The 57,671-nt window shown below is 38.0% G+C and carries 45 protein-coding genes (2 of these 45 running past the window's edge); 11 read left to right on the top strand and 34 right to left on the bottom strand.

What is annotated here, in order from left to right:
* A protein-coding gene (pckA, locus tag ACY2RU_RS14750; RefSeq protein ID WP_490139247.1) for a phosphoenolpyruvate carboxykinase (ATP) crosses the window boundary here: on the bottom strand, window positions 1–1,234 show its 5' portion. The gene continues 371 nt to the left of window position 1, outside the view; 1,234 of the gene's 1,605 nt are visible here — the first part of the coding sequence; it begins with the start codon at window positions 1,232–1,234; its stop codon lies off the left edge, out of view.
* Between the two features lie 137 nt (window positions 1,235–1,371).
* Between pckA and ACY2RU_RS14745 the strand changes: the two genes are divergently transcribed.
* Window positions 1,372–2,052 carry a Crp/Fnr family transcriptional regulator gene (locus ACY2RU_RS14745; protein ID WP_490139246.1) on the top strand — a complete coding sequence of 227 codons (681 nt, stop codon included), beginning with the start codon at window positions 1,372–1,374 and terminating at the stop codon, window positions 2,050–2,052.
* A gap of 70 nt (window positions 2,053–2,122) precedes the next feature.
* The gene (locus ACY2RU_RS14740) at window positions 2,123–2,779 is read left to right on the top strand and encodes a hypothetical protein (protein ID WP_490139245.1); all 657 of its coding nucleotides are present in this window, start codon (window positions 2,123–2,125) and stop codon (window positions 2,777–2,779) included.
* Between the two features lies 1 nt (window position 2,780).
* On the opposite strand, the gene ACY2RU_RS14735 is transcribed toward ACY2RU_RS14740, so the two are convergent.
* The 25 genes from ACY2RU_RS14735 to cysQ all read right to left on the bottom strand — a co-directional run bounded on the left by ACY2RU_RS14735 (window position 2,781) and on the right by cysQ (window position 30,651).
* The gene (locus tag ACY2RU_RS14735) at window positions 2,781–3,236 is read right to left on the bottom strand and encodes a COG2426 family protein (RefSeq protein WP_490139244.1); all 456 of its coding nucleotides are present in this window, start codon (window positions 3,234–3,236) and stop codon (window positions 2,781–2,783) included.
* A 145-nt stretch (window positions 3,237–3,381) separates the two neighbouring features.
* Window positions 3,382–4,515, bottom strand: a complete 1,134-nt coding sequence (locus ACY2RU_RS14730; RefSeq protein WP_490139243.1) for a Vgb family protein — start codon at window positions 4,513–4,515, stop codon at window positions 3,382–3,384.
* A 180-nt stretch (window positions 4,516–4,695) separates the two neighbouring features.
* Entirely contained in the window at window positions 4,696–6,468 is a 1,773-nt protein-coding gene (locus ACY2RU_RS14725; protein WP_490139242.1) for a helix-turn-helix domain-containing protein, read from the bottom strand.
* Between the two features lie 98 nt (window positions 6,469–6,566).
* Window positions 6,567–8,126, bottom strand: coding sequence for an NAD(P)/FAD-dependent oxidoreductase (locus tag ACY2RU_RS14720; RefSeq protein ID WP_490139241.1), 1,560 nt, complete (start codon window positions 8,124–8,126; stop codon window positions 6,567–6,569).
* Window positions 8,127–8,143: 17 nt separating this feature from the next.
* Window positions 8,144–9,487, bottom strand: coding sequence for a capsule assembly Wzi family protein (locus ACY2RU_RS14715; protein WP_490139240.1), 1,344 nt, complete (start codon window positions 9,485–9,487; stop codon window positions 8,144–8,146).
* A gap of 25 nt (window positions 9,488–9,512) precedes the next feature.
* The gene (locus tag ACY2RU_RS14710) at window positions 9,513–11,894 is read right to left on the bottom strand and encodes a GumC family protein (RefSeq protein ID WP_490139239.1); all 2,382 of its coding nucleotides are present in this window, start codon (window positions 11,892–11,894) and stop codon (window positions 9,513–9,515) included.
* Window positions 11,895–11,903: 9 nt separating this feature from the next.
* The gene (locus ACY2RU_RS14705) at window positions 11,904–12,659 is read right to left on the bottom strand and encodes a polysaccharide biosynthesis/export family protein (protein ID WP_490139238.1); all 756 of its coding nucleotides are present in this window, start codon (window positions 12,657–12,659) and stop codon (window positions 11,904–11,906) included.
* Window positions 12,660–12,727: 68 nt separating this feature from the next.
* A complete protein-coding gene (locus ACY2RU_RS14700; RefSeq protein ID WP_490139237.1) occupies window positions 12,728–14,692 on the bottom strand; it encodes a polysaccharide biosynthesis protein in 1,965 nt (654 codons plus the stop codon).
* Window positions 14,693–14,732: 40 nt separating this feature from the next.
* A complete protein-coding gene (locus ACY2RU_RS14695; RefSeq protein ID WP_490139236.1) occupies window positions 14,733–15,863 on the bottom strand; it encodes a DegT/DnrJ/EryC1/StrS family aminotransferase in 1,131 nt (376 codons plus the stop codon).
* 1 nt (window position 15,864) lies between these two features.
* A complete protein-coding gene (locus ACY2RU_RS14690; RefSeq protein WP_490139235.1) occupies window positions 15,865–16,479 on the bottom strand; it encodes an acetyltransferase in 615 nt (204 codons plus the stop codon).
* Window positions 16,476–17,084: a sugar transferase gene (locus ACY2RU_RS14685; RefSeq protein ID WP_490139234.1), complete on the bottom strand. Its 609-nt coding sequence runs from the start codon at window positions 17,082–17,084 to the stop codon at window positions 16,476–16,478. Before ACY2RU_RS14685 ends, ACY2RU_RS14690 begins: the two co-directional genes overlap by 4 nt.
* 5 nt (window positions 17,085–17,089) lie before the next feature.
* The gene (locus ACY2RU_RS14680; RefSeq protein WP_490139233.1) at window positions 17,090–18,244 is read right to left on the bottom strand and encodes a glycosyltransferase family 4 protein; all 1,155 of its coding nucleotides are present in this window, start codon (window positions 18,242–18,244) and stop codon (window positions 17,090–17,092) included.
* The gene (locus ACY2RU_RS14675) at window positions 18,241–19,620 is read right to left on the bottom strand and encodes a phenylacetate--CoA ligase family protein (RefSeq protein ID WP_490139232.1); all 1,380 of its coding nucleotides are present in this window, start codon (window positions 19,618–19,620) and stop codon (window positions 18,241–18,243) included. Before ACY2RU_RS14675 ends, ACY2RU_RS14680 begins: the two co-directional genes overlap by 4 nt.
* Window positions 19,617–20,720 (bottom strand): glycosyltransferase, encoded by a 1,104-nt coding sequence (locus tag ACY2RU_RS14670; RefSeq protein ID WP_490139231.1) that lies wholly within the window; start codon window positions 20,718–20,720, stop codon window positions 19,617–19,619. Before ACY2RU_RS14670 ends, ACY2RU_RS14675 begins: the two co-directional genes overlap by 4 nt.
* Window positions 20,717–21,898, bottom strand: coding sequence for a hypothetical protein (locus ACY2RU_RS14665; protein WP_490139230.1), 1,182 nt, complete (start codon window positions 21,896–21,898; stop codon window positions 20,717–20,719). The genes ACY2RU_RS14670 and ACY2RU_RS14665 overlap by 4 nt, the downstream gene beginning before the upstream one ends.
* On the bottom strand, window positions 21,895–22,773 hold the full coding sequence (locus tag ACY2RU_RS14660; protein ID WP_490139229.1) for a sulfotransferase family protein: 879 nt from the start codon (window positions 22,771–22,773) through the stop codon (window positions 21,895–21,897). Before ACY2RU_RS14660 ends, ACY2RU_RS14665 begins: the two co-directional genes overlap by 4 nt.
* A complete protein-coding gene (locus ACY2RU_RS14655) occupies window positions 22,773–23,690 on the bottom strand; it encodes a glycosyltransferase family 2 protein (protein WP_490139228.1) in 918 nt (305 codons plus the stop codon). Before ACY2RU_RS14655 ends, ACY2RU_RS14660 begins: the two co-directional genes overlap by 1 nt.
* Window positions 23,687–24,565, bottom strand: a complete 879-nt coding sequence (locus ACY2RU_RS14650) for a sulfotransferase (RefSeq protein ID WP_490139227.1) — start codon at window positions 24,563–24,565, stop codon at window positions 23,687–23,689. The genes ACY2RU_RS14655 and ACY2RU_RS14650 overlap by 4 nt, the downstream gene beginning before the upstream one ends.
* A complete protein-coding gene (locus ACY2RU_RS14645; RefSeq protein ID WP_490139226.1) occupies window positions 24,565–25,863 on the bottom strand; it encodes an oligosaccharide flippase family protein in 1,299 nt (432 codons plus the stop codon). The genes ACY2RU_RS14650 and ACY2RU_RS14645 overlap by 1 nt, the downstream gene beginning before the upstream one ends.
* Window positions 25,864–25,901: 38 nt before the next feature.
* On the bottom strand, window positions 25,902–26,591 hold the full coding sequence (locus ACY2RU_RS14640) for a sulfotransferase family protein (protein ID WP_490139225.1): 690 nt from the start codon (window positions 26,589–26,591) through the stop codon (window positions 25,902–25,904).
* A gap of 9 nt (window positions 26,592–26,600) precedes the next feature.
* The gene (locus ACY2RU_RS14635; protein WP_490139224.1) at window positions 26,601–27,857 is read right to left on the bottom strand and encodes a sulfate adenylyltransferase subunit 1; all 1,257 of its coding nucleotides are present in this window, start codon (window positions 27,855–27,857) and stop codon (window positions 26,601–26,603) included.
* 56 nt (window positions 27,858–27,913) lie between these two features.
* Window positions 27,914–28,819 (bottom strand): sulfate adenylyltransferase subunit CysD, encoded by a 906-nt coding sequence (cysD, locus tag ACY2RU_RS14630; RefSeq protein WP_490139223.1) that lies wholly within the window; start codon window positions 28,817–28,819, stop codon window positions 27,914–27,916.
* A complete protein-coding gene (gene cysC, locus ACY2RU_RS14625) occupies window positions 28,812–29,408 on the bottom strand; it encodes an adenylyl-sulfate kinase (RefSeq protein WP_490139222.1) in 597 nt (198 codons plus the stop codon). The genes cysD and cysC overlap by 8 nt, the downstream gene beginning before the upstream one ends.
* A complete protein-coding gene (locus tag ACY2RU_RS14620) occupies window positions 29,408–29,860 on the bottom strand; it encodes a DUF2061 domain-containing protein (protein ID WP_490139221.1) in 453 nt (150 codons plus the stop codon). Before ACY2RU_RS14620 ends, cysC begins: the two co-directional genes overlap by 1 nt.
* Complete coding sequence (gene cysQ, locus ACY2RU_RS14615) at window positions 29,860–30,651, bottom strand: 3'(2'),5'-bisphosphate nucleotidase CysQ (RefSeq protein WP_490139220.1); 792 nt, start codon at window positions 30,649–30,651, stop codon at window positions 29,860–29,862. Before cysQ ends, ACY2RU_RS14620 begins: the two co-directional genes overlap by 1 nt.
* Window positions 30,652–30,855: 204 nt before the next feature.
* Here cysQ and ACY2RU_RS14610 point away from each other — a divergent pair, with 204 nt between their 5' ends.
* Window positions 30,856–31,347: a Dps family protein gene (locus ACY2RU_RS14610; RefSeq protein ID WP_490139219.1), complete on the top strand. Its 492-nt coding sequence runs from the start codon at window positions 30,856–30,858 to the stop codon at window positions 31,345–31,347.
* The gene (locus ACY2RU_RS14605) at window positions 31,347–32,213 is read left to right on the top strand and encodes a hypothetical protein (protein ID WP_490139218.1); all 867 of its coding nucleotides are present in this window, start codon (window positions 31,347–31,349) and stop codon (window positions 32,211–32,213) included. Before ACY2RU_RS14610 ends, ACY2RU_RS14605 begins: the two co-directional genes overlap by 1 nt.
* Here ACY2RU_RS14605 and ACY2RU_RS14600 read toward each other — a convergent pair.
* Genes ACY2RU_RS14600 through ACY2RU_RS14590 form a run of 3 tightly spaced genes read right to left on the bottom strand, consistent with a single transcriptional unit; the run spans window position 32,203 to window position 43,260 of the window.
* On the bottom strand, window positions 32,203–35,859 hold the full coding sequence (locus tag ACY2RU_RS14600; RefSeq protein WP_490139217.1) for a phosphoesterase: 3,657 nt from the start codon (window positions 35,857–35,859) through the stop codon (window positions 32,203–32,205). The two genes, ACY2RU_RS14605 and ACY2RU_RS14600, sit on opposite strands and share 11 nt — an antisense overlap.
* A 17-nt stretch (window positions 35,860–35,876) precedes the next feature.
* The gene (locus ACY2RU_RS14595; protein ID WP_490139216.1) at window positions 35,877–39,608 is read right to left on the bottom strand and encodes a metallophosphoesterase; all 3,732 of its coding nucleotides are present in this window, start codon (window positions 39,606–39,608) and stop codon (window positions 35,877–35,879) included.
* Between the two features lie 4 nt (window positions 39,609–39,612).
* A complete protein-coding gene (locus ACY2RU_RS14590) occupies window positions 39,613–43,260 on the bottom strand; it encodes a bifunctional metallophosphoesterase/BamA family protein (protein WP_490139215.1) in 3,648 nt (1,215 codons plus the stop codon).
* Window positions 43,261–43,312: 52 nt separating this feature from the next.
* On the opposite strand from ACY2RU_RS14590, the gene ACY2RU_RS14585 reads away from it, so the two are divergent.
* A complete protein-coding gene (locus ACY2RU_RS14585; RefSeq protein ID WP_490139214.1) occupies window positions 43,313–44,530 on the top strand; it encodes a Pycsar system effector family protein in 1,218 nt (405 codons plus the stop codon).
* Between the two features lie 9 nt (window positions 44,531–44,539).
* On the opposite strand, the gene ACY2RU_RS14580 is transcribed toward ACY2RU_RS14585, so the two are convergent.
* Window positions 44,540–46,912 carry a GAF domain-containing protein gene (locus tag ACY2RU_RS14580; RefSeq protein ID WP_490139213.1) on the bottom strand — a complete coding sequence of 791 codons (2,373 nt, stop codon included), beginning with the start codon at window positions 46,910–46,912 and terminating at the stop codon, window positions 44,540–44,542.
* A gap of 143 nt (window positions 46,913–47,055) precedes the next feature.
* Here ACY2RU_RS14580 and ACY2RU_RS14575 point away from each other — a divergent pair, with 143 nt between their 5' ends.
* Window positions 47,056–48,171, top strand: coding sequence for a redoxin domain-containing protein (locus ACY2RU_RS14575; RefSeq protein WP_490139212.1), 1,116 nt, complete (start codon window positions 47,056–47,058; stop codon window positions 48,169–48,171).
* Here ACY2RU_RS14575 and ACY2RU_RS14570 read toward each other — a convergent pair whose 3' ends face one another.
* Both ACY2RU_RS14570 and ACY2RU_RS14565 read right to left on the bottom strand, forming a co-directional pair.
* The gene (locus ACY2RU_RS14570; RefSeq protein ID WP_490139211.1) at window positions 48,172–48,852 is read right to left on the bottom strand and encodes an SIMPL domain-containing protein; all 681 of its coding nucleotides are present in this window, start codon (window positions 48,850–48,852) and stop codon (window positions 48,172–48,174) included. It abuts the gene before it with no gap.
* A 13-nt stretch (window positions 48,853–48,865) separates the two neighbouring features.
* Window positions 48,866–49,516 (bottom strand): rhomboid family intramembrane serine protease, encoded by a 651-nt coding sequence (locus tag ACY2RU_RS14565; RefSeq protein ID WP_490139210.1) that lies wholly within the window; start codon window positions 49,514–49,516, stop codon window positions 48,866–48,868.
* Between the two features lie 89 nt (window positions 49,517–49,605).
* Here ACY2RU_RS14565 and ACY2RU_RS14560 point away from each other — a divergent pair, with 89 nt between their 5' ends.
* Window positions 49,606–50,499 carry a lysophospholipid acyltransferase family protein gene (locus ACY2RU_RS14560; protein WP_490139209.1) on the top strand — a complete coding sequence of 298 codons (894 nt, stop codon included), beginning with the start codon at window positions 49,606–49,608 and terminating at the stop codon, window positions 50,497–50,499.
* Here the strand turns inward: ACY2RU_RS14560 and ACY2RU_RS14555 are convergent.
* Together ACY2RU_RS14555 and glmM are read right to left on the bottom strand one after the other, a co-directional pair.
* On the bottom strand, window positions 50,496–51,986 hold the full coding sequence (locus ACY2RU_RS14555; protein WP_490139208.1) for an aminotransferase class V-fold PLP-dependent enzyme: 1,491 nt from the start codon (window positions 51,984–51,986) through the stop codon (window positions 50,496–50,498). The two genes, ACY2RU_RS14560 and ACY2RU_RS14555, sit on opposite strands and share 4 nt — an antisense overlap.
* A gap of 38 nt (window positions 51,987–52,024) precedes the next feature.
* Window positions 52,025–53,413, bottom strand: coding sequence for a phosphoglucosamine mutase (gene glmM, locus ACY2RU_RS14550; RefSeq protein ID WP_490139207.1), 1,389 nt, complete (start codon window positions 53,411–53,413; stop codon window positions 52,025–52,027).
* A 72-nt stretch (window positions 53,414–53,485) separates the two neighbouring features.
* On the opposite strand from glmM, the gene ACY2RU_RS14545 reads away from it, so the two are divergent.
* The 4 genes from ACY2RU_RS14545 to uvrA form a co-directional block, all read left to right on the top strand.
* Window positions 53,486–54,070, top strand: coding sequence for an acyl carrier protein phosphodiesterase (locus tag ACY2RU_RS14545; protein WP_490139206.1), 585 nt, complete (start codon window positions 53,486–53,488; stop codon window positions 54,068–54,070).
* Window positions 54,067–55,776: a gamma-glutamyltransferase gene (ggt, locus tag ACY2RU_RS14540; protein ID WP_490139205.1), complete on the top strand. Its 1,710-nt coding sequence runs from the start codon at window positions 54,067–54,069 to the stop codon at window positions 55,774–55,776. The genes ACY2RU_RS14545 and ggt overlap by 4 nt, the downstream gene beginning before the upstream one ends.
* Before the next feature lie 221 nt (window positions 55,777–55,997).
* On the top strand, window positions 55,998–57,053 hold the full coding sequence (locus ACY2RU_RS14535) for a hypothetical protein (protein ID WP_490139204.1): 1,056 nt from the start codon (window positions 55,998–56,000) through the stop codon (window positions 57,051–57,053).
* 92 nt (window positions 57,054–57,145) lie between these two features.
* Window positions 57,146–57,671, top strand: partial view of an excinuclease ABC subunit UvrA gene (gene uvrA / locus ACY2RU_RS14530; protein WP_490139203.1) — the 5' portion only. The gene runs 2,306 nt beyond the window's last position; the window shows 526 of its 2,832 coding nt (coding positions 1–526); its start codon is at window positions 57,146–57,148; the stop codon falls past the right edge of the window.

Raw genomic sequence — 57,671 nt, 5'->3', positions numbered from 1 at the left:
TTCGTCCTAATAATTCGGCATATTTGGTGGGGTGAAGCGGTAAAAATGGTTCCCCAAAACAAGCAGAGAACGTAGTTTGAGGCTCAGTAATTCCAGCTTCAGTACCTGCTACTTTGGCTGTATAACCAGAAATAAAATGGTACATAGCTTGGCCAACTGTTAATTTTGAAATTGGAGGTAACACCCCAAAAGCATCACAGGTTAGGAAGAAAATGTTTTTTGGAGTACCTCCAATAGATGGTTTCTTTGCGTTGGCAATAAAATTGATAGGGTAAGCTGCTCGGGTATTTTCGGTAACCTCCACATTATCATAATCTACTATGGTGGTACCTTCATAAAAACGAACATTTTCGAGTAGTGTACCAAAACGTACTGCTGAAAATATTTGTGGTTCTTTTTCTTCACTCAAATTAACGCATTTAGCGTAACAGCCACCTTCAAAATTGAATACGCTTTCTGAATCCCAGCCATGTTCGTCATCCCCTATTAAAGCTCTTGACGGATCTGCAGACAAGGTGGTTTTACCCGTTCCTGACAGACCAAAAAATACTGCTGTATCGCCTTCTTTACCAATATTGGCCGAGCAATGCATTGATAGAACATTTTTTTCGTGGGGAAGAATATAATTTAAGATTGTAAAAATTCCTTTTTTAATTTCACCAGTATAAGCGCTCCCTCCAATAAGGATCACTTTTTTTGTGAAATTTATTATTGTGAAATTAGATTGTCTTGTTTTGTCTATTTCTGGTTCGGCTTTAAACTCGGGAGCCGCTAGTATGAGCCAATCGTGCTCAAAAGTCTCCAGATCTTTTTTAGAGGGTCTTAAAAAAAGATTGTGCGCAAATAAGCTTTGCCAAGGTGTTTCAGTAATGACCCGAACGTTTAATTGATATTCTTTTTTACTTCCCGCCTGTACATCCTTAATATAGATATCTCTCTGAGATAGAAATTCAGTTACACGCTTGTATAAGCTATCGAAATCTTTAGTAGAAAATGGATGATTTACATCACCCCACCAAATAGAATCTTCAGTAATAGCATCTTTAACGATGTATTTATCTTTTGGAGATCTTCCTGTAAACTTACCAGTGTCACAGGCAAGCGCACCAGTATCGGTCAATACTCCTTGCCCATTTTGAAGCGTTTTTTCAACTAATTTTGAAACGGGTAAATTCCAGAAATATTCATTTGTGGGATGTATTCCAAGCAGATTCAATTGCTCTATTTTTTTCATAGAAATAACAGTTTATTTGTTGTGAACAAAGGTACTTGGATAAACGCTACTATGAGTTGACCGGAGTCTTGGCAAAACTTGATTTAAATCAAATTTTAGATTAAAAAATAAATAAGACGTAATTTCGTAATTCACCTATGATCACGAAATTCACATTCAATAGTCAATTTATTTTAAGCGAATTACCTTCGAAGGATAGGGAATTTCTCGAGAATGTGATGCTTGATAAAAAGTATCGCAAAAGCCAGCCCATATTCACTGAAGGTACCTTGCCATCTGGTATCTTTTATTTACAAAGTGGAAAAGTGAAGAAATACAAAATGGACAATGATGGGAGAGAACAAATCATATATATTTATAATGCAGGAGAGTTTTTTGGTTATTCGTCTGTGTTAAGTGAAAGTACATATGGCGATACAACGGTCGCCATTGAAAATTCTATTATTTCATATATAACTATAGAGAATTTTAATGAGATCCTTAATGAATCTTCATCATTTTCCCGCCTACTCCTTAAAAGCTTAAGTCATGAATTTAGCGTATTGGCCAATCATATGGCCGTATTATCGCAACGTACTGTACGCGAACGAGTGGCACTAAATTTATTAATTTTACACGATAAATATAAAGTTGATGATACGGCACATACATATATTACGCTTTCGCGATCTGATCTAGCGAATATGACCGGAACAGTTGTTGAAACCTTAGCACGTGTGCTTCATGATTTTAAACATGACAAGCTTATAGCGACTGACGGACGTAAAATTCAATTATTAAAAATAGAACGTCTTATTCAAATTGCAAATTTTTATTGAAACTAGACGTTATTAAATATAACAACAGTTAAATTTTGTTAGAATAAGATCTACTCATAAAATACTGAATATGAAAAACATAACTAGTACAATTAAATGGCTTTCCTTAGGTTTTATGCTTTTACTTTTTAGTGTTGCTTGTAAGGAAAAGAATGCCGAACAGATCAATTTTCCTAAGAAAGATATCAGTGATGCAATTAAAAGCAGTCAATTAGAAACAAATCAGGATACTCTTCTGGTTGCTTATTCCTATTGGTGGCCTCAGGCAGGCCCTTTTATAGGAAACTGTGCGCAACCGTATAGTCTGGCCTTTATTGGTACGATAAGGAACATTGAACAACCTTTGCCTAAAGGCGAAGGGCAATCTTATATTTCGCAATGGGGAACTATTTCGATCGACGAGGTTTTAGCAAAACGAACACTAGAAAATGAACACTTTCACGAGGAAGCCTATACTGCTTTTGATTGTTTCAACGGTACGGCCTTTAAACAAGATGATCGTGTCTTAGTTTTTATATATGAATACGAAGGTGGTTATGTGATTCCGGGAAGTGAGGCTATTATTAAAATTTCCGGAGAAAATGATCCAAAAGTAAAATCTATTCGAACCTATATCACATCGAATTACGATCCGCTAACCATAGAAACAGACTTAAATTTATGGAAAGAAATTGATCAAGCGGATGCGTTAAAGCAGCTTATTGATTGCAAGAGAACGATGCAGTAAATTAAGCGAGGCCTTTTATAGTGAGTACCGTCGTGGTCCAAACAATTACAGATGAAAAGAAAATCCCTATGGTATTGGCCCAAAAAGCTTTCTGCTTTTCGATCTTAAATATGTAGGTAGCAATGCTACCCGCATAAACACCTGTTCCTGGTAAAGGAATCATTACAAAAAAGATCAAGCCCCAAAATCCATACTTCTGAATTTTATTCCCAGAACCCGTTTTAGCACGCCTAGCGACCCAAATTGCGGCCTTTTTATACAATTTCCACCGTAATAGAGAAACATTGATTCTTTCAAGGAAGAACATCATCAATGGAAAAACCAATACATTGGATGCAAAACCAATAACGAAAACCAAATAAATATTTAGATCATGCACCAAGCCATACGGAATCCCAACCTTGGCTTCTCCTAAAGGAGATAAACTCCATAATATGGTTCCGATTATTTCTTGCATACTTGTTATTGACAGAAATGCAAAATTAATGCCTTCTTGTAGATTAAAACGTTTTTAAATCATAAAAAATATGTAATTTTAATAAAGAAAAGTGCTTCCCAAAATTTAGAGAAGCACTTTAAATATTTTCTATTCAGAAAAATAATCAGTTTTTAATCAAGTGTTTAGCCATATTCAAGCGGTCTTCACTCATTAAATGCATCATGTACATTCCTGCATCCAAGTGCGAAATATCAACAGCCAATTCCCATTGCGTCTCCAATACATTTTCTGTCACGCTTAGCACTACTTTACCTACTATGTCATAAACCAATATATTAATCTGACCTAATGGCACCTTGTTATTACCTTTCAGAATAAAACGATTGCTTGTCGGATTTGGATATAGTTCCAGGTTAAGATCACTGTAATATTCTCCCACAGATAAGGTAGTTGCGTCCGAAATTTTTCTAATATTTCCTTCTCCGCTATATTCCGAGATATAAAGTGCATTTTCAGAAGCATTGAACAATATTCCATTCGGAAAACTAAAGGTAGCATCTTCTATGGGGCCATCGTTATTGCCTTCATCATCTCCAGCGTATAGAATAACATCGTCTATGGCTAACGGATTAACCTCATAAATTTGGTGTCCCCCAAAATTAGTTGCATATAGCTTGCCGCCTGCGTAGGCGATAAATCCTATGGCTGCATTTCCGCTAGATGCCCCTCCATCTGGAACTGTTGCAATATAAACTGCCGTTCCTCCCAATCGATAAATTTCATTTCCAGTAAAATTAGAAACATACAGGCTTCCTCCGGTATCGAATGTAAGTCCAACAGGAGCATTTAACGGAGCGCCTTGATACAGTGTGGTTATGCTTCCATCTGTATTGAGTCTATTTACACTATTGTTGGCGATGTTGGTAAAGATCATGGCGTCTGTATCAAAATCTTTAATGAGTCCGGAAGGTACTCCTGCGGCATAGGAAGTAATTAGGCTTCCTGTTGAATCATATTTATTGATGGTTCCTGCGCTGTATTCGGCCAAATAGAAATTGCCATTACTGTCAAATGCACCACCATTAGGGTTCGCTAGCCCCGTAATAAAAGGTGTGGCTACTCCTGCGGGTGTGATCTTGTACACGGTAGTACCTCCAAAGTTTGAACCGTAGAGATTTCCGTTACTATCAAAAGTCATCGAATCATCTATATCAATCCCAGGATCTGAAAAGAAGGTTGAAACAGTTTGCGCGAATAGCACATTTCCGAAGAAAAAAAAGAAAAGATATTTAATCATAATATAAGGTATTAAGTGAATAGTTCAGGTCAACTAGAAACGCCCGAGAAATTAAAACACTACAGGCAAGAAGCTAGAAATCTTACGATCTCTTCAAAACTATTCAAGTTGATTGGGAAGAAAAAAAAGAGTTTCTTCCAATTTATAAATTGCGAGAAATCTTTAGAAAGTGAGCGCCGTTTAAGCGGTATGTAGCAATTTCTGCTTGATATAATAAGACGGAGTTAAGCCGGTAAACTTTTTAAAAGCACTGTAGAACGCCGAGCTGGAGGCAAATCCGGCTTTGTCAGCTATGTGTTCAATGGTTAGGTCTTTATATTCTGCTTTTGACTCTAAGTTTTGAAGTGTATGAGAAATACGAAGATCATTGATAAAATTGGCAAAACTCTTTTGATAGTTTTCATTAACGAACTTAGACAAGTAGGATGTATTTGTTTCCATCATCTTAGCCATCTTAGATAAGGTCATATCTTTATCTAAATAAAATGTATTGTCAATTAATTGTTCAATACTCAAGATCAGTTCTTTCTTTCTCGCCTTGTCGATCCCTAAACTTTCCTTTTTGCTTACCGCCGATATTTTTTCTTCTAAAGGAGTTCGCTCTTTTGCGCGTAACTCCCTAGCCAGTTGTTCAGTTTTTCGATACAAAAATTGCTTTTGCTTTTTCTGTTTAATAAAAAACCAACTAATGAGTCCTAGTAGTATTAATACTAGCGCTAAGGTGAGACCAATTAGTATTAATTGATTGCGTTGTTTTGCGATGATGATTGTGTGGAAATTATTTTCGGCACTTAAAATTTCGATCTCCAGTTCTTTTTTGTCTGATTCAAACTTCTCAGTGATCTCCAGAACCTCCTGACGCATGTTCAATGCGTCGATCGAATCTTTTAATCTTAAATATTGTTCATTATGATATAAAGCCTTTTCAAAACGCTTCTGTTTTATATAGGTATCTCGCAGGTTCTTATGAACTTCGGTTTGAGGTATTTCAATCTGATCTACCGCTAAGGCTGCATTAAAAAAGCTTACTGCTTTTGGGAGATCTCCTTGAAGAACAAATCCCAAACCTGCATTATTTCGGAGGCCATCCAAATGGCAATCGGTATTATCGGTAAGACCAGAAGTTGCATAATAGATAGCACTATCTCCCTTTTTCAATGTGAGATAGTACTCGCTGAGGGCGAGATAATAGGTAGGCAAATAAACCTTGGCCTTGGCTCTTTTTGCTCCCTCAAGTGCCTTAAGGGTGTATTGTATAGCTTGTTCGAGATTATCTTCTTTACTATAAATAGATCCTTTGTTATAAAGAATATAGCTCTCGTATCCTGCATCTTCATTATAATCGAGCGCATCATCATACAAAGAGAGCGCTTTAGTACTATTTCCTAAAAGTTGGTTTATTTCAGCCATATTGAGATAAACATCCATCATATTCAGGCTATCATTCCTATTTTCCAAACCTTTCTTTTCAAGTAGACCTTGGGCAGCAATTGTATTTTCTAAAGCCGATTTATAGTCTTGCTCATACGCGTTTATTGCGGTAAAAAGCATTCTAGCCTGAAATCGTAAACTATCTTGGAGTTTTTCCCGCTTAAGTATGTTAGTAAGATATTCTTTGGCTTTCGTTGACTTGGTTTGCCAGTATAAAAGTTTTGCGTGATTTAATTCTGCGCTAATAATTGCTTCGGAAGTATTTAATTTTGAAGCCAAATGAAGAGCTCTTTCAGTATACTTATTGGCGCTGTCAAATTGCTTTTGCCTACCGTAGTTAACAGACCATTGTATATAATTTCGAAGTTCGTCAAGTTTGGTTGTCTCAACTTCAGTTGGCTCGGTAAGTTTTTGTTGCCCGAAAGAAGGAATAGCTATAAGAAAAGTAAATAGCAACAATAACCTAGATCTTCTAACGAAGAGAAAATCGATATAAAACGATAAGAAACGCTCTTTTTTCATGACAAAAACTACATTTTGAAGCTATTAGCAAGATGACAAAATTTTCATCAAATTACTATCCCGATTTATAAATCAGAAGAAAAATAAAGCATTTTTTATTATATATTTTCGGCGTATTTCTTGGAAATAGCATCTACGCAGTTAATTCCGTCGATAGCTGCCGAGATTATTCCTCCTGCATAACCAGCTCCTTCCCCGCAAGGATAAAGTCCGTTAACTTCAATATGTTCTAGTGTTTCAGGATTGCGCGGAATGGATATTGGAGATGATGTACGGCTTTCGGGAGCATGCAAGACCGCCTCATTGGTATAGTATCCTTTCATTTTTTTTCCGAAGAGAACAAAAGCTTTTTTCAATCGCTTGCTCAATAAGGGCGGTAATACCTTATTCAGATCAACAGAGGTGATTCCGGGTTGGTATGATGTCTTCGGAAAGTTGACGCTCGTAGTACCATTTACAAAATCGATCATGCGCTGAGCCGGCACGTGTTGGGTCTTCCCTGCAGCTTCCCAGCAAGTTCTTTCTACTTCTTTCTGAAAATTCAGGCAGACGAATGGATCGTCCTCTTTATAATTAGGCAAGTCTTTAGGTTCAACACTTACCACAATCCCCGAATTCGCATATGGGTTGTTTCTCTTACTCGGACTCCAGCCATTAGTCACTACTTCCTCCTGTTCTGTAGCACAGGGCGCTATAATTCCTCCAGGACACATGCAAAATGAATATACACCCAAACCGTCAACCTGTTCTACTAAGGCGTAAGACGATGGCGGCAAATACGGATTATCACTATCTCCGTGATATTGAATATGATCAATTAATTGCTGCTGATGCTCGACGCGAACACCAATGGCAAATGGTTTTGCTTCTATTTTTACTTTCTTCTCATAAAGCAAATAAAATATATCCCGCGCCGAATGACCTGTAGCCAATACAACATCAGAAAATGGCAACCAATTTTCATTAACTTTTATGGCTGTAATGCTGTGATTCTCGATCTTAAGATCGGTAAGTTTAGAATTAAAATGTACCTCTCCTCCTGCTTCAATGATTGCTTCGCGCATAGCAGTAATGATCTTTGGAAGCTTATTGGTTCCTATATGAGGATGTGCGTCTACCAAAATATCGGGATCTGCACCAAAGTGAACAAACCATTCCATGGCTTTTAAGACGTTACCTCGCTTTTTAGAACGTGTGTATAGTTTTCCGTCCGAATAAGTTCCAGCTCCGCCTTCACCGAAGCAATAATTGGATTCTGGATTTACTATTTGATCTTTATTAATAGCAGCTAGATCTCTTCTTCGCTCCCGTACATCTTTTCCGCGTTCAAAAACAATTGGTTTAAATCCGGCTTCAATAGCCCTTAAAGCAGCATACAAACCTGCCGGACCCGCACCTATTATGGCAATTTCTTGAGCTTCGGAAACTTGCTTCGGAAGAAATTCTGGAATAAGTTCACGAGTCTCCCCTTTGGTCCAAAGTTCTATTTGCAGATTTAACTTTACCGGCGCCCGTCGAGCATCGATAGAACGCTTTCGAATGCGCCAGTCTGAAATATCAGCACGTCTCAATTTTGCTTTTTCCAAGGCAAGTTCGAGCACATAGGCTTCATCGTCCTGTTTTTGAGGTGCAATTAAAATTTGGACAAGTGTGCTCATATTATGGTGCTGATCAACTAAAAAGAATAGCTGTATTGAAGTGCAAGGGCTGCTTTATTATCGCTTACATCTACAACATCAAACGCTCCAAGCAGCGTAAAAGTTCCGTAGTTGGTGGTTTTATAAGCCACTGAAGCATAATTTAACCAACTGTTCACTGTTGGATCAAACGGTTTTCTATAGGTTCCGAAGTTAGTGAAGTAGCTTGTCTTTACTTTCCAATCGAATTGTTTTACACTTCCCATAAGGCCTAGGTGATGAACTCTAGACCGATTGCTGATAAATTGAGAATTCATATCATTTAAAACGATGCTTGGGTCATTCAGAATAAAAGGCAGCCCTATAACTTGTCCTTCATATGTCCATCCACTGCGGTACGTACTATTTCCGAAGTAACCGTCAAAACCACTATTTCCGTCTGTGCCACTTTGATCACTGCTGTCAATATATTCATAAATGACCTGTGTAATCAATTTTTGGTTTGTAGGTTCAAACGAAATCCCCCAAATCCCATCAGGAAAATTCGCAAAGCGGGTTCCAGAGCCATCTTCAAAGGGATGATCATGATATGCCGTAAAGCGACCGTGTTTTGTTGGCATTTCGTATTGAATAAAATAGGTCCCAAGATGATTTCCAACGGCATTCAATGCTTCACCAAATGAGCCATCTTTATCGCCTTTACTAGCAATAAAAACATTGGTAAAGGCCTCAAAGTCGTTTTGCAACTCAGTTCCATCTGGCGCAGTACCCGCCCATTGCGCATAATGCTGTAATTGCAGGCTTAGCTTACTCCTATCATTAAAGGTAGTGATAAGGCCCAAACGTTTGTAATGTACTCTTACATCGTCTATATAGCGGTTGTCATTAAGCATATAATGACCAATACCCCAATCAATAGCGAAGGTCTTTGAAATTGCAAGTGGCTTATTAGCTTCTAAGAGTACTCCTGGTAACGGACGAGCATTTGTTGAAAATATAAAGTTTTTATTTGAAGCTGAGAGTCCGTTAAAGACAACAGCAGCAGCTTTTGAACCTAGCGTAGCCTTTAACCATGTATTTTTAAATTGAAGATACAAATCACGGCGTTGAATATCGTCCTCAAAACCATTTCTCGCCATGGCAGTAATACCTGCGTTTAAGTATACACTATCTTTTAGTTGATAGCTTGCTTGAATAGATGCTAAGCCTGCATAATCGGTTTCTTGTCCTATTTCTGTATTGGTGTTAGTATATAACCAAAAAGGAAGTGTGTCTTCAGAAGAAAATATACCTGTAGCTCTTAAATGCCCGTTCCATGTTACATCTTGTGCCAGGGTGATGGCACTGCATAGCGCGCAAGCTAAAAGAATAAAATTCTTCATATGATTAAGTTAATAATTGAAACTATTAGCGCTGAAAAATACGTTTATACCACGGAACTTGTTCTTCTGAATAGGCGTATCCATATTTATTTCCATAGCCAAAGTTATTAAGACTCACATTGTTAAGCACGAGTGCCACATTATCTAGACGGCCATCTGCAATTGCATCTTTTGGAAAGTCTAAGAGGCGCTTATCAGTATATCCTGCACGGGTAACATACAAGGTGATATCTGCAAGGTGATTGATCAAAATGGTATCGGTAACAAGCATAGATGGCGCTGTATCTACGATCACATAATCGTATTCTTGCTGAAGTTCCTCAAAGAATGTCTTTGTTCTATCTTGCATAAGTAACTCGGCTGGATTGGGAGGAATTACCCCAGATAGTACAATCCGTAAGTTTTTACTTTGCTCAATTTCATAAGCAAGTTCATTTGCTTTTAAACTATCATCTACAAGATATTCGGTAAGCCCGGGGGCATTCTTAAACTGTTCCGGTAAATAGCGGTGTAATTGTGGATTTCGAATATCAGCACCTACTAAAACAACTTTTTTGTTTGTAAGCGCTAGAGTAAGTGCTAAGTTAAAGGCAACAAATGTCTTTCCTTCTCCCTTGATGGTAGACGTAACAAAGATGACTTTGGATGCGTCTCCTTTTTTCAGATTATTGATAAATAAGTACTGAAGGTTAGTTCGGAGAATACGAAATGATTCTGCGAGTACGCTTCGGTCATTTATAAGTACTAATTGTTCGTCACTTTTCTTCAGTTTTGGCACTTCGCCAATAATGGCTGTATCTGTAAGTACGCGTTCAACATCACGACGGTTAGCCACTTTGGTATTGACAAGTGATCTTAGATAAACAAAAACAAACGGTATTACAAGTCCTGCCATTAAAGCCCCTAAATAAATTAGTGGCACATTTGGTGCAACCGGGCCTTTACTGCTATATGCACTATCTACAACCTTCGCTTTAGATGAAGTAACCGCCAAAGAGATTGACGCCTCTTCACGTTGCTGTAAGAGATATAAATAAAGTTGTTCTTTAATTGTTTGCTGACGTTCAATGCCTCTGTATAACTTTTCCTTGGTAGGCACTTTACTCAATTTAGAGTTTAGTATCGACTCCTGATAGTTTAAGTCGCGCATTGACACTTTTAATCCATTGGTTGAGTTTTTTAGACTTCCCAAAATACTTGTACGTATCTGCTCTAATTGATTGTTTACGTTAACCACAACTGGATTTTTGGCCGTTGATGATTTTAATAACTTATTTCGTTGCAGGATAAGGTCGTTATAATTCTTTATATCTACAGAAATACCCTCAGCTTCGAGTCCTATATTTGATGGAAGCAAGTCGTTACTCGATGCATTTTCCATATACTCGATCATCGTATTTGCGAGTTCGAGCTGCGTACCTATATTGAATTGACGTTTATTAAATTCACTAGCGTTCTCCAATATTAATTGCGCTTCAGATTCAATATTCGTTAATCGATTGGTACTTTTAAACTGTTCTTTATTACGTTCAACAGAGTCTAATTCGCGTGTAATAATTTCAAGTCTAGAGTCAATAAAATTGGATGTCTTCTGTGTAATTTGATTGTTATCGTTAATAGCGTCTTTATTGTATTGAAAGATCAACTCATTGATAAAATCTTCTGCTTTTTCGCGCACAGGCGATAGCATCTTTAAAACAACTACATTACTATTTTTAATCTCATTGGCAACTCTAATCTTCTTCTGATATGTGAGTGCCACATCTTCTGGATTCTTATATTTTACAGAGATCCGTCGTCCTTTGTACTTTTCAAATTGTGATCTATTGTCGAGATCAGGTAAAACCGTGATGTCACCAAAAGCCAAACTCACTTTTTGACCGAAAGTATATGTGTGACTTATAGATTTTGATTCATTTTCAATTTTGTATTCTGTATCGGAAAGAATCTCAAAGAATAATTTTGGAACTTGCTTATTCCCTAGACTGTCACTAATGTTCAAATACTGAACCGTCAAGGGCTTATAGCTGTATAGTTCGGTTGTTTTAAAGGTTCCTAAAGACTCATAGGTTATGTTTAAGTCAAGCTCCTTAACAGCTTCTCTTATAATACGTTGTGAATTAAAAATTGCTAATTCATTTTCGATCTTACTATTACCCATTTTAGAGAAGAATCCGCCATAATCAGAAAATGCAGATAATTCTGAATCATTGTTGCCTTTGTCATCTTTTATAATAATGGTGGCCTTAGATTCATAAAAGGAGGTTGTATAACGCAAATAAATATAGGCGCAAACCAAGGCTATGATAACCCCTAAGGCAAACCAAAACCAATAGCGGGTATATCCTTCCAATAGTTCACGGAAAGATTTTTCTTTGATATCTGTAGAATTCTTAATTTGGCTCATGCTAAATTTTTATCGTGAGAGAATAATCACCGAACTCAATACGATGGTGAAGAGTGATAATAATGCAGGTACATCTGGAATAAATCCAGATTTTTTAACACCTTTTAAGGAAGGTTCTACATAAACCACATCATTTTGTTTTAGAAAATAGAACGGACTATCAAAAAAATCACTCTTTGTAAAATCTATTCTAGCCACGCGGCGCTTCCCATCAATCTCACGAATTATGGTAACATCCTTACGGCGACCGTCTAATGTAAAATCTCCTGCTAAACCTATGGCTTGAGGTAATGTAACCCGTTCATCTTGTATTGTAAAAACCCCTGGATTGTTTACCTCCCCTATAACGGTCACCTTAAAATTCAAGATACGAACGTCTACAACGGCATCCTTGATAAACTCTAGAAGCATTCCTCTTAACATGGTTTGAACTTCAGCACGAGTCTTTCCCGAAACTGGTAACTCACCAATAGTAGGAAATTGAATAGCTCCTTCTGCATTGACCAAATACCCCTGTAATCCTATGTTTCCTGAATTCCCGGAATTTTGTAGGCCGGTATTTCTTTGGAAAGGCTTGATTACTGTCTCATCCATAGATGATACGGTAATATATAAAATATCATTCGGCTCAATTATGGGCTCAAATGCCTGTTCTATAGCTCTTTCATCTAAAATTTCAGAGTCTTGGAAATACAGGATCTCTTTCTTCGTGGCACACGAAAATAAGGATATAACGGCTAAACTAAGTAGTAAAATCTTTTTCATTGATCTCTAATATGGGTACAAATATAGGCTTATAATAGAAGCTTTAAAGTTTCGTCAAAAAAATAGCATTAGTGGTCCTTTTCATTTGATGATGATTCGGGAGAGTCTAAGGCCGAAAATTTTGAATTTTTACTGATAAATTCAGGAACAAGATCCTTTAACATTGACACAACTTTATCATCTTCGTGTTTTGTTGATGCCTTAATAATTGCTTTAATCTTCTTTTTAATATCAGCAAAAGCAATGGTTGACACCTTTGTTATCATGATCTTTTTATTATGTGTAGGAACGGTTGTTGATGTATCGTTAAGCAATTCCTCATAAAGTTTTTCTCCAGGACGAAGGCCTGTTATTTTGATGTCTACATCAACATAGGGCTCTAAACCAGACAAACGTATCATGCGCTCGGCTAAATTTAAGATCCGCACTGGTTGTCCCATATCAAAAACATAGATCTCGCCTCCTTGCCCCATAGTTCCTGCCTGCAGTACTAACTGACAAGCTTCAGGGATCGTCATAAAATATCGAATGATATCTCTATGCGTAACAGTAACTGGACCTCCTTGTGATATTTGTTTTCTGAAATGTGGAATAACTGATCCATTTGAGCCAAGCACATTTCCGAAGCGCGTGGTAATAAAACGCGTGTGAACGCCTGGTTCATTTTGGAGCGATTGCACATACATTTCTGCAGCGCGTTTTGATGCGCCCATTACATTTGTGGGATTTACAGCCTTATCGGTAGAAACCATCACAAATTTATCGATCATATTCGAAACCGCGATCACGGCAAGATTTACAGTTCCTAAGATATTGGTGTAAATAGCTTCATGCGGATTTCTCTCAATAATAGGAACATGCTTATATGCTGCGGCGTGATAAATGATATCAATATCATATTTTGAACATAGAAGTTGCATTCGATACATATTACTGATATCGGCAAGTTCGGTAATGTAATTCAGGTCTTTGTTGTTGAGTTGTAAATATAATTCTAACTCGTGCAGTGCAGATTCTGCCTGATCTAAAACGATGACCAGCTTGGGAGAAAATTCGGCTATTTGCTTTACTATTTCTGAACCAATAGATCCAGCCCCTCCTGTTACCAAAATGGTCTTGTTTTCTAGATCTTTCGCAATTACTTCATTGTCGATCTCAATAGGATTACGCTCCAGCAGATCTTCAATTTGAATAGGTTTAATTTGATTCTGAATATCCTCTTTTTTATTCCATTGCTCTAAAGTAGGCACGTTAAGCACTTGAATATTAAGCGCCATACATTGTTCTACGATCTCATTACGCTCTTTTCCACTTAACGACTGGGTCACAATAAGTACCCCTTCTACGTCCAATTTCTTAAGAGCTTCTGTGATACTATTAGTTACAGGAATTACTGGTTTTCCTAAGATCTTAAAGCGTTTTCCGCTCAATTCATTCGTTAGAAAGGCAACTAACTGATATGGTAAATTTGATTCAGTTGTAAGCGCCTTTCCTATGGAAATAGTGTGATCGTCAGCCCCTATGATAGCCACGCGCTTTTTTTCATTTCCTGTAGCCGTTAATTTCAAGAATTGATAGACCTCTTTTACTGCAATTCGAAAGAGCAGCATAACGGTAAAGGATAAAAGTACATAAAGAACAACCGATGTTGTTAAGAATATTTTACTTCCGTAGAAAGCAAAAGCAAAATAACTTATGACTATGATCAATCCCGCTGTTGCAAAGGATGAAAAAGCTAATTTAAGGATATCGGTAAAAGTTGAATGCCGAATGATCCCAGAATAGGTTTTAAAAATAAAGAAGAAAAAGATATTCACTCCTAAAATAATAAGCCCTTGCTGTACTACGGGAATAACGTCATGAAAAAATAAATTGGTATCCCGAAGAATAAAGTACACCAATAGCAAAGAGGCCGAGCAAAGTAGCGAATCAATAACGATCACTATCCATCGAGGTAAATACCTTTGATCGAGCAGTTTAATTTTATTGTCGCCCGTGTAAAGTTTGTCAAATATCTTATGTCGAGGTTTCAAGGTTTGTTGCGGGTTTTATAGAGCGCAAAGATACTATTATCTAAGCGAATTGTTTTAATAGTTGGCTAATCCTTTGACGTTCAATGTCTGTAAGATTAGAACCTGAAGGCAAACATATGCCCGTATTAAATAATGTTTCTGAAATATTACTTCCGTAATATGGGGATGAAGCAAAAACAGGTTGTAAATGCATTGGTTTCCATAAAGGACGGGACTCAATGTTATCTGTTGCCAAATGCTCACGAATATCATCTGCCGAAAAACCAGCTTTCGTCTCGTCTACAGTGATACAAGATAACCAATGATTTGAGAAAAAGTCGTCAGAATTTTCAGTAAAAACACGTACACCCTCCTGATTTTTAAATATTTCCGTGTAAAACGAATGCATCTCGCGACGTAAACCGATGTGTTTATCTAGAACTTCCATCTGACCACGACCTATTCCTGCACAAACATTGCTTAATCGATAGTTATAACCTATCTCACTGTGCTGATAATGTGGTGCATCGTCACGAGCCTGAGTGGCTAAAAAAACGGTTTTTTCTTTTACCGAGGCATCTTTAGTGACCAACGCCCCTCCTCCCGAAGTGGTAATGATCTTATTTCCATTAAACGACAGTATTGCAATATCTCCGAAAGTACCACAAGCCTGTCCCTTATAAGTGCTTCCCAATGCTTCGGCGCTATCTTCAACCACAGGAATGTTGTATTTTCTAGCTACTGCCATCACATCATCAGCAAGAAATGGCATTCCGTATAAATGTACTGCCACAATCGCTTTGGGTTTCTTTCCCTTTGCGATCCTTTCTTTTATTGCAATTTCTAAATGCACTGGACAAATATTCCATGTCACAGGTTCGCTATCAACAAAAACTGGCGTTGCACCCTGGTAAACAATTGGATTGGCCGAAGCTGAAAAAGTCATGCTTTGGCAGATAACTTCATCTCCCTGCGTTACGCCAAGTTGAATTAAAGCTAGATGCAAAGCGGCCGTTCCTGAACTCAATGCCGCAACGTGATGTTTTCCTCCCAAATAAGCTTCTAGTGAAGCTTCAAAGCCCACTACGTTTGGCCCCAAAGGAGAAATCCAATTGGTGTCAAAAGCTTCTTTTACGTAAGTTTGTTCGGTGCCACCCATATGTGGCGATGATAAGTATATTTTTGAATTCATTTTATGCTTTGTTATAACGAATTATTTGTGCCGGATTTCCATAAACTATGGCATAGTCTGGGATATCTTTAGTTACTACCGCGCCTGCACCAATAGTTACCCATTTGCCTATTTTTAATAAGGGATTAATAACGCTTCCTGCACCAACTAGCGTTCCTTCTCCAATTGAAACTCCTCCCGTGACTGCTGCATTGATTGCAATATGAACAAAATCACCTGTTTCAACATTATGAGAAACGGTAGCATTATTATTTACAATACAAAAAGCTCCTAAAGTTACATCCGCATCTATCACAGCATGCGGTAATATTTGAGTTCCTATTCCTAGTCTAGACGAAGGATAAATTGTTGCCGAAGGATGCGTAAAGACCGGAAAATGATTGTTGCTGAATTTTGAAGCTACTTTTTTACGGATCTGGTTGTCTCCAATAGTGATACACATGGCTTCCTCATTGCCAATTTCGAGATCGTCTTTTACTACGGGTACTCTTAAAATAGTTTCAACCTTCGGAAGCTGATCATAAACACGAAACGGGACATAACTACCTATACTTCGTATAAGCTCTATCACTGCATAACAATGACCTCCTGCTCCAAATAAGTGAACGTTTTTCATATTTCTTTTGAACCTTTAAAGCGAGTAGCTGTTGCAGTCTCAGAACTATTGATGTCACTGCGTAGGAAAACTTTTTGAATAGTTTTAAAAAGTATTGAAAGGTCTAGTGCAAAATTAATTTTTTCTACATAGTATACATCTAATTCAAACTTTTTTTCCCAAGTAATAGCATTTCTACCATTCACTTGAGCATAACCCGTAATTCCTGGGCGTACCTCGTGCCTCCGTTTTTGAAAATCTGAGTACAAATTTAAATATTCGGGTAATAGCGGCCTTGGTCCTATTAAACTCATATCTCCTTTTATTACATTCAATAGCTGTGGTATTTCATCTAACGACAATGAGCGCACGGTTTTACCTAAATTGGTTAGTCGATCCGCATCGGGTAACAAATTGCCTTGTGCATCCTTGGCGTTAGTCATAGTTTTAAATTTTATAATACTAAATATCTTTCCATTCTTTCCAGGACGCCTTTGTACAAAAAATGGAGTGCCTTTATTATTAATAGACAATAATAGTGCCAGTACAATAAATATCGGACTCAAAAGCAAAAAGCCAAGGAGCGCAGCGAAAAAATCCATTGTATGTTTAAAATATGGGTACATAGGTTCTACTTCAGCAAATCGTTATATTCTTTTAATAAAGCTTCCCATAACACCCGACGCTCATAGAGCGAAACGATAGAAGGCCTTGCATTAGCGGCTAACTCTTTAAACAGGCCAGAATCATTTACAAGCCGCAACATAGAATTCTTTAAGGCTTTTTCATTTTTCTTCGGAACGATGAGTCCATTAAACCCGTCTGTAATAATTTCATTGCAACCATTAATATCACTTACAATACAAGGCAAACCCATTGCTCCTGCCTGCATCACTACATTGGGAAAACCTTCGCGATAACTCGGAAAAGTAAGTGCATCGCTTATAGCAAAATACGGACGAACATCTTGCTGATAGCCCGTTGTAACAATTTTGGCATTCGCTTCAATTCTCTGTTTTGTTGCAACCTCTAAAGAGTCTAAGGAGTCTTCAAAGGGTCCAACTAACAACAAACTTACAGATGAAGTTACTTTTTGAATACTTTCGAAAGCCCGAACCAACTCATTGATTCCCTTATCACCAACCAGCCTGCCTACAAAGATAAAGACAAAATCGTTAGCTGGAATTCCGATCTTTTCTTTTTGTGTTGCAATAAATTCTTCGGAATACAGATTTGCACTAAAATATGAGGTATCAATTCCATTACTACTTCCATTACCAATGATCGCCACTTTTTCTAGAGGTGCGAACTTTTCCGAAGCAATAAAATCATACAACCCTTTTGAATTAGGATACACCCTAGTAGCAAAACGATAGGTAAGCTTTTCAACGATATTTAAAATGGTTCGTTTAAACCCTGTTGCTTCCATTAAGGGCAATCCCGCAACAGTATGCAATCGAATAGGAACACCCGCAAAATAGGCAGCCATCATACCAACAATCCCTGCCTTAGGCGTATGGGTATGTACTATTTTTGGTTTTTCAGTTTTTAAAAAACGATATAATTTGTATAAAGCTGAAAGGTCTTTGAGCGGCGTGATCTCGCGTGTCATTTCCAAATGATGGGTTGCTACTCCCTGCTCTTTCCCGAAAGCTTCGAGTCGTTCTTTTTCCGAAGAGACAGCGATCACTTCAAAATGATCCTGCATAAACGCAAGCTGATCTTCTAGTAGTTTTTCTAACGACAAAGGCACCGTTGTGATCCGTATGAGTTTTTCTTTTATCATTCGTTCAGCAGGTCTTTGATATTATTTTCTACCATTCGGTACTTTCCGCTTTTTGCTACCGGAATTTCAGTAACATAGACGATCTCCAATTGCATGTTATTCCCAATGCGTTCCCGCCAATTAGCTATAAACTTTTTTTCTACGGAAATATCATACACCGAATCATCTACTATGGTCTTGACCATCAAACTATTTAATTCATTCTGAACTGCTTGAAAACGCACAATTCCTTTAGTATCCTTTAATGTATTTGAAATATTCCCCAAGTTTATCTTCCCATTTTCAGGGGAATAAATAAAGTCGTCTATCCGTCCAAGAATTTCATCAACCAAGGGGTTATTATTACCACAGTTGCAAGAACGGTCACTTAACACCAAACTATCCCCAATATCGTAACGAATTAAAGGCGTGCCATAGGTTGTAAAAGAGGTAGTAACCAAACGCCCCGTTTTAGCAGGTTCGTTATTGGCGTCTAATACCTCAAAAATACCGCTTTGCAATTCTAAGTGTAGATTGCGGTTGCGACATTCAAAAATAAAGGGAGCTCCTTCAGAAGAAGCATACTGATCGTATAACTTTGTTTTAAAAAAACTTTCAATTGCTTGTCGGCTTTGCGGAGTGACCGTTTCCGCGGTAGGAAAAACGCCCTTTATGATCCCTTCCGGAAAATCTAATCCTTTTGCGATTCCAAATTTGGCAATTTCGTACATATTGGAAGGAAAACCCACTAAAAATTCAGGTCTGTACTTTTTTAAGTCCTTAATGTAATACGCCAAATAATCTTCCTTGATATGAAAGGTTGAGTAATAGCGTACCTTGTGATACAGATCTGTTTTCCAAAATCGATTCTTTTTAATGTCACGAGCGGTCAACAAACTTTTACCCGAAAACCAAGCCGTTTTCTTTCCAAGTTCGTAACCACAAATACTTCGGAAATTATCCAAAAGCGCAAATCGCTCCTGAAAATTATCACGAGTAAATAATACTTCTAAAGATTTCCCTGTGGTTCCTCCTGTTTTTGAGACAACAGCCTCACTTTTAGGAACCGTATACACTAAATCGATCTCCTTCCGAAGCATTTCCTTAGAAACAATTGGAAGTGCTGTAATGTGATCTATCTGATCTGCCGTAGAAATTTCGCTATATAATTTAGTGTAAAAAGGGCTGTTTTGTTGGGCAAATGCAACCAATTGTGAAAAACGAATCGCCTGATCTTCTTCCAACTGTTCGCGTGACCAATTATTTCTTTCGCTATACAGTTTTCGATAATGGCGGTAGTTGCCGCCATAGCGCACGCGATAACTTTTTAAGTTAAACATCGTAACCATCAGGTTTTGCAGAAAATGGGGCACTATTTTATAAAGACGATCCATCATAGTTTCTTTGCTAAAACATCATTATAAACCGATAAATAGTTGGTAACCATGAGTGAAATATCAAATTTCTTAACATGTTTAAGCGCGGTGCTTATCATACTTGCAGCCAGATCAGGATTACCTTTTATTTCTATGATCTTTGCAGCCAATGCTTTTGGATCTTGCTTTGGAAACAGGAAAGAATCATTAGGTACAATGTCTTTTACTCCTTCTACACGACTTCCTATAAAAGGCTTTCCAGAGGCTAATGATTCTAAAGCAACCCCCGAAAGACCTTCGGTGTTAGTAGACAGCACATTTAGATCTACTTGCGCCATAAGGGCGTAGACATCTGTTCGCATCCCTAAAAAGTGAATTCGATCTTTAGCCGCAGTCTGTGCAGCAAAAGTTTTGATCTCCTCAATTGCTGGTCCGTCCCCGGCAAAATACAGCACGACTGATTCGTCTAATAAATTAACGGCTTCGATCAAACTTTTTTGATCTTTATGAATTCCATCGAAACGCCCTGTCATTAAAATTGTAAAACCTTCCGAAGTTATAGGCGAGCTGCTCTTGAGTAATTGATTCTTTTTAGCGGCTTCCATTTCGGCTAGATTAACACCATTATGGATGACAACGATATCGCTTTTCCGAAGCCACGCTGCCAAATTATCTTTTACAAGCTGTGTGATACCAATGATCTTTTGATATCGTGCGTACACAAATCGTTCTAATGGGCGTAAGATCTTGTACTGTTTACGTTCGTTAAATACCGAGTGTTCTGTTTTTACAAGTTTTATTTTCTTCGGAAGAAATAGCGCTGCAAACGCGAGCCAGTATTGTGATGGAAACAAATGAGCATGTACGATATTATAATTTCCATTCTTGATCGTTTTGAGCAATTTAAAGGTAAGAAACGGATTGTAAAAGGATGTTTTATAATCGATCACCTGAATTCCCGCTTCCGAAAAAATGGTCTCAAACTTGGCAACATTGTTACTACCGTTAGAGATCGCAACCGCAACTTCATGTCCTTCCCTTTTCATAAGGGGAAGAATATCGGTGAGCAATTTTTCAGCACCACCAGCACCTAAATTATTTATAATGTGTAAGATCTTCACGATTCGTTTTCTTTTAATTGATTATATGAATAGTGAAAAACCCATAGTCCGAAAACAATAAACCATGGAACAAACATATTCTTTTGACGCAGCATGATCCCTAAATTTCCTAGGATCAAGGAGAAGGCGATAGAACCCAGCAGGAAAAAAACGAGACTACCTTTGAGTAGGAAATCTGACCTGCGCAATGCTCTTAAGGGTCTACTTCTAAAAACCTTTACAGTAAATATGAGTAATATTAAGTTTTCGAAGGATGCGAGTATGCTGAACGCATTGTTGATGTCAAAGAATAAAGGTCGGTATAGAAATGTAAATATTTTTAAAGGCAATGGGTAATTACTTGTATCAACTCCCGAACCTGATCGCTCTGCGTTAAGGCTAGAAGATTTTGTAGTAGCGTACTCTTCGATCACATCGGTTTCAAGACTATCTAATTGAATAAAATCAAGAACATAATTAAATATAGATGCTAGACCAACAATAAAGACCACAATAATAAAGGCCTTTTGATATCCCTTCAGACTTCCGTCAAATACATAACCCAAACCAAAGGAAGCAATAAGAAATAGGGTAATATGCGGCCGTACGGCTGTGGCAATAATTAAGGCAACAACCATCCAAAGAACACGTACTTTCAGGTTTTGCAAGGCGTAAACAAAGCCCGCAATACAGAAAAACAATATAGTATCTTTGCCAATTCCTCCCGACCAGAAGTGCATATTAGGCAGAAACCAGATCCATGGAAAGACAGCTATTCCGAAGATCTTTATATCGGCTAAACTTTCAAAATTCTGCAGATATGATTTTGAAATTCGATACAATAATAAAAAGCCCAAAAACCCTAGCTGTGCGTAGATCATATTTCCTGTAAAGAAAGATAGGTCTAGAACCTTCGAGGGAAAATAATTAAGTAAAAACATAGTCCCAGAAGGCGAGCCTCCCAATGCCATTTCAAGGATCTCCGAAAAAGGCATGACCTTGGGTTGTCCCCAATAATGCTGGGCATCACCACCAAAAGCGGCAATATAAAGGTGAAAGACTACTGCGATTGCCATATGGAAAAAGAACAATCTGTTTAGAATGCGCTTATCGCGTTCGTCAAATCCTTTAAAGGCATTTTTAAGGTTGAATCCTATTAGGATCACAACAATGCACACCATGATATTGAGTATCATCATAGGCTTGACTCGGTATTAAAAATAACGGTTAGTTCCTCTTTGATACTTTCCGACAGATTCATGGGTTGTTTTTCTGAAGTGCTCATCATTCCAAAGATACGTTGCCTGAATTTGGCACTAAATATTTTTGAAAAATAATCTTTAATTCCAAGTTTTTTTAAGACGAAAAATAACTTTTGAAATCGTAATGCCTTTGTTTCATTTTTATGTTCAACCTGAGCGTCTTCAAGATTAGAAATACCTAAAAAATCTGTGATCACTCTGCTTCCATCACTTGGATCCTGAACAAATTTTTCGAAATCTACAACCAATACCTCTGAAAATAGTTCTTTAAATCGCGCAATTGCTTTGGTATAAAAACTCATAGCCAAATAGGTATTCCATGCTAAATTTCCATTTTTATACGCTGCGATCTCCTCTTCCATGATCGCCTGAAAAGAACGTGTTGTTCGACCTAATCCTAAATCCATTTTGTAATGAGAGAATGCTCTTTTTATAGGATCGCGTCTTAAGATGACGATTTTTGCCTCTTGATTGTAGGCAAATATGTTGTCTGCTGCATCTGGAGCGTGTAAATACGCTGTGCTAGCGTCCAATAAATACTTTTCGGAAGTCGCTAAAGAGAATAACTTTCGATACTGTAAAGCGTCGTTTAGATGCGCTATGTGGACAGGTTTTGGAAATTCGTTCTCGAAATAATTATTTTCAGAAAAAAAACGAGATGGCTCGTATAAGTTCTTCGGAAGATCCTTTACAAAATAATGCGGCTCTTTAATAGGCGGTGTATACACTTCGGGGTGTTCCGAAAAAAGGCCCGTAAGGGTTGTAGTCCCCGCTTTCATTGCTCCTACCATAAATAAATTTACCTTCTCCATTAGCCTTTTATTTTTTTGAGAATGGGATATATGTTAAAAGGAGCAATTCTACTTATAGCATACAATTTCTTGTATGTTCCCGAAAGAAGTCTTTGCAAGGGTCCTGCTAGCAGGTTTCGCTCTTCTTTTGAATACTTACCGTAGTGTTTTAGATAGGTTAGTGCTGCAAACCGATTTGCATATTGTTTGAGAAAACTTCTGTTTTCTTCGGAAGTGGTTTCGGCAACTTCCACTATTGTTTGTAAATATCTATTGAAATCGGTTGCCTTATAACTATTAGCCGAAGCCGAACCGGTCTGTGCTTTTAAGTAATACGAAAGGTTTTTGTTTACAAAAACAACAAATTGTTTAGATGCCAAGCGCATCCACAGGTCATGATCTTCATGTTGTTTTTGTCCTTCTCGGAAATATCCTGCTGCATCAAAATGACTTCGTTTGATCACAACATTAGATGAATTAATGAGGGGTAAGTGTTTTGCTATAACTTCAAAATAGTTTAAAACTGCTGTTTCTCCATCTTTTGGAAGCAAGGCATGGTCATAGCGCTCTTCTTCCGAAGAAAAAACACGACAGCGGCCGCTTGCAAATAACACCTGATCTGGATGATTTGTAATAGCGTCTACCATTTCCTCTAAAAACGTTGGTGCCCACCAATCATCGCCGTCCAAAAAAGCAATATAAGGCCGTGCTGCTGCTTTAACACCTCTATTTCTTGCCACAGAAACACCCGAGTTTACAATGCTCAATAAACGCATTCTTGAATCTGAAATAGACTCAACCACCGCAACCGAATTATCGGTACTACCATCATTTACAATAATGAGCTCAAAGTCGGTATAAGTTTGTTGTAAGACCGATTGTATCGTTTTTTCGATCAATGAAGCCTTGTTGTATAACGGGATGACTACTGAGATCATGATAGAAACGTTTTAGCAAATCCGTTAACTGCCTTCAAAAACAGAAGCTGTAATGGATTTAAATTTTTAAAACGATCTTTTTGCGGTTCGATCCTGATAGCATCATTATTTTTTGCACGCATTGGGTTTCCTCCTATGGCATGTGTGGGTAGCATCTGCATGTGTTCAAGATCGAAATCCTCGTTGACAAACGATTTTATCTTTTTTAACCATAGGTCGGGTTGCTTACAGAGTTTTTCATAAGAAACAAATAGATAATGATCTGCTCTTTTTAAGCGTTTAGCCATCACTTTGATCTTGATCCATGACTTTGTACTAAGTAGTATAGATTTTACCGGCATATATACCTCTTTCGAACTATATTCTGGCAATAAGATCTTCTTCCTCCAGCTGTTAGCTACTGATGGCAAGTTGCGTTCTAGATGAATGATATATATTTCAGAAAACGCTAATTGCTCTAAAAAATAAGCCCAAGAGATACTCTTTGAACTATCAATAATGACCTTATTTTTAGCGTGAGACGCGATTATCTCATAAAAAGCCTTGACTTGCTCGCAAAAAGATTGCCATTCTTGAGATGCAACTAGTACAGGAATTTTTTTAAAATTTCGATACTGCTGAATTTCGATTACTCGTTTTTTGAATTGCTCTGGAGCATAATCATCAAAACGTTCTCGCAATTGAATATCTACGTCGCTCCATAATTCACAGTCTGTGATCATCTTTCCACAGGCACAATGTGTTTCCCCTTCATAAAATCGGATCCAAAAGCGATGACACTCCCCCACTGATAGACTTCCATCAATGTTTGAAAGAATGGAATCTAACAATGTAGAACCCGATCTGCCGTCGCCCGCTATGTAAATGATCTTCATTATAATACGGTTGTGTTAATGTTCATCTTTTTGTGAGCGTACCAAACCAGTACTGTATTTTGAACTACCAATAAGGCAGCGTACGCCAGAGACGCTCCTATCACATCAAAATACATGATCAATGGAATGGCAATAGCGATGTTAAAAAGCGTATTAAAAAGGTTTACCCGTAGCACATAGCTGTGATGTCCTGTCATGTTGAGTAATAAACCTACAGAACCTGCAAAAGAATTGATAAGCTGCGCTCCGCATAGAATAGCTAGTGGAATGTAGCTATCCTTGTATTCTAACCCATATAATGTTTCTATCACAAATTCTCCACCCAAAATAAATACCAATGCTACAGGAATGGAAAAGACAAAGATCACTCTACTTGCCTTAGTTACGATCTGTTGAAGCCTTTTCGGATTGTTCTCCTCAAAGGTTTTGGATAAATGTGGTGCAATTGCCGAATTGAGTGCGGTTAGTGCAAATGACACTAAATTGGCGCCTTTAAATGCTACTTCAAATAAAGCCACTGCCGCGGTACCACTAAAATAAGCTAACATATAGGTGGCTATACGAGTTTTAATATTGTTGATTCCCATATTTAATGAAAACTGCAACGAGTGGGAAAGCCATTCTTTGGTATGATAAACGGCTGTTACATTTTTAAGTGTATTGAGAAGTTTTGTTTTCAGAAAGTAGAACCCGATAGCATACGATAGGCAGGCAGAAATTACGTGAATTATCATGGCCTCTGGGGCTGTAATCGCTCCAGTAATCAAATAATATCCTAATATTCCTGAAAAGAGGAACAAATTCCGAAGTAATGCATCAGGTAATTGCCCTAAAATAATATAGCGCATTCCTTGAAGAGACGCGGCACGAATAGCGCTAAAACCCATAATAGGAAGTAATAGCAATCCCCATGTAAATGTTTCAACGAATAAAGCCGAATATTGACTTGGCGATATAAAATAGATCGCTGCGCATACAACCAATATGATCACATAACTCAAAAACGTCATCTGATTGGTCTTTTTGAGCAGTCCTTTTATAGCACCATAGTTGTTTTCTACCTCGTATTTCGGAATATAGCGTGTAAGTAATAAAGGAAGTCCTAACGTCAATGGAATAGACAATAGCATTACGGTAGAAAATGCAAGTACGTAAACTCCATAGTTGCTGATCCCAAGATATCTGGCCAGTAGAATACTTATGAGAAAGGTAAACAGTGTTCCCAAAAATTTAATAGCAACACTCCCTAAAGATCCCATCTTTAGCCCTTTGCTATTAAGTACTTCTGAAATTTTCAAAACGTAAGGTTATTAACTATGATGAAATGAACGTATCGTTAGAAACGATAATCTAAGAGACGAATCTCTCTAGCGGCCATAATATTGACATTCTCAACAGCTTCGGGTGACAGTAGTTCGCTGTAGTGCTTTTTCTCCTTACGGGCCCCACCTTTAGCAATATAATTAGGCATTTCCAAAGGTTTTGGCAAGTCTAATTTTTCAGTAATGGTTTTTAGTGCTCCAGGAATATCTTCATATTTAAAAATATCATCAACCGCTTTTACACCACCTATAGTATAGAGGTCAAATCCTTTGACTAAACCACCCATTCCTTTAGCTATAAAATCATCGATCGAGTCGAATCCTCCATTTCTATTTTTCCAGAAATACCATGAGATCATCTTATCCCAAGGGTTTCGGTCAAAGCTAAATTTGTAATAAGTATTCCAAACTTCTTCAGAAACTAAGCTTTTAACTTCCAGAGCAGACATGTGATTGTAAAACTTGGCTGTACGGCGTTTCAGAAGTAATCTTCCCCAATCTAATTGGACGTATTTTGAAAATGGAATATTGTAATTCTGAGCAGTTGGATAACCAAGTTCCTTTCGCTTAAGCTCATCATTAATGGTGATCTTAGTGATTATATCATCAGGTCCACAAAATTCAGAAAGCGCGATCTCTAATGAGGTTCCGGCTGTCTTTTCGGTTTTAATAAAAATAAACTTGTGCTTATGCGAAAGTATCATGTGGCTTCTTTATAAAATCATTCCAGCAGCAACTGTTTCGTGTGTTGCATCGTCAATAAGAATAAAACTCCCTGTTAATCGGTTATCGCGGTACTCATCAATCATTAATGGGCGCGTAGTTCTGATCTTAACACGACCAATATCGTTCATTCTGAATTCCTTATCTTCTAACTCACGAGAATAGGTGTTGATATCTACTTTATAAACAACCTCTTTAATAATGGCTCTTTGCTCATTTGAGGTATGCATGATCGTATATTTTGCGCGTGGTTTTGCAGCATCATTGTGCAACCAGCATAACATGGCATCAAACTCTTGAAGCGGTTCAGGTTTGTTATTGGTCTTTACGATCATATCTCCGCGGCTAATATCAATATCGTCTTCCAACGTCATTGAAATAGACATAGGCGCATACGCTTCTTCAAGCTCAGCATCCATTGTGTCGATCGATTTTATCGCTGAAGTAAATCCAGAAGGCAACACAGTGATTTCATCTCCTGGTCTAAAAATACCACTTGCTACGCGGCCAGCATAACCACGGTAGTCAACAAATTCTTTACTTTGCGGACGCAAAACGGTTTGTACTGGAAAACGCGCATCAATTTTATTAATATCACTACTAATATGAATACGCTCTAAGGTGTGCAACAAGGGTGCTCCCTGATACCAGTCCATGTTTTCTGAACGATTTACTACATTATCACCATCTAAAGCGCTAATTGGTAAAAATCGAATGTCCTTTGTATATAGTTTTGAAGAAAACTCTTCAAATTGATCAATAATACCTTCATAGACTTCCTGAGAATATTCAACCAAGTCCATTTTATTTACACATACCAACAAATGCGGAATTTGGAGTAATGAGGCAATAAAAGCATGACGCTTGGTCTGTTCGATCACTCCATGACGAGCATCAACTAAGATCAAGGCAGCGTTGGCAGTTGAAGCTCCCGTTACCATATTTCGGGTATACTGAATATGCCCTGGGGTATCGGCAATAATAAATTTACGCTTAGGTGTAGTAAAATATCTGTAAGCAACATCAATAGTGATCCCTTGCTCACGTTCGTCTTTTAAACCATCGGTAAATAAGGCTAAATCTACGCCTTCATGTCCCTTGCGTTTACTTGTTGTTTCTACTGCTTCCAGTTGATCTTCAAAAATTGCTTTACTATCATAAAGTAACCTTCCAATCAAGGTGCTTTTTCCATCATCTACACTTCCCGCAGTTGTAAAACGTAATAATTGATTACTATCTATTGCCATTTGAATATTGTTAATTGTTGATTCGTTTATTCGTTAATTCTTTAGTCAGGAAACTACTAAAAGTACCCTTGACGTTTACGGTCTTCCATAGCACTCTCACTACGCTTATCGTCGGTACGGTTACCACGTTCCGTTTGTTTCATAGCAGCAACTTCAGCAACTATCTTTTCTAACGTATCAGCCTCACTTTCCATACCTCCTGTGATTGTAATATCACCTAAGGTTCTAAAGCGAATTTTCTTAGATTCAACTTTCTCTCCTTCTTCTAGCTTTAAGTGTTCAGAAACTGGAATCCAAGAATTACTTCTCCAAACAACATCACGCTGATGCGCCATATACAAAGAAGGAATACTTATGTTTTCACGCATAATATAATTCCACACGTCCATTTCAGTCCAATTACTAATAGGAAATGCTCTAAAATGCTCTCCTTCAAAGTGTTTTCCATTCAACAAATTCCATAATTCAGGACGCTGGTTTTTAGGATCCCATTGTCCGAAATCATCACGATGTGAAAAGAAACGCTCTTTTGCTCGTGCTTTTTCTTCATCACGTCGTCCACCACCAATAGCACAATCAACATTGTTACTTTCTATAGCATCTAGAAGAGTTGTAATTTGCAAAACATTACGTGTTGCATTTTTACCTTTTTCTTCCGCTACACGGCCATCATCGATAGCTTCTTGTACAGAACCAACAATAAGTTGCACTCCAAGTTCTTCGATTAGATCATCGCGAAACTGGATAGTTTCCGGAAAATTATGTCCGGTATCAACGTGCATCAAAGGAAAAGGGATCTTTGACGGATAAAAGGCCTTGCGAGCCAAATGAGTAACTAGGATGGAATCTTTTCCACCGGAAAAAAGAATCACTGGGTTTTCAAATTGAGCCCATACCTCTCTTAAAATAAAGATAGCTTCCGATTCTAATTCGTCTAAATAATTTAAATAATACTTACTCATGATCTAGTTTGTTTTCAATATATTTTAAAATGATCGCAACCGCCTCTGCGATCGTAACTTTTGTTGTGTCTATTTCAATATCTGGGTGTTGTGGTGCTTCATATGGAGCACTAATACCCGTAAAATCTTTGATCTCGCCACGTCTTGCCATGGCATATAAGCCTTTGACATCACGGTTTTCACATTCAGCAAGAGGTGTATTAATAAAAATCTCAATATAATTCTCTTCCCCAACAATAGATTGTACCTGCTCGCGATCTACCTTGTAAGGTGATACGAATGAAGCAAGAGTTACCAAGCCAGCGTCAATCATAAGATTAGCAACTTCACCAATTCTGCGAATATTCTCTGTTCTGTCTGCAGGCGAAAATGATAGATTATTGTTTAATCCCTTGCGTACATTGTCACCATCTAATAAATATGTGTGAATTCCTTTGGAAACCAATGCCTGCTCTACGGCATTGGCTATGGTAGATTTACCTGAACCTGAAAGTCCGGTAAACCACAATAAGAACGCAGCGTGCTTTTTCAGCGCTGATCGCTCGGGCTGCCCAATCACAAATGAATGTGGAATTACGTTCTCTTCCATTACAGCTTTAATTTTCTTTTAAAGTAGTCTCGTATTCGACCTAGTGGTAGTTTAAGCCAAAGGCGTTCGTGGAAATAATAGAGTACAAATTTAGTAATTAACTCGGTTAACGCAATAAAAAGCGCTACTTCGTTAAAACTATCTAATACTGCGCTACTAATCAAAAAGGTGGTAGTAGTCGCTACAATTCGCCACGTGATGGTTTTATAAAGTGTTCGTTTTGGGGTGATAGGCCCTTCTTCTCTATACCGTTCCCAAATTCGCTCATGAAAATAATAGATCCCTAATTTAAGAATAAATTCGGCAAAACCAATCTTTAAGGCATTTTCAATACTACATTGACCAAACAAACAAGTGATAAATAGCACCACTAAGATCGTATCTGTAGTGGCTACAAATCGCCATGAAATACCTTTTAGTATACTTCGTAAATGGGAGGCTCTTTTATACATTAGGCCGAAACAATAAAATAAGGATTCAACAAATTCTCTTTGTTATAGCGGAGCGGTTTTTTGGTTGTAGTATCCATAACCGTTAACCCTACTGCCTGGCAAATAGCTTGTCCAGCAGCAGTGTCCCATTCCATAGTAGGTGCATAACGGGGGTATATATGTGCTTCTCCTTCGGCAACCAAACAAAACTTCAGTGAGCTTCCTTTACTTACTATTTCAACATCATTATTTTTTTCTACTTCGGAGATAAATTGTGCTGTATCTTCATTAAGGTGCGATCTACTACCTACGATCTTAACTGGAGATGCTTCTGAAGAAGCTGGTTTAATTTCGGAAGCATTAGCAAATATCGCTTCCATTGTTTCCTCTTCCGAAGAAACCACCACTTTAAATGCTTTCTTACTGTCTTCTGATGTATAATATAGTGTTTTGGTAACAGGGACATAAATAACGCCTAAAATAGGATTACCGTTTTCAACTAGTGCTATATTAACAGTAAACTCGCCATTTCTTTTAATAAATTCTTTGGTTCCATCTAATGGATCAACGATCCAACATGTTTGCCATCCACTGCGTTCATCAAAAGTAGCATTGCGTGTTTCTTCGCTTATAATAGGGTATGAAAGCTTTGAGAGATAGCCATTTATAACGTCACTGGCATTTTTGTCGGCCATTGTAAGTGGAGAGTTATCCCCTTTTACTTCAACATCGAAGGGAGTGGCATAGACTTTTAAGATTGCCTTTCCAGCGTCAAGAGATGCTCTAATAGCGGTAGTTAGGTTGTTTTTCATGGATCAACTGTGTATTTTGGGCGTGCAAAGGTACATTATTTTTATTTAAACTCAAGAAGCTAATTTTCAATGCTTCAGCTAAGAAAGGTATTAACATTTATTGGCAAAAATGTCTGGCAGCGTTAAAGAATTGGTAAACCGTTTACAAAAATTGGTAAAGCGATCAAAGGCGAGTAATTTTACGTAAACAAAAAATAAGATACCATGAACTATTTAAATTTAGATAAAAAGAAAATCCAGGAAACTGCGCAAGAACTCAATATATTATTGGCCGACTATCATTTGTACTATCAAAAACTGCGGAATTTTCATTGGAATATTGTTGGAAAACACTTCTTTGATCTTCATATAAAATTTGAAGAAATGTACGATGATGCTAAGCTAAAAGTTGATGAAATCGCGGAACGAATTTTAACCTTGCGTTTTCAACCAGTTAGTAACTTTTCGGAATATTTAAAAGTTTCAAATCTTAAAGAATCTCCTTCCAAAATAAAGGATGTTGATATGGTTAAAACGCTATTGGAAGATCACGGAACCATTCTCAAGCAAATGCGAACTGTTATTGAAAAAGCTGATAAAGCAGGTGATGAAGGAACAATTGACCTTATGGGTTCTTATATTGCCGATCTTGAAAAGACTAGTTGGATGCTTGATGCATGGACAATGTCTGCTACAGATAATCACCCAACGGCATAATGACATTGAAATTTACTTTAGTAACGCTTCTTGTCGTTGGTTTAACTGCTTGTTCTCAACCGGATCTTGGAAAACTTGAAATTCTTAGTTCCCTTCCCGGTGAGCTAAATGAAGTTAGCGGAATCGAAATTATTCATGGCTCTTCCCTCTTGTGGATGATCAATGATAGTGGGAATTCTCCGCGCGTGTATGGATATGATATCAATGAGCGAAAAATAGAACGAACTATTGAGCTCTCGGTTTTAAAGAATATAGATTGGGAAGATCTCGCCAGTGATACTAAAGGCAACCTATATATTGGTGATTTTGGCAATAACAGCAATAAACGTAAAGATCTAGCGATATATCGATTGGGAAATATCGCAATGTCAGATAGCATGGAAATAGAGATCACACGTTTTAAATTTGAAGATCAAACAGCTTTTCCACCGAAAAAGAAAGAGCGAAATTTTGACGTAGAGGCCTTTGTTTATTTTCAAGGAAAATTTTACTTGTTTACACGAAATCGCAGTAGTCATTTTGATGGAACTACCAAACTCTACAGTGTTCCGGCTGGGTCTGGCGAAGTTGAAGCTACTTATTTAGGTAGTTATATAACCTGTGAGGATGAAGATGATTGCCAGGTAACTGGCGCAGCCTTGAATCATAAAACAGGAGAGCTGGCGCTGCTCACTTCGAATAAAATATTTTTGTTTTCTAATTTTAAAGGAGCAAATGTATTTGAGGGAAAGGCAAAAAAAATACACCTTGAGCATGAATCGCAAAAGGAAAGTATTGTTTTTATCGATGCTAGCACGGTGCTTATAGCCGATGAAAAAGTTGGTCCTGAGGGCGGAAATTTATATAAGTATTCGTTTAAAAAGTAAACTGCAGTGCACCTGTAAGTCGTATGCCTTCTTCCCCTGTAAACAGACCAAAAACTCCTTTTAAAGCATCGGTATAAGATGCATTTATTCCACCACCATAACTGTAATGCCAAAGATTAGAGTCTTCCTCGGTTATCCAAACACGACCTAAATCAACACCTCCGTACATACTTAAGTCTATTGGAAATAACGCCGTTTTAATTTTTCTAAACTTATAGTTTAGATCGACACTTCCTGCCAAACTTTGATCTCCCCTAAATCGATCACTTCGGAAACCACGCAATCCGCTATCTGAACCCACACTAGGGCTCTGAAAAAAGACCGGACGATCACCAAAGGTAAGTTGTGTTTGCGCTGCCGTTCGTAAGACAAGTTGATCGTTATGCGAAATACTGTTATAAAAATCAATACCCGCGTCTAAAAACCCAGTAATTTTGTCATCATTAAATGTGTCAATTCCGCCACCGCGTATCGAGAATAACATACCTCGCGTTACAAAACTGGTATCGTCAAAATTTTTATATCGATAGGATATTTGAGGAATAAAATAGTAATTGCGTTCTGCTAAAATATTTAAAGTTGTAGCTGTGTCTAGAAGGGCTACAGATTCCATTTCTAGTTTTACCTGAAAGAAACTCCCATAGTCACTCTCCCGCTCTACACCCACGGCAGCGTTGTATCTACTCACACCTACCCGATTAAAATCGATTCCTAGGAAGTCATCGAAGTTTTCGGTTTCATTTCCGAAGCCAAAAAAGTTCTCCGTAAATTGATCTGAAGTGAAGCGCCCTTCCACAACAAAATTATAATCTTTAAAGATCGCCGCAAAGGTTTTTTCCAAACGTAGATCAACGCCTTTCGTAAGAAAACTATAATCTACATGCAAACCAAAACGTTGCCCAAATGGATTCGTTATAAAATCAACGCGCTCTTTGCTATAACCCGCCGATAGAGTAACTCCATTATCAGGATCATATCCTGAAGAGAGAGAGATACCACCGCTGCTACTTGGTTCCTTTTGATAATTGTAAACATTAGCCTCATAAAAGTCGGTAAACCTAAATTGAGCTCCTCCTCTACTTAGCACTTCGCTCTTTTTGGTATTGCTATCGTAGATCTTTATTCTTTTTCCTTGCTTAACACTGTAGCTATCTTTTTCTTGTCCGCCTACAATACGAATAAGTATTTGACGATCACCTTGTCCTGTGACTTCAAATACATCTTTATCATCTAGTCCATATAGCCAGATTTCATTAGTTTCATCACTATTAAAACTACGATCAAACAACAATTCCCCCTTTTTACCATCTTTAATGCGGTACGCCTTGATCTTCGTTATTCCATCTGGCAAGCGCGTGATCTCAAAATGATCGTCTTTATCGGTTCCAGTAAGCGTCTGAAATTTTATAAATGTCTGATAATAATCTTTTACTATTTCTTCTAAGTTTGCCTTCCTACCAATAAAGTGATCTTTTATTTCTCTTAAGGTGCTGTCTTGAACTGCTTCAGGCAGTGCAACAAAAGCTCGGTCTAAGGTTTCTTGTGTTATTGCATTTTGTAAAAATCGGGCTTCCGCAAGCCAGACTGATCGGTCGCTCCGTTTGATCAGCGCCCTATCTAGCTTGATTCCAGCTTTATTAAACCATTCAATATCAGTTATTGTTGGACCATAAACCCCAAACTGATTGACACTCCCCATTACGTTACGTAACGCGTTTAAAAGTTTCCCATCAAAATTGGCAAACACTTGATCTCGATCTCTGGGAATAGGTTCAAAAACTTTTTTTCCATCGATATCCTCAAACACCGCCCAACGCCATTGATCGCTGTGACGATCCCAATCGCCAAGAAGCATATCAAAAATACGAGCTCTAATGTAACTTTGTTCATCAATACGATAGTCTTCATCTTCCCTAAGTGTACTCAACACATCATCTGTACTTTCAATATCATCTGGATTTCCAAAATGCTTTCTGCCTTTAAAATCATCTGTAGGACGCTCTACGATCATATAGAGCTGATCTCCGTAGTCGTCATTGTATTTACCCAATCTTTTTTGCTTCGGAACATAATACAGCTTAGGCTTTGTATAATAGATCTCGGCTGCCTTGGCTATTTCCGGAATCGCAAAAGCGCCATAAGGATGCGCCGCAGTATAAAAATCGGAAATTAGGTCTTCGGTTAGCGTGTTTGAAAAATATTGCTCACCATCAACTCCTTTAAAGGCTGTACTTTCTAAAAATTGAACTGCACTTTTCCGTAGTGCCCTCATATTGTATTCTTTCCCCGACTTGGTAACCAATCGCAGCGAACGGGTCTGATGGCCTCCACCAGGTCTAACAACCTCCAAACCGCCATACAAGGTATCTAAAACTGCAACTTCGGCTTCTACAGCTGTTCCGTAGACAGCGCGGTAGTGATTTCCCCAAAACGATTTAAAAAATTCAGATTTTTCAACTTCTTCTTTTGTATAAACTGAAGCCATTACAGTCTTCGGAAACGTACTTGGAAGCTTTGAAAGATCAAATTCAGGGATAGGTTCAAATACTTTCTTTTGAAAGATCACTTCCGAAATTCCTTCCGAAGTCACCTTATAAAAAGTGGTCCAAATACTTCCATCTTTAAAGACCTCTATACTATTAAAGCCTTCGCCTCCAAAAGAAAACAGGCCATTATCACCTAATGAAGCTGGTTTTCCATCGCTCCCCGAGCCTGAAATGATCTGTTTGATCGAGCCTTCTTCAATAAACTGTAGATTTTTTTCATGCCCCGAAACCACCAAAACACGTAATTTTGGATCCGACAGCATGGGCCCAACTGCTTCGGCTAAGGCCCGATATTGTTTGTTAAATCTATCTTGTACCGATGGCGCTCCCTGTGAACGGATCTCAGTGATCAACGTTGCTACAGCTGGAAGAGGTATCGTTCCGCCTAAGGGAAATATATGATCTCTTGCCGAAAACTTTCCGCCGTGAATACCGTTGGTAAACAGCGGGTGGTGCATAGCAAAAAGAATAAATTTGTTTGAATTTTTTTTGAGTTCGCCTTCGAGTTCGCTTAATAACTTTTCACGCGATTTTATATCGCATTTATCATTAAAACCAGGTCGTTTGTCCCAATCTTCAATAAACCACTGACTATCTAGTGTGATCAATTGAATATGCTCTGATATTTCTATGCTTTCTAACGGACAACCATTGTTGGGTGTTAAAATATCGTCTTGTTGCAACTGCTTTTCCAGATAATCCTCTATAAATTCAAGTCCTTTTACACCGTTAAAGTCCCATTCGCGATTCCCAGGCAACATATAACTTGAAACCGCTTTATTTTTCATCACAGCTATCTGACGATCGAGCTGCTGCTTTACTGATGAGGTATCCTTTTTCTTAGCTTCAATATTATCACCAATAAAAATTAGGTGTTTTTCTTCGGAAGTTTCCTTTTGTAATTCCTTTTCAACAGCAGCGAGTACGTTTTGACTTGTTTTTTCCGAAGCACCACCAACTACATAAAAACGATGTGTTAAGGGCGTATTGGCTATGATTTCTTGAGAGGTATTTGCTACGGTCTGTACATTTGAGCTTGCGCATGAAACAACAAGCAAAAGCAATATAAAATAAGCACCAATCCGATTGATTTTCTTCATAATAATGTACTACAAGTTTAAAAAGAAAAGCCTAAACCGAAGCTATAACGGGTGCCTTCCGTAGAACGAAAAGCACTAAATGAACCATTGAGTCCGCCAGAGCCATTAAGCCAAAGTCCCGCACCATAATCGTTGTGCCACTTATCTGAAGTTTGAGACGGGATCCAAAGTTTTCCCATGTCGGCTCCAACATACACCCCAAGATTGATAGGAATGAGTTCAATTCGAAATTCATTAAAACTATATCGTAGATCGGCACTACCAACCAAGCTTGATTTACCTGTAAAACGATCTCTACGATAACCCCGCAATCCCGAATCGGCCCCAAGTTTTACCCCTTGGTAAAATTCAAATTTATTATCAAAATTGAATCCGGCCTGCAAATTTGTTTTTAAAACCCACTTCGAACTTTGAAATACACTGTTGTAAAAACCTAGTCGGGTGTATAAAAAGCCAAACACTCTACTCGGATCACTCAGGTTATCTGTTGCTCCAGCGCGTAGATCGAACATCATTCCTCGGGTTGGCGCCGTAGGAATATCAAAACTTCTATAGTTATAGATACCTTCTACGGTCCCGAAAAATTGAGTATTGTCGATTTGATCTTCTGAAGTAGGCAAATTTGCCGCATTTAGCGTTGTACTTTGTGTAATGGCGTCAAACTTTGTTTGTAGCTTAAAATAGCTACCAAAACTCGAATTTCGCAGTAAGCCAATACTTGCAGAAATGGTTTGTAAAGCAACCTGATTATAAGCAATTCCAAGATCCTCTTCTGGATTTTGGGTTTCATTTCCGTAGCCAAAGTAATTCTCAACAAAATTAGCACTCGTACCATAAGCATTGATGCTTAAATTGAGGTTATTCATAATATTGGCAAATTCTCCTTCGTAGCTTAGGTCAAATGAATTGGTGCCAATAAAATAGCCTGCTTTTCCTGTATGCCTTTGTGAAAACGGATTACGTTGAAAACTATTTATTTGATATGTATACTGTGCTCCCACAACACCGCCATCATCAGGATTGTAACCACCTAATGCCGCGTAGCCATTGTTTCGTTCTATTTGCTTGCGATAATCGAATGTATTTAAAGTGTAAACATCTGTAAAACGTACATTTCCCGCGTTTTTTTCTTCTATGATCGACTCTCTACTTTCGTGATCGTAAACTTTTGAATTTTCACCATTGATCAGTTTAAACGTATCGATCCCTTGACCGCCGATCATTCGAACAAACATCAAGTCGTCTTCATCCACTCCTTTTATCTCAAAAGTATCTTGACCGTCGAGTCCATAGAGCCAAAGTTCGTGGGTATCTTCCATCTTAAAAGTGCGATCTACTGATGGCTCCCCCTCCTTTGCACTGTAATTGGGGTATACCTTTACATTGGTTCTACCATCTGGGAGACGTGTTATCTCAAAGAAATCATTAAAATTACTCCCAGCAATGGTTTGTTGGGTAGCGAGGTAAGTGTAGTATCTATCGGCTATTAACGCCAGGTTTTCCCGTCGTGCTTTAAGCATGGTTTTGATCTCTTCCAAGGTTTCATCGCGGACTTCTTCGGGAATATTATCAAAGGCTTTTTCAATAAGTTCATCGGTAATGGTATTTTGAATTTCCTTAGCGAGAAAAGTCCATTGATTGCGTCCGGATCGTTGCAAAAGGGCTCTATCTAGAATGATACCTTCTTTGTTGAAATATTTTAGATCTCTCAGATCGGCGTCATAAATGTGTTTTTGGTTATTACTTCCGAAGATAGATTTTGCCACATCTAAAATGGTTCCTTCAAAATTTGAGAATGCATCGTCTCTGTTCTTCGGAATTGGCACAAATACATTTAAACTATCGCGATTGTAATATTCGGCCCATCGCCAATGATCACTCTCGCGATCCCAATCGCCGATCAACATATCAAACAGACGTGATTTTATGTAGCTTTCTTCGTCTAAAAAAATATCGCCTCGCTGTCTAAGTTTAATGAGAATATCATCTGTAGATTCAATATCGTCGGGGTATTCGAAGGTGCGTTGACCTTCACTGTTTTCATTAGGTTCTATAGAAATATAGTACAATTCATCTCCAAAGGAATCATTGTAGTCGCCTAGTTTTTTTTGCTTCGGAATATAAAACAACCGAGGTTTTGTATTAAAAATATCAATTGCATCTGCCATTACGGGAACAGCCATCACTGCATACGGGTGAGAAGCAGTATAAAATGTAGAGCTAAATTGCTCTGGGCGTGTAAGCTCGTCATCAATATTTACGTCGGTTGCATCTTCGATATTTTGAGGATCTAACGGAACATCACGCTTTTTTAGATACTGAAGTGCGCTTTTGGTCAAGGCTCGCATGCTGTATTCGTTTCCGTTTTTATCTCTTAAAAGCAAGGCCTTGTAACTAGGTGACGAATTCTCACGTATTACCTTTAACCCGCCAAAGATAGAATCTAGATTACCTACTTTCGCTTTTATTGGAGTGGCGTAGACGTCTTTATATTTTTGTCCCCATATTGTTTTAAAGAAAAGCGCCTCATTGATGCTGTCGGGTGTATAGATAGCGGCCTCTCGTTCCTTCGGAAGTTTAGCTATATCTAACAATTGCGACACATCATATTTGGCATGAGGGGGAATAATTTCCTTTTCAAAGAGCAATTTCGGTGTGTAGTTCTCCCCTACCGAAAAGTAGCGTACCCAAGACGACCCATCCTCAAAAACAGTCATAACTGCGAATCCTTGTCCGCCATAACTAAATTCCCCAAAACGTCCTATTGTAGCGTAGCTCGATTTTGCACCGTTTCCGGTTTGGATCTGAATCATACCATCTTTTTCAATATGATGCATTGTATGTTCATGTCCAGAGGCAAATACCAAACGATCACTTTGTTTTGTGATACTAGCCAATCGATTCATCAATTTATTGTAGAGTTCATTGTATCTATCCTGAACAGACACACCACCTTGAGATCGAATTTGTGCAACCAAAGAACCTAAAATAGGAAGAGGTATTTTTTTTTGAACAGGGTATAAATGTTTTTCCTTTGCATAGTAACCGCCATGTGTTCCATTTGTAAACATAGGATGGTGCATAGCAAGCAATATGGTCTTGTTTTGATTTTTCTGAAGCTCTATATCGAGTTCGATAAAAAATTTCTCACGAGTTTTAATATCGCAAAATTCATTGATCGCTGGGTCTCTATTCCAATCTTCTAAATACCATTGGGTATCTATAGTTATTAATTGAATACTTTCGGAAACGGCAATGCTTTCTAACGGACACCCACCTGAAGGTTTTAATAGATCTTTTCCAGAAGCTTCTTTCAAATATTCCTGCTCTCGCAGTAATCCGGAGAGTCCGCTATTATACCAATCGTGATTTCCTGGAATAAAGATGGTTTCACCTTTAAAGTTTTCAACCGACTTTAACTGTGCATCCATGTGATTTTCGGCGAATTTCCGTTCGGCATCTTCAATTGTAGGCATGCCATCGGGATATATATTATCTCCAAGAAAGATTGCATAATCACCTTCTGTTTCTTCTGAAGCAATAAGATTGTTCAAGGTAGTTAGAGCATCACTCATTCCTCCCATTGGAGAAATTCCAGCATCTCCAACAAGGTAAAAAGTTCTCTCAACTTTTTTTTCTAAAGGAAATATGGGCGTTGCTTCTGGATATAGATATTGTGGTTCATAAGTTGACGCACAAGACACCAAAAGATAAGTGCTTAAACAAAAAACTATTTTTTTTAAACTCATAAAATTACATTGACACTGCGATTCCGAAGGTAAATCGAAGTCCTTCATCACCGGTAAATAAATTAAATGTTCCACTGAGTACATCGGCAGCATTCACCCAAAATCCACCACCATAATCGCTATGAAGCTCATCGCTGTCGTCATTGGAAACCCAAACGCGACCCACATCGGCACCTCCAAAGACACCCACTTGAATAGGTGCGACCCCCGTTTTAAATCGTTTAAAGCTATAGCGTAGGTCTGCACTTCCAACGGCGGCATTTCGTCCTGTAAAACGTTCGTCGCGATAACCGCGTAATCCGTTATCTCCTCCTATTTGCGCTGCCTGATAGAATTCAAAATTATTTCCTATCCTAACTTGTCCTAATGCCGTAGTTTTAAGTACTAGTTTTCTATTTGGAAGTAAAGCGTTGTACAAGGTCCATTGCGGGTTAACAAATCCGAAAACACCATCACTATCCTCAATATTTTGTGTTGCTCCAATTTCAACATCAAAGTGCATGCCGCGTGTTGGGTTTGCTTTGTTGTCATAACTTTCATACACATATTCTCCTGTGGCGTTAACAAAACTCTTGGTTTCTCCAAAATCGTCGTAAGGAAACAAGGTGATAAAACGATTTGGTGTTTGTTGCACTTCAACACCTTCGTAACTTGCTGTTAGTTTAAAAACACTTCCGTAGGGTGTGTCATTCAATATGCCGATATGACCACCATAGCCGCCCAGTCTCACTTGATTGTAATCTCTTTCAAATTCATCACTTTCGTAATCGGGATTCAGTGTTTCATTTCCGAAGCCAAAGAAATTCTTGGCATAGCTGGGATTTCTGAAATTAGCTCCAACTAAGAAATTCCAATTTCCGAAGACATTTGCAAATTCCCCTTCATAACTGGCATCAAAGCTTTCTGTTGCGACATAATAACCCGCTGCAAAACGATGCTGCTGTTTAAATGAGTTTCCTTGGAAACCTTGTATCGTATAGACATCACTAGCTCCTATTTTAAAGCCATCATCGGGATTAAAACCAATTGCTGGCAAAAATAGATTAGACGATAAGATCTGTTTTTGCGAATCGTATGTATTGAAGTTATAATTATCTGTAAAGCGAAAAGCTGCACCTCCCTTTTCTTCAACAGTGTTCTTTTTGCTTTTATGATCGTAAACTTTGATCTTTTTACCGTTGGCGATTTTATATGTGTCATTATTTTGACCTCCAATGATCCTAATAAAAACAGGCTTGTCACCCTTACCCTTTACTTCAAAGACATCATCATCGTCGAGACCATAGACCCAAAGTTCATTTGTATCTGCACTATCGTAGGTACGATCAACCATCAGGTCGGCTTTATCACCATCTTTAATTCGAAAGGTCTTTATATTTGTTTTGCCTTCGGGAAGACGTGTGATCTCAAAATAATCATCTTTATCGGTTCCTGTAACGACTTGTAGCTTTGAAAAGTATTCGTAGTAATCTTCTGCTATAGTCACAAGATTATCACGTCTACCTTTAAGTCGGCGTTTAATATCCATAGCGGTTTCGTCTTGTGCTTCGGAAGGCATGTCTTTAAAAGCTGCATCGATGATCTCATCGGTCACTTGATTTTGAATATGTTTTGCCTGTGTTATCCACTCCTCTCTTCCGAAGTTTTCAAGTAAGGCTCGATCTAGTTTTATTCCGGCGGCATTAAACCATTTGGTATGTTTTAATTCGGCGTCATATATCTGAAATTGCCTAGCAGTACTAAATAACGCTCGCACTACGTCTAGAATTCCTCCATCAAAATTGGCATATACCTGATCGCGATCTCGCGGGATAGGCACAAAAACGTCTTTTCCGTCCTGATTTTTAAACTCCGCCCAGCGCCACTGATCGGTATGGCGATCCCAATCACCCAAAAGCATATCGAACATTCGCGCACGGATATATGCTTTTTCATCTACAACATTTTCTTCGTCACTTCTAATTTTATCGAGCAGGTCATCTGTACTTTCTATGTCATCGGCAAAGTTAAAAATTGCACCATCGTAGGGCTCGTCTGGTCGTTCTACGATCATATAGAGCGCATCCCCATAATCGTCATTAAATTTTCCTAAGGATTTTTGCTTTGGAACCCAGAATAACTTCGGATTAGTATGAAAAACACCTGCAGCTTCCGATAGTTTCGGGACGGTAAAGGCTCCATAGGGATGGGCAGCCGTATAAAAATCTAAGATAAGATCTTCAGAAATCGTATTTCTAAAATCATCTTCCACTTCTTTATCTTTTAAGATCACTGTTTGAATAAACTGAACAGCACTTTTTTTAAGGGCTCTCATATTGTAATCTTTTCCATCTTTATCAACTAAACGAAGCGAACGGGTTTGATGGCCACCTCCAGCGCGCACTACTTCCAATCCGCCATACAATGTATCTAGTAAAGCTACCGGCGCTGTAACGTTGGTACCATAAACATTTCGGTAATGATCACCCCAAACGGTCTTATAAAAGCCCGTTTTTTCAATTTCAGAATCTTTATACACCGATGCCTTTACGGTTTTCGGGTAGCTTGTAGGAATATCCCTAAGTATAATTTCAGGTGTTTTTTTAATGATCTCTTCGGAAAAGATCAAGCGAGCAGTTCCATCTTGGTCTGCTTTATAGAAACGAACGGCTGTAGAACCATCCTTAAAAATATCTAAGGCAGCAAAACCTTGTCCGCCATAACTAAAATGGCCATTCTTCCCTAAACCGGCTCGTTTCTGCGAACCGATCGATCCAGAAATAAGCTGTTTTGTAATTCCTTCTTGAATGTATTGCAAAGATTCTTCGTGCCCAGATACAAATACGAGTCTATCGTGTTCACGAGTTAATACTTGCATACGCGACATGAGTTCATCGTAGCGTTCGTTGTAGCGATCTTGAATAGAAATAGCACCTTTACTGCGTACTTGTGTGACGAGGGAACCAACTACAGGCAAAGGAACTAATTGATTGACAGCTCCGAACTTTCCGCCATGTGCTCCGTTGGTTAAAATAGGATGGTGCATCGCAAAAACTATGGTCTTGTCTTTATTTTTTTTAAGCTCCCCTTCTATTTCAGCAATAAACTTTTTACGGGTTTTAATTTCACAATCGTCGTTGATACCTGGGCGATCATCCCAATTTTCAAGATACCATTGAGTATCGATAATAATAAGTTGAATATCTTTTTCAATTTCTAGGCTTTCAATGGGGCAACCTTCCAACGGCATAATAAAATCATCATCCTGAAATATCTTTTTTAATTGATCACTTTGCGCATCGAGACCTTTAGAGCCCTTGCTCCAATCGTATTGCCCAGGAATAACAGTGATATCACCTTTAAAATCCTTTAACACTTGGGAGACCTGATTTTGATCGGTATCGATCTTAGCTAGGTCGCTAAAGGTATTACCAAGAAAAAGGATGTGATCCTTTTTAGTACTTTCAGAAGAAATAAACTTACCAAAAGCTTGAAGTCCTAAAGAAGCTGGAGTTCTATCCGAAGAACCACCTAAAAGATAAAATGTCTTATCAAGTTTCTTTTGGGAGAGGTTGGTTTTATTTTCTTCAGATTTAAACTGGGGAGAATAAGTGGCGCAACTAAGGACGAAAAAAGAAGTTACAAAAGTTATAATGCTGTTAATTTTCTTCATATAAAATGACTGACGGTTGTTTTTTTGTAATTTGGATCATTAATTTCTAATCATGACAGACCTTGTAAAAGCAGCAGACGAATTTATCATGAATCTCTTTAATGAGAAGCTTGACGGTTCGTTTCTATATCATAATTATACGCATTCAAAACGTGTTTATAAAAGTATAAATGATATAATTGAAAACTCACAAATCGATGTTAAAGATGCAGAGATACTACGTTTAGCAGCTTTACTGCACGATAGCGGATATATTGTATGCAGAGAAGGCCATGAAGAAGAAAGCGTAAAGATCGCTAATGAATTCTTATCGAAACACGGTGTAGAAACCGATACGATCACAGCGGTTGAAAAATGTATTTTAGCGACAAAATTCAAGGGAGAACCACATAGCAAATTAGAAGAAATTATACGTGATGCAGATTCATCGCATTTCGGTAAAAAATATTTTGAAGAAGCGAGTGAGTTTTTAAGACAAGAATATATTGAGCAAGATATTAAGACATATTCTCCTCGCGAATGGCGTGATGAAAATATTGACGTGCTTGTAAATAGGCATAAATACTACAGTGATTATGCCTTAAAAAATTGGCAACCACAAAAGGAAAAGAATCTTGCGGAACTTATGAAGAAGAAGAAAAAGGACAAAAAGAAGCTTAAAAAGGAAGAATTGAAAGCTAAATATAAGGCAGAGGCTAAAAATAGCAGCCCTGAACGTGGAATTCAATCTTTTTATAGAGTTGCTCTCCGAAACCATATTAAATTAAGTGATATTGCAGATACAAAAGCCAATATTTTGCTTTCTGTTAATGCTATTATGATATCACTAGTTTTGTCTAATCTGCTTTCAAAATTAGATTCCAACAGTTTTTTAGTGATCCCAACGGCTATTTTTGTATTATCAAGTGCTACCACCATGATCTTGTCGGTGATCGCCACTAGGCCTAATGTAACACGGGGTGAGTTTACAAGAGAAGATGTTCAGAATAAAAGTGTCAATTTGACCTTCTTCGGAAATTTTCATAAAATGGAACTTTCTCAGTACGAATGGGCTATTTCGGAGCTTTTAAAAGACAAAGATTATATTTATAGTTCGATGACGAAGGATTTGTATTTCTTAGGAAAAGTTCTCGACCGGAAGTACCGCATCCTTAGATTAACCTATACTATTTTTGTTATTGGTACCATTATTTCTATCGTTGCTTTCGGGATCTCCTTTGGTATTTCCGAACAAACGGTTGAAGAGGTGACAAAGATCGTTCAACCATAATCAAAAAATTCAATTTTCCAATTGCTCCATTAAGTCCTGATAAGTATAGTATTCTTTAGCGTTTGCTTTTCCTTTGGAATACAAAACACTAACACGTATCGCTTTTAAACCTGTTACACCCTGAAGATCTTCGAGATTTACGATCTCCTGGTCTGTATCGAGATATTTTTTAGATTGTAGAAACCCAATGTACTTTAAATATTCTTTTTCATCATTGCCTTGTGAATATACAATGGCGATCTTCCCCGCTTGAGTAACGCGTTCATCGGTACCTTTTATATTGGCCTTATCAACTCGCTTTTTGATAACTTCATAACGAGCATTGTAGGTTCCGTCAACATCAAATCGTTTTTCATCCATTCTAAAGCGAAGCGCAAGGGAGCTATTGAACACCAAGATCATAGACGCCACATCTAATGGCATGGGCAGGGTGCTTTTCATTCTGTAATAGGCATTTTCCATTTCACACATCACTTGTAGCTGCCAGAGACGCAAATTATACAGATAGATTTTATTAAAACTGTTGAGTTTAGTGATCGATTCGCCAATATATAAATTGTGCTCAATACCATCTGTTTTAAAACGTTCAAAGTAATGTGGATACATGGCTTGTGCATCGATCTGTTTTTTGTCTAAGATGGATGCCAAGCGTTTATTGATACTCATAACGCTTTCGTCATAATCTTTACGATGATGATAAACCAGTCCGGTATTAGGCTCTACAAGTTCATAGTAAGCACTAATAAGCTCATTAAGAACCTCCGATTTTTTCGACAAGTGTCTAAATAATGGAGTAATTTCGGCTCGTACGAAGTTTAAAACTTGTCTTTCACTATTTACTTTTAAGGCTTCTTTTAAATCTGAAATATAATCGTTAACCCGATAGATAAGCTGTTCGTAAATAGGCAGTTCTTCTATCGTGTGTATTTTTTGTATTATTTCTGAAATGTGCTCCAATTGCAACAATAGATCTTGTTGTGTGGCAACATTTCTTGCTTCCGAAGACCCTTTAATGTCTATTTGACCAAATAAAGGAAATACTTCTTCAAAAACGATTTCTTTAAATACGGCTTGTTGTCCACTTGCCTGTAAATTGATCACCCTCTTAGCTTCTTTCTTAAATTTCCAATGAACGCTAGGGTGAATGGATGTGCATTCATTTTGAATAAGCAACTCTATCGCATTCTCAGCTAGCTGTTTGGAGCGAACAACAGATTCTACCATAAAAGGCATAATATCCTTGAGTTTTACTGCATTGACCGTATTTAAAGCATTGACCTCATTTGAGGTTAGTTCTAATACAGCCAACACTTTATTGTGATGAACAATGGCGATTAAGATAAAACTGGCAACTCCTTGATCTCTAAACTTCTTATACAATCTGTTGTCTGGGTACATTTCAGCGTACTTAGCTGTATTTGTGACGACGTAAATTTCATTTTGTTTAAAAAGCGTGTAATAGGAAACATCGCACAAGGCATCAACACATTTAACAGAGGTTTCTCCATTTAAAATATAGCTGGGCAGTTCCATGCCGGGAACTATATCAAATGTGCCTTCTTCCGAATTGTAATCTGTGACTCCTATCTTAAGGTTGGGTAATCCGAAAATAGATCTAAAAATACCTTGTGTATCGCCGGTCTGATTGCCATCAATCTTATCATTTTTAAGAAGCTCTGTTTTAAAATTAGAAATTGAAACGTCTAATGTTAGATCAAAGAGTGTAGCAATAACAAAACCTTTAAAAATATAGCTCTTTGGTGGAAATTTTTCTTTCCAAAGTGCAATGTTATCAAAATTTTCAAGGAGTTCGTCAACATCCTCTTGTGTGATATCGATCGCTTTATCTGTTTTGGTTATGTCAGTAAAATCTGCATTGTAAAGCACGCGATAATGGCGCATAATGTTATTGGCATCGCGAACGCTATAATAGGTGGGTCTTCTAAAATCTACTTTATAATTATAGTAAAAAAGTAGTATCATACTACATCCCATAATATAATTCAACGTATCATCAAAACCCGCTAGTACCATTGACCTGTTTTCACTAGGCTCCTTCATGATATCCCGAAAACGCTTAGTCGATTTAAAGATAATATCACGATATGGAACTGTAGCGATCTTTATTTCATTGGATGTAAGAACAGTGGGAAACAGATCCTCAAATAGTAATTCTATTTGTTCTTCATATTCATCGACGTCACTTTGTGAATTGAGACCATCAACTAATTTTGGATACTTCTCTACAATATCAAAGATCTGTTTAGCCCTTGACCTGTATAACTCATTACCATTCTCCAAATGGTTATGGTAGTAATCTACAAGTTTTTGGAAACTGACCTGAATACTTAAAGGAAAATCAGCAGACGTTGATTTCATCATGATTATAGTATATGCTTTACTTATGTAAAAATACCTAAATTTCTCTGTATAACCTTTATAATTGGATAATTAACAAATATTTGAGGGTGACATTTTTTTTCAGAAAAAAGGTTTGCTATTTTTGCGAATATATACCATATGCTATGAAGCCAATTCTATTACTTTTATTGACTGTTTTATTATTCTCTTGCAACGATCAAGAGAACACCTATCGTTTTGAAGGAAATGCCACAGGCTTTTCTGAAGGCACAACCCTCACCGTCTACAAGATCGAAAACAACCAGCCTGTCGCTATCGATACGCTTGCTATTACTAACGGAAGCTTTAGCGCTACTTTTCCGAAGGAAGAAGACGCTGGCTTACGTTATTTTCAAGTATCTGGTACAGAAAATCCAATTCTTTTCTTCCCTGAGAATGAAAATATGAAGGTTCAGTTATACAACGATAGCTTGCAATCATCATATGTTTCTGGAGGCGCTCAGAATGCAGCCTACAGAGCTTTTTCAGAAAAAATAAGAGCTATTACAAAAAAGAAAGAAGAGCAAATAGCCCAATATAATACGGCTAGAAACCAGCAGGATGAAATGTTGATGAGCGAGATCAGAAATAGTAATGCTAAGCTCATTTCCGAAGAAAAACAAATTAAAAGAGATTTTATAAAATCTAACGGACAATCAACCTTTTCTGCTATGTTGTTAGCCGAAATGCTTCAGCGTAAAGAAGTTACAGCTGTGGAAGCAGGTGATCTGCTAGAAGGTTTTAGTCCGAAATTAAAAGCGAATCCAATTGTCACTTCAGTGAAACAAACCATAGACGGTATGAAAGGATCTGAAATTGGTGGCGTAGCTCCTACTTTTACTGCACCAACGCCAGAAGGTACTATGTTGTCACTTTCGGATGCGATGGGTGAATATACCTTGATCGACTTCTGGGCGTCTTGGTGTAAACCATGCCGCAGAGAGAATCCAAATGTGGTAAAAGTCTACGAAAAATACCACGATAAGGGATTGAATATTATTAGCATATCACTTGACAAGGAAAGTCAGAAGGACCGATGGATCAAAGCTATCGCAGATGATCAAATGGATTGGTACCACGTTTCTAACTTACAATTCTGGCAAGATCCTATTGCTAGACAATACAGTGTTCGATCAATTCCTGCTACTTTTTTGATCGACAAAAATGGTCGAATTGTTGCTAAAAATTTACGGGGTCCAGCTTTAGAAGCGAAAATAGCTTCGCTCCTGGGAGGTTCTTAATTAGTTAAGCAAGAAACTAACATTCACTTGCACCTTGATCTCTAGTTCCCCTGGTGCCATTGTTTGTCCGCTGCCATCTGAACTTGCCGCTGCCATTTTACCGCGATATAAGGTAGGCTGGATTTGGTTTTGACTAAACTCACTTATGGAAACTGCCTTACCCACCGTTTGGTTTATTGCTCCTGCATATTCTTCGGCTTTCATTTTAGCGTTTTGCATAGCATTTTTACGTGCCTGAGATTCTAAGCTTTTTATGTCTGAAGAATTAAAGGTCACGCCATCAATTCGATTAATCCCGGTTTCGAGAAGACCATCCATAACATCTTCGTATTTAGAAAGATCTTTTAGCTGAATTGAGATTGCTTGGTTCGCTGCGTAATTGTACGATTTTGTGTTGTGCTCGTAATTTTTTGCTAGACGTAAATATTCCGTTTTATAATCCTTTTCATTGATTTTCATTCCTTTTAAGAATGCTATTACCTTACTCACGGTTGCGTCATTTTGTTGCTTGACCATTTTAGGGTCATCGCCTGTATTTTCAACGCGGACTTTAATAGTTACCTGGTCTGGAATTACACTAACAATACCTTCTCCCGATATGTCAACAGTAGCTTGTGGAATGTTTTGAGCGGTCATAATAGTTGTGATTAGAAAAGTGAATATGATTAAAGTTGTTTTCATGATTTCTGAAATTTTAAAGTTTACCAAGTTTGTGAAGCAGAAAGAGTAATACAATAGGTACTGCGAGCAGCGCTACGATCCATAAGCTCGTTGTTAGCAAACTAGGAACAAAAGCGATAGATAATATATATCCAGCAATCGCTCCTCCGAAATGGGCGTCATGTCCAATATTGCCTAATCTGTTCTTCATGCCGTATATAGAGTATAATAAATATAATATTCCAAAAATCCAAGCAGGTATGGCAATTGGAATAAAGAACAGATAAAGCCCCATATCTGGGTTAAACAAGATTGCACTGTATAAAATTCCTGTTACAGCGCCACTAGCTCCTACGGCGCTATAATGGTATTCATCCTTATGAAAGAAAAAGGATAGCATATTCCCAACGATCAAACTTAAAATATAGATGAGTACAAATTTCCCCGTTCCAACCCTATTGATGACAACATCGGCAAAAAAGAATAAGGTGAGCATATTAAACAACAGGTGGGAGAAATCTACATGTAAAAACCCCGAAGTAAACATGCGTATTTGCTCGCCTCGACGGATTCCAGCAATGTTAAATTTATACTTTTCAAAAAATGTAAAATCATTAAAACCTTTCAAGGAAATTAAGACGTTGGCAGCAATAATGATTATTGTGGCAATATTCAGATCGAACATATGCAAGTAATTAAAAAATGTTAAACGATGATTGTTAATTCATAATGTGCTTGTCCTCAAAAATAGTTAGTTTTGTGCTAACATTACCTATGCAACGCCTAGTTTATCTTATCGTCTACCCACTGCTTTGGTTGGTTTCTATTTTGCCCTTTCGCTTGCTTTACGCATTGTCTGATGGGCTATTTGTATTGCTTTATTATGTAGTTGGTTATCGGAAAAAGACCGTTCGTGAAAACTTGCAGCTAGTTTTTCCGCAGAAATCTAACAAAGAGATAAAACAGATCTCAAAAAAATTCTATCATCATTTTTGCGACATGATCGTAGAGGCTATCAAATCGATGACCATTTCCGAAGAAGACCTTAAAAAACGATATGTATTTACCAATATTGAAGAAATTCATAAGATCGAAAAGCAAGGGAAGAGTATAATTCTCATGTGTGCCCATTACGGAAGCTGGGAATGGATCTTTATAATGAATAGATATGTAAACCACAAAGGATATGCTGTTTACAAACGGTTAGCGAATAAATACTTTGATGCTTTAGTTAAAAAAATTCGTGCGAGATACGATACGCAGCTTATTACAACCAAAGAGACGGTTCATAAATTAGGAGCTGCTAAGTTGAGAGGAGAACTTACCATTAATGGTTTTGTTTCAGATCAATCTCCAAAATGGCATAAGGCCTTTTATTGGCAAAAATTCATGGGAATTAAAGTTCCCGTCTATACTGGGGCAGAAATGCTGGCTAAAAAGTTAGATATGGCGGTGGTATTTTTTCATGTACGCCGAAAAAAGAGAGGTTTTTATGAGACCTCTTTTACTACGGTAACTATGAACCCCAAGGAATATAAGGATTACGAGATCACTGACATATTTTTAAAATTTGTAGAGGATCAAATTAAGGAAGCACCCGAATATTATCTATGGACGCATAAGCGTTGGAAACATCGTGACAAAGTGCCACCTGAGTTTCAAAATTAAAATTCAAACCAGCTTTGCGAAAGTCCAGATGTGACAGCGTCTGTTTCGGTGCAATGTATATACTTAAAATTCTTTTCGATATAGTCCTCTTTCCATGTCTTGTAGTTTTCCGCTAAGGCAATTATACTATCACAAACAAATTCAATTTCGGCATTTGTGGTAGTTGGATGAATTGAAACACGCACCCAACCTGGTTTTAAAGCATAATTTCCTTCCATAACTTTCTGAATAATGTCATCAGAAGACTGCTCATCGATTTCCAAGAGATAATGACCATAGGTTCCAGCACAACTACACCCACCGCGCGATTGAATTCCGAAGCGATCATTTAAGATCTTTACGGCCAGATCGTGATGACAATCTCCAACTGTAAACGATATAACACCTAAACGATCTGTATGCTCTCCAGCCAATATAGAGATCTCGGGATGTGAACTCAAACGTTCAAAGATATATTCAAGCTGTTCGTGTTCACGTTTTAAAATATTAACCACTCCCATCTTTTCTTTGAGCTTCATTGCCAAGGAAATCCGAATTGCCTGTAGAAAGCCTGGGGTTCCCCCATCTTCCCGTTCTTCAATATTTTCAATGTAGCGATGCTTCCCCCAAGGGTTTGTCCAAGAAACTGTTCCACCACCCGGATTGTCTGGGATAAGATTTTTATATAACTTTTTATTAAAAATCAACACTCCACTAGTTCCCGGTCCGCCAAGAAACTTATGTGGTGACATAAAAATAGCATCTAAATACGCTTCGGGATCGGCGGGATGCATATTCACATCAATATACGGGGCAGAACATGCAAAATCCACAAAGCAGAGTCCGTTGTGCTGATGCATCAACTTCGCGACCTCATAGTAAGGCGTTCTTATTCCTGTTACATTTGAACAGCTAGTGATCGAGGCAATTTTATAGGCTGCGTCTTTATGTTCTTTCAGTACCTTTTTAAAATTCTCTATACAAAATAACCCAAGTTCATTACACGGAATAACAATCACTTTGGCTATCGTTTCAAGCCATGAGGTTTGATTGCTATGATGTTCCATATGTGATATAAACACAACGGGACGTTCTTGTTCAGAGATCTGAACACGGTCTCTTATCTGCTCCGGAATTTTAAGTCCTAGGATACGTTGAAACTTATTTACCACCCCTGTCATTCCTGAACCACTTGTCAATAATACATCATCATCGGCTGCATTTACGTGTTCCTTGATGATGTTTCGAGCTTGGTGGTAGGCATGTGTCATGGTTGTTCCCATGACTGAAGTTTCTGTATGCGTATTGGCTACAAAAGGACCAAAATCATTCCGCATTTTATCTTCTATCGGGCCGTAAAGTCTGCCGCTAGCAGTCCAATCGGTGTAAATGATATTCTTTTTACCGTAAGGCGACTCAAAAGTTTGATCGATCCCTAAAATTTGCTTTCGAAAAGGCTCAAAATAAGTTTCAAGTGCTGTTTTTTGTAGCTTCGGAACAGTTTGCATCTCAGTATGAATTATCTATACGATAAAGATAAAAACTTTTAACGGTTCGATATAGCTTTTATCTCGGAAATGAAACGATCGCCAAGTGCATCTGCTTCCTCCTGTGATTTCGCTTCCGTATAAATACGAATAATAGGTTCTGTGTTTGATTTCCGAAGATGAACCCAATTTTCAGCAAAATCGATCTTTACTCCATCGATCGTCTGAATTTCTTCGGAAGCATATTTTTCTGCCATCGTTTTTAAGATCCCGTCTACATCCAAATCGGGTGTAAGCGCAATTTTCTTTTTACCCATAAAATACGAAGTATACTCCTTCCGAAGATCACTTACCGCTATTCTACGTTCAGCTAAGTAACTCAAAAATAAAGCGATCCCCACTAAACTATCTCTTCCGTAGTGCAATTCAGGATAAATGATTCCTCCGTTTCCTTCACCACCAATCACTGCTTTGGTATCTTTCATTTTTTGAACCACATTTACCTCTCCAACAGCACTAGCAGCGTATGACTGACCGTGTTTTTCGGTGATATCACGTAACGCACGCGAAGACGACATATTTGAAACTGTGCTTCCTGGGGTCTTTTGAAGAACATAATCTGCAATTGCTACAAGAGTGTATTCTTCGCCAAACATTTCTCCCTTTTCATCTACAAAAGCTAACCGGTCTACATCAGGATCTACCACTATTCCGAAGTCGGCTCGCTCCGTTACAACCAATTCCATCAAATCACCTAAATGCTCCTTTAAAGGTTCTGGATTATGCGGGAATTCACCATTTGGGGTACAATAAAGTTTTACTGGATGAACATCTAAAGCCTCCAATAAAAGGGGTACAGCAATTCCTCCTGTAGAGTTTACACCGTCAACAACCACCTTAAATTTTGCCTTTTTGATAGCCTCTACGTTTACTAAGGGTAGGTCTAAAATCTCATCAATATGAAGATCAATATAAGCGTCATTCTTGGTGATCTTTCCAAGATCGTCTACGGCTGCAAATTGAATTTCATTGCCTTCAGCAAGATCCAGAATTTGTTGTCCGGCGGCTGCATTTAAAAACTCTCCATCCTTGTTCAATAATTTTAATGCATTCCATTGCTTCGGATTATGGCTGGCTGTTAAGATAATTCCTCCATCTGCATGTTCCATCGTTACTGCCATTTCAACAGTTGGAGTGGTTGATAAATTTAGGTCAATTACATGAATGCCCATTCCTACCAAGGTATTCATAACCAGTTGTTGTACCATTTCACCCGAGATCCGAGCATCACGGCCAACTACTACCTTGTATTGGTCTTTAGAACGTTGTTGTTTAATCCAACTACCATAAGCTGCCGCGTATTTTACAGCGTCAATAGGTGTTAAATTTTCCCCTTGCGAACCTCCTATGGTTCCACGTATTCCTGAAATGGATTTGATAAGTGTCATGTACGTAAATTTTGTGCAAATATACTTTTTTAAAACGGGAAAACTTCGGGGGTAATTTGTAAATTGTGCAGAATGAACTTCCTTGCACACATCTATCTTTCTGGAGACTCTGAAGGTATAATAATTGGCAATTTTATTGCCGATGGTATCAAAGGCTCTAAATACAAAAAATACCCGCTTGAAATTCAAAAAGGGATCTTACTTCACAGAGGTATTGACAGCTTTACCGATGGCCACCCTACCGTTAAAAAAAGCACCAAGAAATTACACAAGAATTACGGCCATTATAGTGGGGTTATCGTCGATATTTTATACGATCACTTTTTAGCGAAAAATTGGCATGATTATCATGAGAAACCGCTTGCCGACTTTGTTGATGATTTCTATAAGCTACTGCGTGATAATTATGAGATCCTTCCAGGACGTATTCAACGTATGATGCCGTATATGCTGTCTGATAACTGGTTGCTGAGCTATGCTACGATTCCAGGAATCAGTAAGATCTTAAACCAAATGAACATACGTACCAAAGGCGTTTCTAATATGAATTTCGCCGTCATGGAACTCGAAGAATATTACAACGAATTTGAAGCAGAATTCACCTCTTTCTTCGAAGAACTCATTCTCTTTTCTAAAAATAAACTAAGAACCCTATGAAACGTATCATCCTTGCGATCTTTACGGTCTTTCTGATAGCGTGTAAAGAAACGCCCGAAAAAGTAACGTCCAAAGAAGCATCTATTCCTGTCAAAGGCCTCATTAGTGACAACGCCATGGTGGTTTCAGCACGAGAAGAGGCTTCCAAAATTGGTGCAGACATCATGAAAAAAGGAGGTAATGCCTTTGATGCGATGGTTGCAACAGAAATGGCCCTTGCTGTTACATTTCCGTATGCGGGAAATTTAGGCGGCGGTGGTTTTATGGTCTTTCGCACACAATACGGAGAGATCGGAGCCTTAGATTATCGGGAAAAAGCACCAATACGTGCTTCACGCGACATGTTTTTAGACGAAAAAGGCGAATTTATTCAGGATAAAAGTAAAGTAGGCGGACTCGCAGTGGGGGTGCCAGGAACTATTGCTGGAATCTTTGCTGTACACGAAAAATTAGGCTCGCTGCCTATCGAAGAAATTCTAGATCCTGTAATTACTTTAGCTGAAAACGGATTTGTTATTACCGAAGATCAATCAATACGATTCGCTCATTACGGCCCTATCTTTGAGGAAGTCAATGGTGAGACATCCATTTATAACGAAGCAAATTCTGCGGGTAGTATTTTTAAAAATCAGGCCTTGGCCAATACTTTAAAACGAATTTCCAAAAACGGACGTTCTGAGTTTTACCAAGGTGAAAGTGCTAAAATACTCGTAGATTTTATGCAAGAGCATGACGGAATTATCTCGTTAGAAGACCTTAAGGCCTATGAAGCTGAGTGGCGAGAACCCATTGTTTTTGATTATAAAGATTTAAAGATCATTTCAATGTCACCACCCTCAAGTGGCGGGGTGTGTTTAGCGCAGATCATGAAAGCCATTGAGCCTTATCCCTTGGCTGATTTTGGTCATAACAGCCTTAAGGCGATACAAGTGATAACCGAAGCTGAAAGACGAGCCTATGCTGATAGAAGTTTTTATTTAGGAGATCCAGATTTTGTTGATATTCCTGTAGACACCCTTGTTTCAAAGGGATATCTAAACGGAAGAATGAATAATTTTTCTTTTGATAAAGCGACGCCTTCTTCTGAAATGGCCGCGGGAAGTATTCCAGGTTATGAAAGTATGGAGACTACCCACTACTCTATTGTAGATCAATTTGGAAATGCTATTGCAGTTACTACAACACTAAATGCGGCATTTGGTTCAAAATTATATGTCAAAGAATTGGGTTTCTTCTTAAATAATGAAATGGACGATTTTAGTGCGAAACCAGGGGAACCTAATATGTTCGGTCTCATTGGTGGAGAGGCAAACGCCATTGCACCTCAAAAACGAATGCTGAGCTCTATGACTCCCACTTTAGTTGAACGAGATGGTAAACTTTGGATGAGTGTAGGTACACCAGGAGGCTCAACTATAATTACTTCAGTATTGCAGACTATTTTAAATGTGTACGAATTTGACATGAATATGCAGGAAGCTGTTAATGCTCCACGCTTTCACCACCAATGGCTACCTGATATAGTCATGTTTGAGCCAGAATCATTTCCGAAGTCAACCTTAGACAGCTTAACCAAGAAAGGCTATAATATTGATGAAGAAAATGCTCCGGTCATTGGAAAGGTAGATGGTATTTTGGTCTTAGAAAATGGCAAATTGGAAGGTGGCGCCGACTGGCGAGGGGATGATACCGCTGTTGGTTTCTAAACAACTTTTGTTAATTTTATGTTGTTGGTCGGAAATGGAGTACCAAACAACGAATTGTAAGTAAATTACTACAAAATGTAAGAAAAAAAAATAATATTTGAGGCTAAAGTAAAGATCCTATGTTTCGAAGATCTTGTAGCAAGATTAATTTGTAACGAAAAAGATGAGGTATCTCCTTTTGAAGAAATATTTTTATTTCAATCAAATTGGTTCAAATATATGTGACCCCAACCCTGCAATACATACGTGATTGTAGTATGACCATGAAGAAAAAGTCTGTAGTAAGTAGTTTTATAGATATAGTACCTGTTATTCTTAGCGGGTTCGTGTGTTTAGGACTTATCTTCTTGTTATATGATAAATCAATTAGTTCACCAAATTTTGAAAAGACCTTAGAGGCCGTTTCCCCCATTTTTATTGCAATTAGCGGTATTGTTTCTATAACGATCATGGGCTATCTTGCATTTAGAGCCATGAGCCTAAAGGGAATAAGAGCTTCTTCCATGAGTTCATTAAGTGAGGTAACCCAGAAAATGCATCACTTTAGAAACATTCTGTTGCTCCTACTACGATCTAAAATGTGGCTTTCAGGACTAAAAGAGTATATCGATGATGAATTTGAAGGATTGAACTTTTTTGAGGTCAAAGAATTTTATAAAGGAAAATCTAAACTCGCGATCGAATTTTTACAGGAATCACATCATTATGGCGATACTGAAAATTTATACCTAGAAATGAAATCGCTTTTAATGACAAGTACTAAGGATAAAAAAATTCCTGAAAATATCGATTTCCCAAACGTCTATAACAGAGAAATTGTAGACAAGTGGTTACAACACAAATGTGGCTCCGGACTTTGGTATTACTTCGGTTATAAATTTGCCGACTACAAAGAATCGCTCGATATTGAAGCCGTTTTTGAGCGACATCAGGAAAAAATAATGACGCTTGCCCATAGTATTGATGCCAGCGCCTTTGAAGATTCCTCGTTTAATGAAGTGTTCTTATCGAGGTTAGGTGAATATATGAGTAAGGAAGTGCTTCCAAAATTATACGAATTGCAGGGGCCAGATACCAGTCAGTTGCCCGCTTCATTACGCTATGTATATTTGATATTTCTCCTTTTTGTCTTTTTTGGAGTGCTTCTTCCACTACTTTCCTTAATTCTTAGTCTCCCGGCATTGGCCCTAATTGTAGGGTTTTCGGTGATCATTAGCAGTATCTTTTTTGTAGCTATCTCGCTATATCCATTTCTACGGAAAGAGATCATCGAATAGCGTTTCTTCCGAAGAAAATTTCAGCAAATATTAACATCTCACACTGTAGAGGAACTCTAAATTTTCAATCGATTTAAGTACCTTTGCAAACTATGACAAAAAATGAGGATGTTATTGAAGTTTTAGGTGCTCGTGTACATAATTTAAAGGATATTGATGTTAAGATCCCGCGAGAAAAACTAGTTGTTATTACGGGGCTCTCAGGGAGTGGAAAATCTTCCTTGGCCTTTGATACAATTTACGCCGAAGGCCAACGTCGTTACATTGAAACATTCTCTGCTTACGCAAGACAATTTTTGGGTAATCTTGAACGCCCCGATGTCGATAAAATTGATGGCCTTTCACCGGTGATCGCCATTGAGCAAAAAACAACCAGTAAGAGCCCGAGATCTACCGTTGGAACCATTACAGAGATATATGACTTTCTTCGTCTTTTCTTTGCTCGTGCTAGTGATGCCTATAGCTATAACACGGGCGAACGCATGGTAAGTTATAGTGATGAGCAGATCAAAGAATTAATTCTAAATGATTTTGAAGGAAAGAAAGTTAGTATTCTAGCACCAATTATTCGTTCAAGAAAAGGACATTATCGCGAACTCTTCGAGCAAATTGCCAAAC

This window comes from Ulvibacter sp. 2305UL32-6, assembly GCF_058148545.1.
Note: the sequence above shows the minus strand (reverse complement) of the source record. Positions and strands in the feature narration are given on the sequence as shown.

Coding starts and splice junctions, on each gene's coding strand:
- ACY2RU_RS14745 (WP_490139246.1), top strand. CDS start 1,372: ATGATCACGAAATTCACATTCAATAGTCAATTTATTTTAAGCGAATTA.
- ACY2RU_RS14740 (WP_490139245.1), top strand. CDS start 2,123: ATGAAAAACATAACTAGTACAATTAAATGGCTTTCCTTAGGTTTTATG.
- ACY2RU_RS14735 (WP_490139244.1), bottom strand. CDS start 3,236: ATGCAAGAAATAATCGGAACCATATTATGGAGTTTATCTCCTTTAGGA.
- ACY2RU_RS14730 (WP_490139243.1), bottom strand. CDS start 4,515: ATGATTAAATATCTTTTCTTTTTTTTCTTCGGAAATGTGCTATTCGCG.
- ACY2RU_RS14725 (WP_490139242.1), bottom strand. CDS start 6,468: ATGAAAAAAGAGCGTTTCTTATCGTTTTATATCGATTTTCTCTTCGTT.
- ACY2RU_RS14720 (WP_490139241.1), bottom strand. CDS start 8,126: ATGAGCACACTTGTCCAAATTTTAATTGCACCTCAAAAACAGGACGAT.
- ACY2RU_RS14715 (WP_490139240.1), bottom strand. CDS start 9,487: ATGAAGAATTTTATTCTTTTAGCTTGCGCGCTATGCAGTGCCATCACC.
- ACY2RU_RS14710 (WP_490139239.1), bottom strand. CDS start 11,894: ATGAGCCAAATTAAGAATTCTACAGATATCAAAGAAAAATCTTTCCGT.
- ACY2RU_RS14705 (WP_490139238.1), bottom strand. CDS start 12,659: ATGAAAAAGATTTTACTACTTAGTTTAGCCGTTATATCCTTATTTTCG.
- ACY2RU_RS14695 (WP_490139236.1), bottom strand. CDS start 15,863: ATGAATTCAAAAATATACTTATCATCGCCACATATGGGTGGCACCGAA.
- ACY2RU_RS14690 (WP_490139235.1), bottom strand. CDS start 16,479: ATGAAAAACGTTCACTTATTTGGAGCAGGAGGTCATTGTTATGCAGTG.
- ACY2RU_RS14685 (WP_490139234.1), bottom strand. CDS start 17,084: ATGTACCCATATTTTAAACATACAATGGATTTTTTCGCTGCGCTCCTT.
- ACY2RU_RS14680 (WP_490139233.1), bottom strand. CDS start 18,244: ATGATAAAAGAAAAACTCATACGGATCACAACGGTGCCTTTGTCGTTA.
- ACY2RU_RS14675 (WP_490139232.1), bottom strand. CDS start 19,620: ATGATGGATCGTCTTTATAAAATAGTGCCCCATTTTCTGCAAAACCTG.
- ACY2RU_RS14665 (WP_490139230.1), bottom strand. CDS start 21,898: ATGATGATACTCAATATCATGGTGTGCATTGTTGTGATCCTAATAGGA.
- ACY2RU_RS14660 (WP_490139229.1), bottom strand. CDS start 22,773: ATGGAGAAGGTAAATTTATTTATGGTAGGAGCAATGAAAGCGGGGACT.
- ACY2RU_RS14655 (WP_490139228.1), bottom strand. CDS start 23,690: ATGATCTCAGTAGTCATCCCGTTATACAACAAGGCTTCATTGATCGAA.
- ACY2RU_RS14650 (WP_490139227.1), bottom strand. CDS start 24,565: ATGAAGATCATTTACATAGCGGGCGACGGCAGATCGGGTTCTACATTG.
- ACY2RU_RS14640 (WP_490139225.1), bottom strand. CDS start 26,591: ATGATACTTTCGCATAAGCACAAGTTTATTTTTATTAAAACCGAAAAG.
- ACY2RU_RS14635 (WP_490139224.1), bottom strand. CDS start 27,857: ATGGCAATAGATAGTAATCAATTATTACGTTTTACAACTGCGGGAAGT.
- cysD (WP_490139223.1), bottom strand. CDS start 28,819: ATGAGTAAGTATTATTTAAATTATTTAGACGAATTAGAATCGGAAGCT.
- cysC (WP_490139222.1), bottom strand. CDS start 29,408: ATGGAAGAGAACGTAATTCCACATTCATTTGTGATTGGGCAGCCCGAG.
- ACY2RU_RS14620 (WP_490139221.1), bottom strand. CDS start 29,860: ATGTATAAAAGAGCCTCCCATTTACGAAGTATACTAAAAGGTATTTCA.
- cysQ (WP_490139220.1), bottom strand. CDS start 30,651: ATGAAAAACAACCTAACTACCGCTATTAGAGCATCTCTTGACGCTGGA.
- ACY2RU_RS14610 (WP_490139219.1), top strand. CDS start 30,856: ATGAACTATTTAAATTTAGATAAAAAGAAAATCCAGGAAACTGCGCAA.
- ACY2RU_RS14605 (WP_490139218.1), top strand. CDS start 31,347: ATGACATTGAAATTTACTTTAGTAACGCTTCTTGTCGTTGGTTTAACT.
- ACY2RU_RS14600 (WP_490139217.1), bottom strand. CDS start 35,859: ATGAAGAAAATCAATCGGATTGGTGCTTATTTTATATTGCTTTTGCTT.
- ACY2RU_RS14595 (WP_490139216.1), bottom strand. CDS start 39,608: ATGAGTTTAAAAAAAATAGTTTTTTGTTTAAGCACTTATCTTTTGGTG.
- ACY2RU_RS14590 (WP_490139215.1), bottom strand. CDS start 43,260: ATGAAGAAAATTAACAGCATTATAACTTTTGTAACTTCTTTTTTCGTC.
- ACY2RU_RS14585 (WP_490139214.1), top strand. CDS start 43,313: ATGACAGACCTTGTAAAAGCAGCAGACGAATTTATCATGAATCTCTTT.
- ACY2RU_RS14580 (WP_490139213.1), bottom strand. CDS start 46,912: ATGATGAAATCAACGTCTGCTGATTTTCCTTTAAGTATTCAGGTCAGT.
- ACY2RU_RS14575 (WP_490139212.1), top strand. CDS start 47,056: ATGAAGCCAATTCTATTACTTTTATTGACTGTTTTATTATTCTCTTGC.
- ACY2RU_RS14570 (WP_490139211.1), bottom strand. CDS start 48,852: ATGAAAACAACTTTAATCATATTCACTTTTCTAATCACAACTATTATG.
- ACY2RU_RS14565 (WP_490139210.1), bottom strand. CDS start 49,516: ATGTTCGATCTGAATATTGCCACAATAATCATTATTGCTGCCAACGTC.
- ACY2RU_RS14560 (WP_490139209.1), top strand. CDS start 49,606: ATGCAACGCCTAGTTTATCTTATCGTCTACCCACTGCTTTGGTTGGTT.
- ACY2RU_RS14555 (WP_490139208.1), bottom strand. CDS start 51,986: ATGCAAACTGTTCCGAAGCTACAAAAAACAGCACTTGAAACTTATTTT.
- glmM (WP_490139207.1), bottom strand. CDS start 53,413: ATGACACTTATCAAATCCATTTCAGGAATACGTGGAACCATAGGAGGT.
- ACY2RU_RS14545 (WP_490139206.1), top strand. CDS start 53,486: ATGAACTTCCTTGCACACATCTATCTTTCTGGAGACTCTGAAGGTATA.
- ggt (WP_490139205.1), top strand. CDS start 54,067: ATGAAACGTATCATCCTTGCGATCTTTACGGTCTTTCTGATAGCGTGT.